This window comes from Streptomyces sp. A1277 (assembly GCF_004795015.1).
Classification (GTDB): Bacteria; Actinomycetota; Actinomycetes; order Streptomycetales; family Streptomycetaceae; genus Streptomyces.
On record NZ_SSBI01000015.1, the window covers coordinates 1 to 57,671 of the forward strand.

The 57,671-nt window shown below is 68.7% G+C and carries 38 protein-coding genes and 2 pseudogenes; 23 read left to right on the forward strand and 17 right to left on the reverse strand.

What is annotated here, in order from left to right:
• Positions 1–477: 477 nt before the first annotated feature.
• The 7 genes from E6R18_RS12415 to E6R18_RS12445 all read right to left on the reverse strand — a co-directional run bounded on the left by E6R18_RS12415 (position 478) and on the right by E6R18_RS12445 (position 22,783).
• Positions 478–2,808: a UvrD-helicase domain-containing protein gene (locus tag E6R18_RS12415; protein WP_136316951.1), complete on the reverse strand. Its 2,331-nt coding sequence runs from the start codon at positions 2,806–2,808 to the stop codon at positions 478–480.
• The gene (locus tag E6R18_RS12420) at positions 2,808–9,656 is read right to left on the reverse strand and encodes a DEAD/DEAH box helicase (RefSeq protein WP_136316952.1); all 6,849 of its coding nucleotides are present in this window, start codon (positions 9,654–9,656) and stop codon (positions 2,808–2,810) included. Before E6R18_RS12420 ends, E6R18_RS12415 begins: the two co-directional genes overlap by 1 nt.
• Positions 9,653–15,283, reverse strand: coding sequence for a hypothetical protein (locus tag E6R18_RS12425; protein ID WP_136316953.1), 5,631 nt, complete (start codon positions 15,281–15,283; stop codon positions 9,653–9,655). The genes E6R18_RS12420 and E6R18_RS12425 overlap by 4 nt, the downstream gene beginning before the upstream one ends.
• Positions 15,283–18,447, reverse strand: a complete 3,165-nt coding sequence (locus tag E6R18_RS12430; protein ID WP_240799705.1) for a DEAD/DEAH box helicase — start codon at positions 18,445–18,447, stop codon at positions 15,283–15,285. Before E6R18_RS12430 ends, E6R18_RS12425 begins: the two co-directional genes overlap by 1 nt.
• A gap of 142 nt (positions 18,448–18,589) precedes the next feature.
• Positions 18,590–19,777 (reverse strand): serine/threonine-protein kinase, encoded by a 1,188-nt coding sequence (locus tag E6R18_RS12435; RefSeq protein ID WP_136316955.1) that lies wholly within the window; start codon positions 19,775–19,777, stop codon positions 18,590–18,592.
• 145 nt (positions 19,778–19,922) lie between these two features.
• Positions 19,923–20,960 (reverse strand): CBS domain-containing protein, encoded by a 1,038-nt coding sequence (locus E6R18_RS12440; RefSeq protein ID WP_240799706.1) that lies wholly within the window; start codon positions 20,958–20,960, stop codon positions 19,923–19,925.
• The gene (locus E6R18_RS12445; RefSeq protein WP_136316956.1) at positions 20,957–22,783 is read right to left on the reverse strand and encodes a DUF262 domain-containing protein; all 1,827 of its coding nucleotides are present in this window, start codon (positions 22,781–22,783) and stop codon (positions 20,957–20,959) included. Before E6R18_RS12445 ends, E6R18_RS12440 begins: the two co-directional genes overlap by 4 nt.
• Before the next feature lie 867 nt (positions 22,784–23,650).
• On the opposite strand from E6R18_RS12445, the pseudogene E6R18_RS12455 reads away from it, so the two are divergent.
• Both E6R18_RS12455 and E6R18_RS12460 read left to right on the forward strand, forming a co-directional pair.
• Positions 23,651–24,068, forward strand: a pseudogene (locus E6R18_RS12455) (hypothetical protein); the annotation flags it as partial.
• A gap of 353 nt (positions 24,069–24,421) precedes the next feature.
• On the forward strand, positions 24,422–25,654 hold the full coding sequence (locus tag E6R18_RS12460; RefSeq protein ID WP_168712333.1) for a restriction endonuclease: 1,233 nt from the start codon (positions 24,422–24,424) through the stop codon (positions 25,652–25,654).
• 207 nt (positions 25,655–25,861) lie between these two features.
• Here the strand turns inward: E6R18_RS12460 and E6R18_RS12465 are convergent, their stop codons facing one another.
• The gene (locus E6R18_RS12465; protein WP_168712334.1) at positions 25,862–27,979 is read right to left on the reverse strand and encodes an RNA-directed DNA polymerase; all 2,118 of its coding nucleotides are present in this window, start codon (positions 27,977–27,979) and stop codon (positions 25,862–25,864) included.
• 1,051 nt (positions 27,980–29,030) lie between these two features.
• Between E6R18_RS12465 and E6R18_RS12475 the strand changes: the two genes are divergently transcribed.
• From E6R18_RS12475 to E6R18_RS12485, 3 genes are all read left to right on the forward strand, one after another.
• Entirely contained in the window at positions 29,031–30,173 is a 1,143-nt protein-coding gene (locus E6R18_RS12475; RefSeq protein ID WP_240799707.1) for a hypothetical protein, read from the forward strand.
• Positions 30,174–31,080: 907 nt separating this feature from the next.
• Entirely contained in the window at positions 31,081–32,214 is a 1,134-nt protein-coding gene (locus E6R18_RS12480; protein WP_136316959.1) for an FAD-dependent monooxygenase, read from the forward strand.
• A 40-nt stretch (positions 32,215–32,254) separates the two neighbouring features.
• Complete coding sequence (locus tag E6R18_RS12485) at positions 32,255–32,731, forward strand: MarR family transcriptional regulator (RefSeq protein WP_240799708.1); 477 nt, start codon at positions 32,255–32,257, stop codon at positions 32,729–32,731.
• Positions 32,732–32,960: 229 nt separating this feature from the next.
• Here the strand turns inward: E6R18_RS12485 and E6R18_RS35365 are convergent.
• From E6R18_RS35365 to E6R18_RS12515, 7 genes and pseudogenes are all read right to left on the reverse strand, one after another.
• A pseudogene (locus tag E6R18_RS35365) lies at positions 32,961–33,109 on the reverse strand (IS5/IS1182 family transposase); the annotation flags it as partial.
• Positions 33,110–33,227: 118 nt separating this feature from the next.
• Positions 33,228–34,436 carry a DUF3500 domain-containing protein gene (locus E6R18_RS12490; RefSeq protein WP_136316960.1) on the reverse strand — a complete coding sequence of 403 codons (1,209 nt, stop codon included), beginning with the start codon at positions 34,434–34,436 and terminating at the stop codon, positions 33,228–33,230.
• Between the two features lie 10 nt (positions 34,437–34,446).
• Positions 34,447–34,833: a Rid family hydrolase gene (locus E6R18_RS12495; protein WP_136316961.1), complete on the reverse strand. Its 387-nt coding sequence runs from the start codon at positions 34,831–34,833 to the stop codon at positions 34,447–34,449.
• Positions 34,834–34,839: 6 nt separating this feature from the next.
• Positions 34,840–35,691, reverse strand: coding sequence for a fumarylacetoacetate hydrolase family protein (locus E6R18_RS12500; RefSeq protein ID WP_136316962.1), 852 nt, complete (start codon positions 35,689–35,691; stop codon positions 34,840–34,842).
• Complete coding sequence (locus tag E6R18_RS12505; protein ID WP_136316963.1) at positions 35,688–36,158, reverse strand: nuclear transport factor 2 family protein; 471 nt, start codon at positions 36,156–36,158, stop codon at positions 35,688–35,690. Before E6R18_RS12505 ends, E6R18_RS12500 begins: the two co-directional genes overlap by 4 nt.
• Complete coding sequence (locus tag E6R18_RS12510; RefSeq protein WP_136316964.1) at positions 36,155–37,453, reverse strand: FAD-dependent monooxygenase; 1,299 nt, start codon at positions 37,451–37,453, stop codon at positions 36,155–36,157. Before E6R18_RS12510 ends, E6R18_RS12505 begins: the two co-directional genes overlap by 4 nt.
• Before the next feature lie 39 nt (positions 37,454–37,492).
• Positions 37,493–38,239: a dienelactone hydrolase family protein gene (locus E6R18_RS12515; protein WP_168712335.1), complete on the reverse strand. Its 747-nt coding sequence runs from the start codon at positions 38,237–38,239 to the stop codon at positions 37,493–37,495.
• Between the two features lie 203 nt (positions 38,240–38,442).
• Between E6R18_RS12515 and E6R18_RS12520 the strand changes: the two genes are divergently transcribed.
• The 5 genes from E6R18_RS12520 (at position 38,443) to E6R18_RS12540 (ending at position 44,712) form a co-directional block, all read left to right on the forward strand.
• Positions 38,443–39,486 carry an ABC transporter permease gene (locus E6R18_RS12520; RefSeq protein WP_136316966.1) on the forward strand — a complete coding sequence of 348 codons (1,044 nt, stop codon included), beginning with the start codon at positions 38,443–38,445 and terminating at the stop codon, positions 39,484–39,486.
• A gap of 67 nt (positions 39,487–39,553) precedes the next feature.
• On the forward strand, positions 39,554–40,711 hold the full coding sequence (locus E6R18_RS12525; protein WP_136316967.1) for a substrate-binding domain-containing protein: 1,158 nt from the start codon (positions 39,554–39,556) through the stop codon (positions 40,709–40,711).
• Positions 40,708–42,324, forward strand: coding sequence for a sugar ABC transporter ATP-binding protein (locus E6R18_RS12530; protein ID WP_240799709.1), 1,617 nt, complete (start codon positions 40,708–40,710; stop codon positions 42,322–42,324). Before E6R18_RS12525 ends, E6R18_RS12530 begins: the two co-directional genes overlap by 4 nt.
• Complete coding sequence (locus E6R18_RS12535) at positions 42,321–43,367, forward strand: amidohydrolase family protein (protein ID WP_136316968.1); 1,047 nt, start codon at positions 42,321–42,323, stop codon at positions 43,365–43,367. Before E6R18_RS12530 ends, E6R18_RS12535 begins: the two co-directional genes overlap by 4 nt.
• 25 nt (positions 43,368–43,392) lie before the next feature.
• Positions 43,393–44,712, forward strand: coding sequence for a DUF3500 domain-containing protein (locus tag E6R18_RS12540; RefSeq protein ID WP_136316969.1), 1,320 nt, complete (start codon positions 43,393–43,395; stop codon positions 44,710–44,712).
• Between the two features lie 12 nt (positions 44,713–44,724).
• On the opposite strand, the gene E6R18_RS12545 is transcribed toward E6R18_RS12540, so the two are convergent.
• Positions 44,725–45,384, reverse strand: a complete 660-nt coding sequence (locus E6R18_RS12545) for a GntR family transcriptional regulator (RefSeq protein WP_136316970.1) — start codon at positions 45,382–45,384, stop codon at positions 44,725–44,727.
• Between the two features lie 50 nt (positions 45,385–45,434).
• On the opposite strand from E6R18_RS12545, the gene E6R18_RS12550 reads away from it, so the two are divergent.
• From E6R18_RS12550 to E6R18_RS12570, 5 genes are read left to right on the forward strand one after another with little or no spacing between them, the layout of a single operon-like run.
• A complete protein-coding gene (locus tag E6R18_RS12550) occupies positions 45,435–46,190 on the forward strand; it encodes a hypothetical protein (RefSeq protein ID WP_136316971.1) in 756 nt (251 codons plus the stop codon).
• Positions 46,187–46,897 carry a GntR family transcriptional regulator gene (locus E6R18_RS12555; protein WP_240799710.1) on the forward strand — a complete coding sequence of 237 codons (711 nt, stop codon included), beginning with the start codon at positions 46,187–46,189 and terminating at the stop codon, positions 46,895–46,897. The genes E6R18_RS12550 and E6R18_RS12555 overlap by 4 nt, the downstream gene beginning before the upstream one ends.
• 2 nt (positions 46,898–46,899) lie before the next feature.
• On the forward strand, positions 46,900–47,685 hold the full coding sequence (gene hpaH / locus E6R18_RS12560; protein WP_136316973.1) for a 2-oxo-hept-4-ene-1,7-dioate hydratase: 786 nt from the start codon (positions 46,900–46,902) through the stop codon (positions 47,683–47,685).
• Entirely contained in the window at positions 47,670–48,476 is an 807-nt protein-coding gene (locus E6R18_RS12565; protein ID WP_136316974.1) for an aldolase/citrate lyase family protein, read from the forward strand. The genes hpaH and E6R18_RS12565 overlap by 16 nt, the downstream gene beginning before the upstream one ends.
• A gap of 11 nt (positions 48,477–48,487) precedes the next feature.
• Positions 48,488–49,312 carry a siderophore-interacting protein gene (locus E6R18_RS12570; RefSeq protein ID WP_136316975.1) on the forward strand — a complete coding sequence of 275 codons (825 nt, stop codon included), beginning with the start codon at positions 48,488–48,490 and terminating at the stop codon, positions 49,310–49,312.
• Positions 49,313–49,613: 301 nt separating this feature from the next.
• Here E6R18_RS12570 and E6R18_RS12575 read toward each other — a convergent pair whose 3' ends face one another.
• Positions 49,614–50,390: an IclR family transcriptional regulator gene (locus tag E6R18_RS12575; RefSeq protein ID WP_136316976.1), complete on the reverse strand. Its 777-nt coding sequence runs from the start codon at positions 50,388–50,390 to the stop codon at positions 49,614–49,616.
• 69 nt (positions 50,391–50,459) lie between these two features.
• Here E6R18_RS12575 and E6R18_RS12580 point away from each other — a divergent pair, with 69 nt between their 5' ends.
• The 8 genes from E6R18_RS12580 to E6R18_RS12615 all read left to right on the forward strand — a co-directional run bounded on the left by E6R18_RS12580 (position 50,460) and on the right by E6R18_RS12615 (position 57,633).
• The gene (locus tag E6R18_RS12580; protein ID WP_206308269.1) at positions 50,460–51,620 is read left to right on the forward strand and encodes a cupin domain-containing protein; all 1,161 of its coding nucleotides are present in this window, start codon (positions 50,460–50,462) and stop codon (positions 51,618–51,620) included.
• A gap of 1 nt (position 51,621) precedes the next feature.
• Positions 51,622–52,449 carry a fumarylacetoacetate hydrolase family protein gene (locus tag E6R18_RS12585; protein ID WP_136316978.1) on the forward strand — a complete coding sequence of 276 codons (828 nt, stop codon included), beginning with the start codon at positions 51,622–51,624 and terminating at the stop codon, positions 52,447–52,449.
• Positions 52,446–53,081: a maleylpyruvate isomerase family mycothiol-dependent enzyme gene (locus tag E6R18_RS12590; RefSeq protein WP_136316979.1), complete on the forward strand. Its 636-nt coding sequence runs from the start codon at positions 52,446–52,448 to the stop codon at positions 53,079–53,081. Before E6R18_RS12585 ends, E6R18_RS12590 begins: the two co-directional genes overlap by 4 nt.
• A 13-nt stretch (positions 53,082–53,094) precedes the next feature.
• On the forward strand, positions 53,095–54,363 hold the full coding sequence (locus E6R18_RS12595) for an FAD-dependent oxidoreductase (protein WP_346764983.1): 1,269 nt from the start codon (positions 53,095–53,097) through the stop codon (positions 54,361–54,363).
• A complete protein-coding gene (locus E6R18_RS12600; protein WP_136316980.1) occupies positions 54,360–55,553 on the forward strand; it encodes a thiolase family protein in 1,194 nt (397 codons plus the stop codon). The genes E6R18_RS12595 and E6R18_RS12600 overlap by 4 nt, the downstream gene beginning before the upstream one ends.
• Positions 55,550–56,242 (forward strand): 3-oxoacid CoA-transferase subunit A, encoded by a 693-nt coding sequence (locus tag E6R18_RS12605; protein WP_136316981.1) that lies wholly within the window; start codon positions 55,550–55,552, stop codon positions 56,240–56,242. Before E6R18_RS12600 ends, E6R18_RS12605 begins: the two co-directional genes overlap by 4 nt.
• Positions 56,242–56,904, forward strand: coding sequence for a 3-oxoacid CoA-transferase subunit B (locus tag E6R18_RS12610; protein WP_136316982.1), 663 nt, complete (start codon positions 56,242–56,244; stop codon positions 56,902–56,904). The genes E6R18_RS12605 and E6R18_RS12610 overlap by 1 nt, the downstream gene beginning before the upstream one ends.
• Before the next feature lie 120 nt (positions 56,905–57,024).
• The gene (locus tag E6R18_RS12615; RefSeq protein ID WP_136316983.1) at positions 57,025–57,633 is read left to right on the forward strand and encodes a TetR/AcrR family transcriptional regulator; all 609 of its coding nucleotides are present in this window, start codon (positions 57,025–57,027) and stop codon (positions 57,631–57,633) included.
• The last annotated feature ends 38 nt before the right edge of the window (positions 57,634–57,671 follow it).

The following is a 57,671-nucleotide window of genomic DNA, read 5'->3' on the forward strand; positions in this document are numbered from 1 at the left end:
GGCCACCGCCCTCGATGCGGACACGCGGGTACGACCCGATACGCTTCTTCACCTGGAGAGTGCTTCTTTCCGTGCAGCCACAGGACCCTAGACAAGTCCCATCGTTGCAGGTCAGGGGCACTCTCCGATTATTTGATCAAGCATCGGACACCCCACCTCGCGAAAGCGCGAGGTTAGGTTTCGGACCAGTTCGCGGTAGGCGGTGCGTAGAATGCGCCGCTTCGGTTGGCGGATGACTGCCCGAGCAAGTCTCGCCGGGCGGTGCCGGTGCGGAACCGCAGGGTTCTCGCCCAAGCCGCCCGCAACCGACCAACCAGACGGAGCGCGACGCAGAGGGACGGCTGGGGCATCGGCTCGAAGACTCCAGCTGACTCGTCCCGCCAACGACCTCTCGGTTCAGCATCACGCGAAGCAGAGCCTTGTAGGACGGTCATGAGGCACAACCTTTGTGCCTCCCGCCGGACAGGCCTTCGTCTTTCACGACCGGGAGATATAGGGGCTCGGTGCCCCGTGCCAGCTGATGCGGAGGGTGTCTCGGGCGCGGGTGGCGGCGACGAAGAGGAGGGAGCGGGCCTTGCGTTCCTCGCGGGCGTAGCGCTGGGGATCGGATTCGCGGTAGCGGTCGATGACTGCGGTGCGGGGAATGACACCGTCGCGGGCGCCGACGATGGCGAGTTTCTGGTACTCGAGGCCCTTGAAGCGGTGCATGGTGCCGACGTGGACTTCGCCGTCACCCTTGACGCCGTCCTTGGTGAGTTCGGCTACGGTGAGGCCAGCCTCGGTGGCGAGGTAGTACATGACCTGGTTGACAGAGTCGCGGTCGGCGACGCAGACGGCGATGTTGCCGCGAGGGTCGCGCCGCGGGTTGTTGCCGCCTTCGCCGGAGGTGAGTTCCTCGCGCCAGGCGTGGAGAGTGGTGGCGAGTTGGGTGAGTTCGTCGTCCCAGGTGTCGCAGGGGGCGAGTTCGGGGACTGGGCCGCGAAGGACGGAGCGGTAGCCGGCGAGGGTGTCGGTGCCGTCGTCGAGGTCGTCGTAGGCAGGGGCGTTGCTTTTGGCGTCGACGACCTGCAACGCGCGGGCGAGGATCTCCTTGGTGGTGCGGTAGCTGAGGGTGAGGCGGGAGGAACGACCCCGGATGTTGACGCCGACGGTGCCGAGAGTGACCTGCTGGTCGTAGATGCGCTGGTAGGTGTCGCCGGCGATGAACATGTCGTCGGGGCCGGGGGCGACCATGGCGCGGAGCATCTTCCAGTGGGCGGGGCGCAGATCCTGGGCCTCGTCGACGACGACGTGCTGGTAGCGGTGGGCGATGTAGCGCATGCCGGAGCTGTCGTCGCGGTGGATGAGGTCCTTGCCACCGACCTCGTCCTTACGGTCCTGCCTGGCCTTGATCTTGGCGGCGCGTTCCATCTCGAAGCGGGCCGCTCGTTCGGCGGCCTGGCCCCAGGTTTCGCGGTTCTCCTTGTCGAGGCGGGCGGTGAACTGCTCGAGGATCTTCCAGATCTGGGCGCGTTCGGGGCGGCTGACGGACCGGCCGCGGCCTGCGCGGCGGGCGTCGAAGTACGCCTTGCGGTTGCCGAGCGACTGGCCGAGGATCACCTGTTCCCATTCCTCGTAGAGGAACTCGGGCTCCCAGCGCTTCTCGTCGAGTTCGAACAGGAGGCGCTGCAGGATGCCGATCGCGACGCTGTCGTAGATGCGCTGCTTACCGGTGCCGCTGAGCGAGTTCTCGTTGAGGACGCGGGCCGCGAGCTTGTCGATGTTGGTGATTTCGACGCGGGCGACGAGGCCGGGTTCGAGGAGGGAGGAGAGGCGGGCGCGGAGGTCGACGGTGAGGTTGGTGGTGAAGGTGGTGAGCAGGATGGGCTTGTTGTGGCCGGGAGGGAGCTGCTGGGCCAGGTGCTTGACCCGGTGGAGGGCGACGATCGTCTTGCCGGTTCCGGGACCGCCTGAGACCCGGGCGGGACCGTTGTAGCGGCGGTCGACGAGCTTGGCCTGGGCGGGGTGGAGGAAGACCTTCCAGGCCCGGAAGTCGCCTTCCTCCAGTACGACGCGGAGGTCATCGTCGATGGTGGTGACGGTGGTGCGGGCCAGCGCCGCGCCGAGGTCGTCACGTTCGGTGTCGGCGAGTTTGACCTCGACGGGGGCCGTGATCTCGCGCCGGACCTCGTCGATGGACATCCCGGCGGCCAGGCCGTAGAGGATGTCCTTGGTCAGGAGCGGGGCGCCGGAGACCAGCTGGTCGAGCTCGCCGCTCTCGGTGACGGCGAGTGCGAGGTCGATGAGCTGTGCGGCGACACCGAGCGACCGCAGGTCCTCGCCGGTGATCCCGGAGAGGAGCGGTGCGGCGGACTCTACGGCAATCGACTCGTGAACCTCCGGGGTCGGCGCCGGCTGCTGGACCTCGGCCTCGGGCGCCGGGTCGACCGGGGTGAGGGTGACGCCGGCGCGCTGCAGCACGCTCTGCCCGACGACGGACAGGTCGACGAACTCGATCTCACCGGTGACGCGGTTGATCGCGACGGAGAGTTCCTCGTAGACGTGCTTGCGGTGGCGTACCGCGACGACGAGCCACCGCTCCTGGCCCTGCTCGTCCACGCCGGCCTTGGCGAGGAGGGCTCGGTAGGACTGGTCGATCTTGGCGCGGAAGACCCGTCCGTCGCCCTTGAGGGGCTTGAGGTCGAGGCCCGGGTGGTCGGGGTTCTGCCGGAATCGGTGGCAGAAGTCGTAGAACTTTCCCTTGACCGAGCGGTCGAGCTTGTACAGCTCGTGTTCGGCCTTTTCGTACAGGCTGAGCCGGGCGGTCATCAGGAGTGGGAGCCTTCCGTGTCGGGGAGGAGTGTCAGGAGGGTGTCGAGGTGGTCGAGCCAGTCGGTGGCGGTACGTACGGTCCAGCCGTCGGCGGCGTACGCCTCGTCGCGTTTGCGGCGCTCTTCTTCGGCTTGTGATCCGTGTGTGTCCGGCGCCACGACGACAGCGATCTTGATTTGGGAGTCGTCCCAGGCGAAGTCCGTCTGCCAGCCGCGTTCGCCCAGTTCGTAACCGAAGACAGGTGCCTTCTTGCCCTTGGCGGCGATCTTCTTGGCCAGCCGGGTGAGGTCGGATTCCGGTTCGTCCTCTTCCAGGAGCTCGATGATGTCCTCGTCCCAGCTCCGATCCCGCAGGACGCCGGCGACCATCTTCTCCAGAGAGGACTCCTCCGGCGATTCGGCGTCGGCCACAGCGGCGAGTACCGCGGTGCGGCTGTCCACCACCGAACTCACCTCGCCGGTAGCCGGGTGCCGCTGGACGATCAGCGATTCGAGTTCGCCGACGCCTCCACCGATGGTGAGGACCTCCACCGGGTAGTCGGCGGCCTGGCTGCTCGCGAGCTGGATGCCGTCGCCGCCGGCGAAGGCCAGGAACTGCAGCAGATTCGACCAGTACAGCCAGGACCGCCACAACAGCTTGTGTTCAACGGTGCCCAGGCTCGCGGTGCGGTCATCGAGTACGGCGATGGCGCTCCAACCCGGCTCCTGGCCGGAGGCATCCACGGTGTAGATCAGCGGGAGCCCGTTCTCGTCCACGGCGTGCAGGACGAGGATCGCTCCGTCGCCTTCCCCGGCTTCCGGCCCCGGCGCCTGACCGCCGCCGAGGGCAGTGAGAGCGGCCCGTACGGCTTCGCGTGCCTGGCCCCGGTCGGCCTGCTGTACGAGCGGCTCCGGCGCGCTCATAAGCCCGCCGACCAGCGCCTTGGCCCGCCGCCCCCATGCGGTACGGGAGGGCTGGCGCAGGTAGGCGAGGAGCGTGTCGATGGGATTGGCGAACACAGCGGCAGAGAAGTGGGCGCGGTCGCCGCCCAGCTCCTCGTACCACTCCTTGGCGGTGTCCTGGCCGATGCGCCGATAAGGCGGCCACACCGGCTGGGCCTTGGCGGCGTCGCCCTTTTCGAAGAGCTCCAGGTCGTCCCAGGTGATCTGGAAGACGATGTGCCCGTCGGCCCGCAGCTGGTTGCGCTTGGTGCAGTCGGGCGCGATTCGGTTGTGCTTGCGGCTGGCGTGGTATCGGTGGCCGTCGAGGTAGACGGTGACGAGTCGGCGGGGGCCGTCGGTGGATTCAAAGGTGAAGTCGGTGCGGGTGTGCTCCATGTTGCGCTGGGCGGTGAGCCGCCAGCCGGTCGAGCGGACGGACTCGGTATCGGCGGCCTCTCCCGCACTGGCCGTGGGACCGGTGAAGCGGAGGTATCCGCTGTTCGTTCCGCTCTCGTCGAGTGCGGCGTCGTCCTGGTTCTCGCTCCACTTGCGCAGGGCGGCCAGGAAGCGGGCCTCCAGGTCGGACTCGACCTGCTTGTCCAGGCCGATCAGTTCGGTGGACGCCACCTTGGTGACCGCCCACCCGTCGACGGGGTTACCGTCGGCGTCGCGTAGCGGCTCGCCGTTCTCGTCGACCGGGCCGAGGAGGTCACCGAGGATCTCCAGGGCCTCGTGGCGTGAGACGACGTCCTGGTGGCGTTCCTCGGTGTAGCGGTGCAGACAGCGGTGGCAGGCCCGCAGGCCCTCGTCCTGACAGGGGCAGGCGAGGAGCGCGACACGGGCCTTGAGGAGCATCTCCTTGAAGTCGCCGGGGTCGGTTAGCCGGTCCAGATATCCGGTGCCGCCGGGGAGCCGGTCGAAGAGCACCAGGAAGTGGCGCTTCTCGCCGGTGGCCTGGTCGGGCATGCGGGCCAGTGTGGTGTCCAGGTGCGCGGGGTCGCCGCCGAACTGCCGGTCGACGCCGAGCCGAAGTGCGGCCTTGAAGGAGTAGATCTTCTCTTCGACGAGCACGGTGGCCGCCGGCAGGAGCACCCGCAGCGCCTCCGTGTTCAGCTGGTGGGCGAGGAGTACCGCCTGCTGGGGAACGGCAGTGGCCTTCTTCCCACGCCGTAGCGGGCACCACGGTTGGTGGTGCTTGACCTTCGGGTTGCGGGCGGCAGAGGAGTCCAAGGCGTCGGTGGCGTGGTCGAAGACCGGTTTACCGTCGGCGGTTGCCGCCCCGCACGCGGTGCACACGTGGAACGGGGCCATGCGGACGTCCTGCCCGGCGAGTTCGTCCTCGGTCTGGCTGTCGAACCGCATCGGGCCGACGTTGATGCGGCGGATTACCGCCTTGCGGCAGTAGTCGACGCCGAAGGTGTGGTGGGCGTGCCGCCAGGACGCGCCGTGCTTGATCTCCTCTCGGGGGATGTCCACCGCGTCGATGACGGTGTAGTAGCGCTGTTCCCGGTCGTCCTTGTCGTCGCCGATACGGGCGTCCTCGCGCTTGTCGCGGGAGGTGACGGTCGTGGGCTCGATGACCTGGTGCAGGCAGGAACCGTCGTCCGCGATCCCGGCGCTGCCGCAGCGCGGGCATGGCGAGCGGTCGTCCATGGCGTCCTCGGTACGGACGTAGCCGCACTCCTGGCAGAACCGCCAGGCCTTCCAGTCCGGCTGAGAGGGGCTGCCGATGTCGATGCCGGTGATCTCGTGCTTGTAGCCGTTGACGTAGAACGTGTTGCCGGGAGCGAGTTCGGACAGGGCGTAGCGCCGGGGCCGGTCGTAGGAGCGGATCTTGGAGTCGAAGCGGTCCCGTCCGGTGTTCGGATCCGTACCGTCGACCCAGTACAGCGTCGCGTTGAGGGTCGTGACGGAGTCGATGAGCGCGTAGTTCGGCAGCAGCCCGAGATCACACAGGGCCTGCTGGGCGGTGATGAGCCCGAGCTTGCTCAAGCGCTTGCCGAGCGACCGGTGTTCGGCGTCGAGTTCGGCCTTACGGTCGCGCTGCTCGTCCTCGGTGTCGTGGAGTTCATCGCGGGCCTCCGCGATGTACCGCAGTCGCCGCCGCAGCACCTCCTCGGCGTGGAGCCACTGTCGCTCGGCCCGCTCCACCGCGCTGCGCAGCCCACGCCCGGCGAAGGCCCGCAGGTCGTCGGCGGCCTGCTCGTTGACGCCGACGGGAAATAGGTCCAGGAACCCCTCGACCAGGTTCGAGGCGTCAGCGAGCGCCGCTTCGACGAGATCGGCGAGGTATCCGGACGGGCCGAAGAGGGCCGGAGCGTCCCGTACGACTGCGGGCAGCGGACGGCCGTCAGTGCGCGACAGCCGGCCCCGCGCGGCGAGGTCGAGGAGGTGTGCGAGGTACTGGCGGCGCAGGATCTCGATGGCCGACAGGTGACTGCCCGGCGGCACGATCTGCCCGGCGATCATCTCGCGCGGCTGCTCCAGGTAGTACAGGTCTCGGCGGCTGCGGTCGGGGATGGTCAAGAGGAACGCGTTTCCGGTACGGCGCCCGGCCCGGCCCACCTGCTGGGCGTAGTTGGCAGCGCGCCTGGGCAGCGCGGCGAGCACGACAGCCGACAGGTCGCCGATGTCGATGCCCATTTCGAGCGTCGGCGTACAGGACAGCACGTTGGGATCCTTGAACCCGCTGCCGTCCTTGAACGCCGCCTCGACCCCCTCCCGCTCCGGCCGGGTCAGCATGCCCGTGTGCTCGGCCGTGATGACCTGGTACGTGCCCGCCTTCCGGTACAGCCTGCGGTAATAGTCCTCGCGGTAGTTACGGTCCCGCTGGTGCTTGCCGAGCCCCTCGGGCCGGTCGCCGGCGACGAGATGGCCGGCGCGGCAGCGGTAGGACGGGCAGCGCTGACCGTCCCACTGCGCGAGCATGCCGGGGTGGACGGTCTGCTCCCAGAAGCAGTCCGGGCAGCGAACAAACGCCTCGTTCACCTCGGCGTCCTTCAACAGCTGTACGTCGATCGCGCCCGGCTTCAGACCATAGACGCGCAGGCTGCTGTCGGTCGGAGTGCGCACCGAGAGCAGGCCCGCCTCGACCAGCGCGGGCAGGAGCCGCGACCAGAACTCCGCGGCCTGCTCTCGCGGCAGCCCGAGCGTGCGCTGTGCCCACCGCTCGTACCAGGAGAGACGGCCGGTCGCGAAGTCGAACTCGCTCTTCGTCTTGGGCGCGTTGAGCAGGAACACCGGGGCCGCGATGCCCTTGGGGAAGGCGCGCATACCGGGAGGCCGCTTGCCCCAGATGAAGTACCGGCTGGTGCCGGCCTCCGAGAGGTACCCCTCCAGCCACTTGTGACCGATCGCGCCCCGGGTCCGCAGCCGCTCCAGGAAGATCCGCAGAAACCCGAGGTAGCGGGCGTCGTCCTGCTCGATGACTGGCAGCCCGCCGCCGTGCCCGTACGGCTCGGTGTGCGCGGCTTTGACCAGGGCGATCGCGGCGGCGGGGTCCTCGATGCGCACGTGGGCGGCGGCGGTGCGAGTGAGTTCCAGGGTGCGGCCGTTGCGGGAGCGGAAGCCGAACTCCATCAGCGCCTCGAACGCGAAGCGCTCGCCGATCAGCTCCCAGGTCTTCCTGTCCCCGCCTCGTCCCTGACCGGACAGGAGCCGCTTGACGCCCTTGAAGTCGTGCAGGTCGGTGGGGACGACGGCGGCAAGGGTCTCGCGGTCGGTGGTCGCCGCGACCACGTCGGCGATCAGGTCGTGCAGCGCGGTCGGCGTCTCCTCCGAAAGATGCTTCTTGAACAGTGCGCGCAGGGAGAAGGTGTACGAGCGGCTGGCCACGAATCCGGCCCGGTGTGCGGCATCCTGCACCGAGTCGTTGAACATCAGGGTCTTGTCCTCACCCTGCGACCTGTCCATCTCGCCGCCGGTGAACAGCTGGGTGACCGAAGCCGCAGCGAGGGCGGCGGCACCGGTACCGAGGAAGCGGATCGCGTTGTGCGAGCCGCAGGCCGGGCACCAGTCGTCCTCTGCGGCGGTGGTCGCGGTGTCCCCGAAGTAGACGAGGACGAAGGCTGAGTCGGAGCCCGCCAACCGGGGCGCACCGGTCTCCTGGTCGTAGTCCTCGACCGGATCGGGCAGCCGCAGGCGGCGCTTCGGCCCGTCCAGTACACGCAACTGCCCGGCGTTGGTGGCCGCGAGGGCGGTGCTGCCCCGGCCCGCACCGCGCCCGGCCTCGTCCATCGGGGCGGCACCGGAGCCCTCCTGGGCCTCCTTCTCGGTGGCCGCTATCAGGTTCCGGACCCGCATCTTGTCCTGGCTGACCGAGGCACGCCGGATCTTGTGCGTGTCGACCTGTACGTCCGCGTCGTCGGTCTCCGGGGAGAACACTGCCCAGCCCGAACGGCCGCAGTCACGGCAGTAGACGGCCGGCAGGAACAGATTCGCGGCCGCGCCCGCGGTCGCCGTGGTCACCGGGGCGGTACGGGCCGGCTGCTCGCCCGAGTGGTGGGCGGAACCGGCAGAGTCCCACTGGAACTCGGCCTTGGGCCACGGCAGCACACCGCGTACGACTCGCGACACTGACCGCGCCCACTGATGCACCTCGACCTGCACGAAGGGCCTCGGCCTCTCGGGCGTGGAGGCAGGATCACGAGCCACCGAGAGCAGCGCCAAGAGCCGGGCGAGGGCGGACGCCGCCACTTCCGGCTGCCGGGTGATCGCCTGCCCCCAGGAGAACGCGCCCCGCCGCCACATCAGGTCCAGCACCTCGGGCACGGTCCGCACCTGACCGTCCAGAGCATGCATCACCGCCGAGGTCAGCATGTGCTTCTTCAATAGCCCGCCGAGCACGAGCGGGTCGGTCTCACGGGTGCCGGTGACGGCCTCGACGAGCGCGAGGAACTCCTCCTCGCCTAGCGAGGGGTCAGGAAGGGTGGCCAACTCGTCCGGGACCGGGATCGGCAGCATCGGATCGAAGCCGCTCGGCGGCACGAACTCGTCCACCGTCTGCCGGTGCTCCCCGATGATCGAGGACACGTCGAACTCCATACCGAACACCTGTGTCGCGACGTCGAGCAGCTGGCGGACCCCATCCTGGTCCGTGCTGTCGGAGGCGAGCGTTGCCGAGGTCGCCACCGGGCAGATCCGCCCCAGCGGACGGCCCTTCTCCGTTACCCCGACCGCCGAGGCGAGGCGGCGCAGGAGCATCGCGACGTCCGTGCCCTGCGCACCGTCGTAGGTGTGGAACTCGTCCACGACCACGTACCGGATATCCGCGTCCGCCCACAGCGGGGCGTCCTGTGCCCGCTGGAGCAGCAGGTCCAGCATCTTGTAGTTCGTGATCAAGATGTCGGGCGGCGAGATCTGCATGTCCGACCGGCGCGTGTAGACCCGGTCGTAGTGGGTCGCCGCCTTGTCGCCGATGTAGAGCCCGGCCCGCACCTTCTTCAACGTCTCGTGCTCACACAGGAGTTCGTTGATGCGCCGGGCCTGGTCGGTGGCGAGCGCGTTCATCGGGTAGAGGATTACGGCCTTGACCCCGGCCCGGCCGGCCGCCCGCTCACGGGCACAGTGGTCGAGTACGGGATAGAGGAACGACTCCGTCTTGCCGGAGCCGGTACCGGTCGTCACCAGCGTGGGCTTCGGCGTATGCCCGCCTGCCGAGGACAGTCGCTCGAAGGCCTTCGCCTGGTGCGCGTACGGTGTCCAGCCGTCAGTCCGTCGCCAGTCCAGATAACTGGTCCAGGACGCGTCGGCCGCGACGAACGGCGTGCGCAGGCGGAGGAACGGCCCTCGGAACATCCCGGAGTTCTCGTCCCCCAGGAACCGGTGCAGCGCCTGCCGCGCACCCTCGTCGGTCAGCGCGTAGGTGGTGGACAGGTACTGCAGCAGGCTCTCTTTGAGCCCCTGCGCCTCGAGCGTCGGCCTCACGGCTTGGGCACCTCCTGCGTGACCGGGTCCCACTTACCGGCCTCGACGGCGGCGTCGAGACGCTTCTGGAAGTAGGCGTGGGCCTCGCGCATCTCGGTCTCGCGGTCGGCCTTGTAGAAGGGGGCGGTGTAGCCGGTGGGGATGGGGGCATTCTCGGGGTCGGCCTGGTACGCCTCGAACTGGGTCCACGAATCCTTCGTTTGACGCTGCCCGATCGTGCGGGCGTAACTCGCCAGCTTCCAGCCCTCGGCGTCGAACCAGCTTGCTGCCTCGTACTTCTGGAGCACGGGGAAGCGGCCCCGGTAAGCGGCGATGAGGGCGTCGGCGTCCATGCCGAGCCAGACGGCGACGAGAGCGTCGATCTCGACGAGAGCGGACCGGCGGGCTCGCTCGGAGCGGAGGGGGGTCGATCCTTGCCAGGTCGGGGAGACAGACTCCAGCGGAGCAATGCCTGGCCACTGCGCAGCCCAGGGTTCGTACGCGAGCCAAGTCGGGTCGTAGAGCTCTTCCCAGAGTTGGGCGTAGGCGCTGGTCAGGCAGTTGAGACGCAGGGCACGCAGAAGGAGTGCCGAGGCAAGGGGATGACTCGATTGCGGGGCTGGCATTCGAGATGCCTGCGAAGCATCCAAATTCGCAGTGCCCGTGAGCCGAACCAAGTAGTCCAAGGGAACGGATGCGAAGAACCCGGCGACCAAGCATGTGAGCCGACGATCAGCAACTACCATGCTGCGGATTCCATCGATGTGTGACACGCCAGGCGGGAGCACCGCGGGAAAGAGCGCGCGCTCACTGTTCGGGGAGATCATCTTTCTCCAGGCGACCCGTGGAAAGACCGTGAACCGTCGTCGTGCCCGATCCACGAGAAGCGCGTCCACCTTCTCTGGGTCCGCCTTCGTCTCGGGTACGTCATACGCACGGGCGACCTGCTGACGTGCCCGTGCCACAGCCTTCTCATCAGCCCGGAGTCGTGCGAGCGCCCGGTGATCGATCCAGCGGTCCTGCGCCGCGAGGTACTCCTGGGACTGTCCCTCGGCCCGTACGTATGCGGTGTCCGGCACGAAGTCCACGGCGAGATTCATCAAGTCCGCGCCGTAAGCGTCATTGCTGTTGGCGTCGTGGCGTTTGAACACCGGCGTGGCGACACTCAGCTGGGGGCCCTTGAGGATGACGTGTCGCCAGCGATCGGGCTGGTACGGGTTCCCTGTGGTGCTGTCGGGACGGTTGTAGTCGATCAGGTTGTCCTTCTTCGCCCCGCTCTCGTGGTACCCGGGAGAGATCTGCGGTGCGAAAGCACCCAGCCTTACCGGGTAGTCGGCCAGAGCGCTGATAGCTGGAGCTTCCCCGGTGCTGACCGGGAACAACAGGCGCGCCTGCTGTACGGGCTGCTGCCCTTCGTCGTCGAGCAGGCGCTGCCACACAGCGAGCAGGTCTTCATCGACGTGCACGACGCGCGCCTTGTGTGGACGTTCATCGAACTCGGCGTTCTTATATCGAACTCCGGGTACGTCGCCCGAACCGTCGTGGTCGGACGAGTACCGCAGGGCGTCTGCAGACACCAGCCAGGAGAGATGGTCGAAGCCGATCTCCTTGACGTTGCCGTAGATGTTCACGCCGAAATGTGTGCCGTCGCCAACGGGACGGGGAAAGAATCGCTGCCCGGAGTTGACGAAGTCGCCGTGAATCCGAAGCCGCCGGTATGCAGCCTCCCGGAGCGCCCCCTCCTTGTCGCCCGTGAAGTGGGTGTCGGAATGCAGGAACCCCGTGGTGCCTGCGGCAGCGTTATGATCCCACGCTTGGCACATGAAGGCCCTGTAGAGGTCCGGCTGGGTCCCCGTTAGCAACGGATACACCTGCGGGGAACCGAAGAAGCCGACCTGGGCGACGACGTCCGTGATCTCGCCCTGCACATACTGCTTGATTCGTGGCGCACTGAGCAGTTCCGAGCGACGCTTGTCCTTTGCGGATGTGGACGCCCGCTCCTCCAGCGCGAACCAAGGCTCGTGCTCTGCGAGAACCCCGGAGTCGTCCCAACGGGGACGCACCCAAGGCGGGTTGCCGACCTGGAGGTCGAACCCGCCGCCTTGAGCGAAGACGAGCGCGTACTCAAGTTCCCAGTGCAGGAACCCCTGGTCCTCCGCGATGTCACGGACTGCACCCATCCAGGGAAAGCGCGCCTCAGGCTCCCACTGATCCATGTCCATCTCGGTCTCGTCCTGAATGAGCTGCTCGTAGTCGCTGAGCTCCTCCAGGGTGTTGAGGGACCCGATGAGCGACCCGGCGTCCGGGACCGGCCCTCGGCCGAGCATGGCCTCCAGGAAGTCCAGCCAGTCGTCAAGGTCCTTCAACGGGATGAGCGGCCGGCGGGCGGGGCGTGAGAGGTCGGAGGCGGGCTGCTTCCTGGTCTTCACCGTCGTTTTCGACGGGCCGACCTCCTTGACCTCCACGTGGACCACACCATTGGAGGACGCCTCGATGTCGGACATCGAGATCTGGTCGCCCTCCATGGCGAAGAGCATGGTGTTCTCCACGAAGCGCGGCGCGCTCGTGGGCATGGGCGGGGACGGAGGCGGGGTCACCCCGGCCTCAGCCGCCGACGCGGCCTCGACGGGGGGCACTGCATCACCCAGCGGCACCACAGTCGCGGACATCGCCTCGATCAGGTCGCCGATACTGCCGGCGCCCTCACCCCCCACCACAGGCGCACCTGCATACGCGTCGTCCGTCCCGTCGAGCAGCCCCGCCTTGCTCACTGGCCAGAACCACAGCGCGCACCACGCGTCCATGACGCGCTTGAGCCGCCAGTACGGGGTTCCCGCCGCGCGGAACAGGTCCGCGTACACCTTCTCCTTTGACATCCGCACGGCGGTGGCATCCGAACTGCCGTCGTCCTGCCTCAGGAAGGCGAACTCCTCGTCCTTCGTATCCGCGCCCCACACGTCGATGCTGCGAGCGATCTCCCGCTCCGACAGCTCCATCCGCTTCACGACCAGCGACCACAGGAACTCCGCCCGCTGCGCCGCATCCCGCAGCCGCGTGTACTGCGAGGTCGCCTCGTCGCCGGACTTTCGGTCGAGGATCGGCTCGCCGGTCTTCTTGTTCAGCCGTCGTGCCGGCGTCTTCAGAATCCCCTTCTTCCACTCTGCGAGATCCTTCACCCCACCCTCGGCCAGCTGCACGAGCAGCTTCTTCGCGTCGCCGCTCGCACCCGTGACCGCCGCCCACCCCGGTGTCGGCAGCAGGAACTGGTGTACTGCCCCGTTCGGCAGCGGCTGCTCGACCTCGTCCTTCAGGAAGGGCAGCGGTTCCGGCGCGAGCGGCTTGGCGTTGAGCCAGGGGGCCTTGCCCTTCAGCGGCGCCACGTTCCCCGCCGCGTACACGGCCCGCCGCCCGCCGATCAGCGAGTTTCCGCGCCGCAGGTGCAGCCCGAACCACGGGGCCCGCATCCCGGGATGCATGGTGTTCAGCCACATCGAGACCTCGGCCAGCTCGACGCCGGTTGCGTTGAGGTCCACGCCGTAGGCGTTGTGCAGGGCGATGTACGCCTTGGCCTTCTGCTTCTCCGTCAGCGCGTCGCCCGTCGGCACAGACACACCCAGCTCGTCCTGCCGGCGCCGCAGGTACTCCTCGGCGACCTGGTTGATCGCCTCGTTGAGGAACGCCCCCGACCCCAGCGCGGGCTCACAGATCCGGTACTTGAGCAGCTCCGAGGCGCGTGTCTTCACGACGTTTCCGTCGGCGTCGCGCTCCTGGTCGAGCCGGTGCTTGAGCGCCAGCTCGACGGTGACCTTCGTCAGCGACTCGGGCGTGTAGTACGAGGCGGACGTCTCCCGGTCACGGCCGGCCAGGCGGTACACGAACCGGCCCGGCGGGTACTTCTTCGGGCCGCGCAGTCCCTTCACCGCGTCCCGCTCGTCGTACGTCACCCAGGTGTTCTCGGGATACTCCTTGAGCCGCTGCGAGGGCACCAGCCAGGAGCCCTTCGCCGGGTCGCCGCCCTTGGCGACCTCGCACAGCTCTTCCTCGGCGATGATGCCGGTGTACGACATCAGCCCCTCGTAGACGGCCCCGAGCTGGTTGATGCCCAGGTTGCGGTAGGAGATAAAGCCCGCTCGGCCCCCGGCCCGTTCGGCCTTCTTCAGGGTCAGCAGACGCAGCACTTCGTGCAGGGCGCTGTTGCGCGGACGCAGGTCCAGCCAGCGTGGCTCGTTGTCCTCGTCGCTGCGCGGGTCGCGGGTCTCGTTGCCGATGAGGCGGACGGAGCCACGCTCGAAGAGCTCGCTGCGCAGGGGCTCGAAGCGCAGTCCGCGGTCCTCGCTCCGGTACTTCGCCTTTCGACGACGGGTGTCCTCGTCGTCGCCGGGCAGGGCGTCGTTCGGCTCGGTGCCATAGGGCCGGTAGCCGTTGTTGACCTTCTTGAAGAGGACGTCCAGCGAGGCGTGTAGATGGAATCCGTTACGAGCCGTCTCCTCGGTCAACAGCTCGTCACGCTCCACCAGTTCCCGCAGGCGGGCCATTGAGTAGCCAGCCTCGTAGGAGCCGTCGTCGGCGGGCAAGATACCCAGTTCAGGGCGGGCCTCGGCATACAACAAGAACAAAATGCGGTAGAGGTAGCGCAGCGACTCCCGGGTGAGCTGCCGGGCGAACGTCAGGTCCGGGCGCTCGATGTCGCGCGGGTCCAGCCCAGAGTCCTCCAGGCGATCCAGGACCGCATTGGCGATGATCTCGACGGACCTCTGGAGCCCTTCGCGAAGCTCTCCGGAGACGCCGACCGCGTTGTCGCGGGAAGCTTTGACCAGCGCGTCGATGGCCGGCGGTTTGCCGTCCTCGGCCGGTGCGAGTATGTCGTGGCTGAACAGGCCCGCGATCGTGGCGAGTTCGCCGTGCTGACGGCGATCGTTGCGCTCCAGGGCGGCGTCGAGGTTTGCGGAGAGGTAGCGGCCCTCGCCCCAGGCATGCCGGTCGGCGAGGACGATGACGCCGCCGCACAGGAGTAGTACGAACCGCGGGGCCGCGCCACCCTCCTCACGCAGCTCGCTCTGGAACAACCAGGTGGCGAGCGCCTGCCCGGTCTCGTAACTCTCACCGCTGCCCGCCCGCAGCGGGTGGAGCAGGCGGCCGTACCCGTCCGCGTCGAGCGCCGTGTCGTTGCTCGCCGACCAGCCGCAGTCCAGGGCTACGATGCCGTCGCTGTGCCAGGCCACGGTCACCTCGTGCTCGCGCCCGGCACGGTGCACGATCAGGGTCCGTGCGGCGGGTTCCGCTGAGACGGAGGGGAAGCCGAGCGCAGCGAGGACCTGCCGGTGCCAGTCCTGAACGCGCTCGCACCACTCCGCGTCCCCGTAGGTGTTGAGGCGGGCCTCGAAGGCCGCGTTTTCCGGGTACTCGTCATCCTGCTCGTCGGCCTTGGCCTGCTCGGCGAAGAAGCCGCGGTACTTCTCGTCCAGGTACGTCGAGCGCAGTGCCCGCACCGACTCGCGCGGCGTGGGGCGCGGGTCGTGCTCGTCGCTCTCTCGGTTGGCCCAGGCGGCGAAAACGCCCTTCTTGAGGCCTTCGCCGAGCTGCTCGGCGAAGTAGAACGCGGACAGGTACTCGCCGCGGTTGGAGAAGGAGTCGAAGTCGGTACTCATCAGGCGATCGTCTCTCCGGCAACAGGCGCAGCGGATACATCGGTGACGTCAGCAGGCGTCGCGGACAGCGGTTCAAGGACGCCGAGCAGGCGCAGCATCGGCGCTCCGGAGGTCCGTAGCGACCGGATCATGGACTTGCGAAGGCTCGCCGTGAGGTTCACGTCCTGCTTGGCCTTCTGCGAGCGGGTGGAGGCGGCGAAGAGGGCGTCCTGCTGCCACTGGGCGACCCGCTTCTCGTAAGGGGCGAGCACCGCGTCGATCGCCTCCTTGTACTCCGCCGCCCGGTCGGTGAGGAACCCGGTCGCCGCGTCGACGGCCGCCGGCACCAGCGTCTGGAGCCCCTCCCGGTTGGCCGGGGTGGCGCGTCCGGGCATCTTCGGGCCGACATTGCACGCGGCGAGGAAGGCGTCGTCAATCCGTAGAACGCGCGGTGCGGTGGGCAGGCCGACGACGGCCATCCACTCCACGACGGTGGGACGGCCCACCGCGTTGGAGTAGATGCCCTGGACCAGATACACCGGACCGGCCAGGTCGGCCGGTAGCTGCTCGTCCAGCTTCCCGGCCGCTTCAAGATCGGGGGCGAAGGCGAGAACGAAGGCCTCGTCGTGGCGCAGGGCGGCCAGAGCCTTGTCGGTTAGCCAGTCCAGGACGGGATGGACGTCCGACACGTAACTGACGTTGGGCCACTGGCTCTCGGTGGTCTCCCGGGCGACCTCGAGACGCTTGGCCGCGAGCCCCTTGTCGAAGGTGATCCGCAGCCGGCCCTCCTTCTTCGAGGTCGGCAGGATGCCTTGGTCGGTCAGGTACGACTTGGGCAGCGACTTCAGCCGGTACACCAGGTCCGGCGGCGGTTCGAAGGCGATCGTGCCATCGTCCTCACGGCGGAGCTTGAGTACGTTCTCGGGCTTGTCGGGGAAGTACGTCTGGCGCAACGCCTCGTCGAAGTAGGCGGCCGTGGAACCTGCGGCGCCGAACAGGCTCGGCACCGTGGCGACGGGCACGTCGTCGGTCGGCTTCTTGGCACCGACATTACCCATCAGCCGGCCAAGCATCGCCTTCGCGCCGCCGCTGGACTTCTTGATGGACTCTTCGACCGTTCGCCCGGAGATCAAGTCTCGCGTCAGGCGGTCCTCTTCCTCCTTTGCCCGGTAGATACCGGTGACTGCCTCCGCCGAGCCCTCGATCCGGTGCGCCTCCTCCTCACGGGCCAGGAGCTTGGAGCCCACCAGGCGGTCGTCCAGATGCAGCGGCTCGCCCTTCTCATCCGTGCGCCATTCCACATCGCCGGTGAGGACCATGGCCCGGAACTGGGGGGCCTTGCTCTGTCCGTACCGGTCGATACGGCCGTTGCGCTGCTCGATGCGGATCAGCGACCACGGAAGGTCGTAGTGAATCAACTGGTGGCACTGCTGGTGCAGGTTGACGCCTTCGGAGGCGACATCGCCGGTGAACAGGATGCGGACCGGGTCGGTCTTCAGCCCGAACTTGGAGACGATGTCCTTCTGCTCGTCCTCGTTGCTGGCCTCGCCGTGCATGACCTGGACCGCGCCGCCGTAGGCCAGCCAAGGCTTCGACTCCGCCACGGACTCCTCGAGCTTGGTACCGGCCCGGAAACCGAGCCTGGACGGGACCACTTCGGCGAGCCACTTCAGGGTGGGGATGCGCTCCGAGAAGACCACGACCCGCATGTCCGACCCTGGGCCCACCCCGATCTCTTTCAGCTCGCGCACCAGGGCGTCGAGCTTCGCGGAGTCGTCGTCGCCGATGTCGGCGGCAAGGCGCTCCAGCTCCACGATGGCCTCGCGCTCAATACGGCGCTCGGCCTCGCGGGCCGCCGGATCCTGCCCCCTCCTGACCTTGAGGGGAGCCTCCAGGACCTTCCGCCGCGCCGCGACCGAGTCCTGGAAGGCCCGGTGCGAGGACAGGAACGACTTCAGCAGATTGTAGGCCACCATCGTGTCCGCGCACACCGAGGAGGCGGCCGGATCGCGCGGTGTCCACCGCGCGGCGAGCTCCTCCAGGACCGCCTGCTCCTTCGCCCCGGCCTCGCAGACCACCGGCCGGGACGGGCCGCGGTCGGCCCACTTGCCCTTGAGGGAGTCACGGACCTCGCGGTCGGTCTTGGTCCGCCGGATGTACAGGTGACCGAGGTCCTTCACCTCGTACTCCCACGTGTTCGCGATCGCTGTCTTGTCCAGCATCCGGATCAGCTCGGCGAAGGACTCCGTCGCACCGTTGTGCGGAGTCGCGGAGGCGAGGATCAGCGCGTCCGTGTGCTCGGCCAGGGCGCGGGCGAGGTCGTTGTTCTTGGTGCCCCGGTTGACCAGGTTGTGCGACTCGTCGATGACCACCGCGTCCCAGTGGGAGTTCTCCAGGTGGTGGGCGTAGACGTCGCTCTTCAGGGTGTCCACGGAGATGATCGCGCGCTTGAAGTACGCGAACGGGTTGCGGCCGGCCGGGATGTCCCGCTGGATGCGCTGGATACCGGTGGAGTCGAGGCGGACCAACGGGATGGAGAAGCGGGTCCACAGCTCGCGCTGGAACTGCTCCAGGACGTGCGCCGGAGTGACCACCAGGATGCGCTCGCCGCGCCCGCGGCGGATGAGCTCGGCGAGCAGGATGCCGATCTCCAGGGTCTTGCCCAGCCCCACCACGTCGGCGATCAGGACCCGCGGCTGTGGATTCTCCTTGGACAAAGCAAGCTCGGCGGGGCGCAGCTGGTGGGTCTGCTGGTCCATGAGGAAGTTGTCGGCCAGCGCGAGACCGTGCTCGGTCTGCGGGAGCGCGGTCTTGCGGATGACCGCCTCCAGGTAGAGGCGGGCCTTGCGGTGGTTCGGTGAGTCGTCCGGGACCAGGAGAGTCTTCTTCGGGTCGAGGGCCTCGATGTAGTCGAGCTTGTCGTAGAAGACAGCGTCCGTCCCGCGGACGAAGGAGGAGACTCCGGTGGCCTCGACCATCCAGTCCTCGTCACCCACCGGCGTAACGGTCTTGACCAGCCATTGCTCGTCGCGGACCCGGACCTGCGCGCCCGGCGCGTACTTGGCCTGGCGGGTCAGGGAGGCGGCACCTGCGGGGCCGGAAACGGCGGAGTCCGCGGCTTCATCCGCAGTGTCCTCCGTGTCGAACGCGCCCTGACCGTCGCCGGTCTCCGTCACGCTGGTCACGTACCGCTCCATTCCTTCATACTGCTGTTTCACATGCACTCCGGAGAAGCCCGGAGGTGAGGTAAGACGACTCGACCGTTTGCCGTTGTTTTTCCGCGGTGCACTGGCATTGCTCCGGCGGACGATGTTCCTGATAGCCGAGCTACAGCGCGGACTGCATCGCGTACCGCTTCCGCAAGTCCTCGGAAACTGCCAGAGAGGCCGGCTTCCGACCTTGCCTCTGCTTCTGGGCCGGCGGCTCCGGATCGGGAGTTTTCTCGACTTCCCGCACGATGTCTTGCGTGGGATCGGCAGGCGCCTCAGCGCCGGCGCCTTCTGAGGCCGGGAGAGGACGGTCGAGCGGGCTGTCCTGGTCGTCCTCGTCCGCAGTGCCGGTCTCGCCGACCGGGGCCGCGAACTGTTCGATGCGCTCCCACACCGAGGAGGACGGGCCGTTTTCCTGCGTCGCGCGGGCACCGTCCTCGGAGGAAGGCGTCGCGCTTACCAGTGCATGGCGGGCTTGCGCCGCCGACAGCCCCGCATCCTCTACGAGGGCCACACACTGCCGGGTCACCTCGGCCAGCATGGGACGGTCAGCCGGCGCGTAGGCGAGCATCGCTGTGATCAGCGGGCGGAGAGCATCAGGCAGTCCGGCCAGATCGGGGGACTGCTCCTCGTCCGCCACCTGAGTGGCGATTCCGAGCCAGTCCGCGCCCTCGTACGGGTAGTGTCCGGTCGCCGCATAGAGCAGCACCGTGCCGAGCCCGTACACGTCGGCAGGTTCTTTCGGCTTGGTGCGGGCGAGCGCTTGCTCGGGAGGTATGCACCGAATGGTGCCGATGATCATCCCGGCCTGCGTCAAGTTGTCCTTGTCAGCGTCAACAAAGGCCCCGAGACCGAAATCGATCAAGATCGGACCGTACTCGCTGAGCATCACGTTCTGCGGTTTGAGGTCGCGGTGGAGCAGGCCCACCTTATGAACTGCTTCGAGCCCTTCGGCGAGCAGCGCGCCGAGGCTAGCGACGAGCGGGGTAGGGAGCGTGCCCCGGCTTTGTACTTGCTCGTGAACCGTATGTCCTGGGACGTACTCGACGGCCATCCAGGGCTGCTCGGCGTACGGATCGGCATCGAGGAAGCGTGCCACTCGGTTCGTACCCACGACCGTTCGCGCGATGAGCGCTTCCTTCTCGAATCGGGCGCGCGTGGCCTGGTCGAGGCGATCCCGTCGAATCACCTTCACCGCGACCGGGTCCCCGCCGGGCGAATAGGCCAGATAGACCTCTCCCATGCCCCCCGAGCCCAGCTCGCGCTCGACCACATAGCGGCCGATCTGCGCGGGCACCTCTGCCATTTTCTCTGCGTCACCCTCTCGCGACCGCGTACCGTGTTGCACCATCACCGAAGGTCACCTTATCCCTGCGGCTACGGGGACAGGGTGGGTTTCTGGCCCTTGACGTGCGCAGACGTCAAGGGCGGACGCGTCACTCCGGCGGGAGTCAGCGAACGTACTCACGAAGCAGGTCAGCAAACGCCGTCAACTCGCGCAGGTCCTGCCGGGGCAGCGGTTCCGTATCGAAGTGAGCAACTCGATTCCGGATGTCCTTAACGCGTTCGAGGTGGTGAACGAACTGTCCTCGGTCGAGCGTCGGATGGCCGATGGCAGCCCAGTTCCGGTCCGCCTGTTCGGCGAGCTGTTGCTTCTTCTGGTTGCCGTCGAGCAGGTGGACGTAGTCGCCGAACGTAAGATCCTGAATACTTCCCGTTCGGTCCTCGGCCTTCCGGTTGCCCTGAACCGCCACGATTGCGCTGGTATCCAACGCCTCGCCCAGCCATCGCCGCAGCAGTGACTCGATCTCGCCGAGAAGGAAGAAGGGGCGCGCGGTGTACTGGAAGCGTCGGACGATCTCGCGATAGGTCACGATGCCTGTGAGTTCCCCTTCCTGGTCCCGTACCAGCAGATAGCCGTGGTCGGTGAGTTGCGGCAGGCAGCTGAAGAGGTCCTCGCGACTGTCGAACACCGGCAAGGACTCCTGTTGCATGGCGTTCTCCAGCGTCACTTCCTTTCCGTTTTCGTACATGAGTGCGAGGGAGCGCCAGGTGACGATGCCGTGCAGTCTGGTCCTGTTGCTGGTCACCGGGATTTGCGCGATCCCCTTGTGCCGCATGAGGTAGGTGGCCTCGAATAGCTGGGCGCCGAAGGGTACGCAGACCACGCCGCCGGATGCGGACGGAAGATCGCCGATGAGTAGACGCTGCGGCAGCATCCCAGGGGGGAGCGGCTCCGGAATCTCGTCGTCTGCGGGCTCCGGCAGGGAGGGCGCTGCGGTTAGTTCCACAAGGCGTACGCTGCTCCGGGCAGGGCAGGTCGAGAAGTCGGGCAAAGTCGTCAAGCCGACGTCGGCAAGCGCCTTACTGATTTCGTGGACGATCGCATTCCGGCGTGTACGCACAGCGAAGAGGTCCAAGAGCGCCTCAAGTTGTACCTCTACGCCTTTGAGCTCGATCAGCTTCTGCGATCCCGGCTTCCTGATCAACGGTCGGCCTCCACGTCCGCTGCGTCACGAACGACGGTGGTCCGCTTCCCCATGGCCTGATACACGAGTTCTTCGAGGGCCGCGGCACGGGACTCGAAGAACGCCACGTAGTCGTTCGCCCGGAGAGCCTTGGGGTCGACGAGGTGAGTCAGAAGTACGTCGTCGAACCACTCCGGGCGCAGGTCGGCGGCGGCTGCCAAGGACTCCACGTAGGCGGCGGGCGCTCCGATGAGGGATTGAGAGGCGCGCAATGACAAGGGGGTCTTGTTGACGATGGAGGTCGCCGGATACGTATCGTCCAGATTCTTGCGCAACCAGCTTCGGGGGAAGACCTGGTGGACATCCACCCCGTACTCCATGAGCCGACCAGGAACCAGCGGAGCCTCTGCGTAGTGCCAGTCCACCGCCCCTTGCTTGACCAGGAGGGCGTAAATTCCCTTGTACGCAGCACTGTTCCGTGTCTTGAGCGTATGCAGGCGGTCGGGGAAGAAGTATGCGTCGGTGACCGTGTCGGGGGCGGCCTCATCCCGGCGGATCCAGGCGACCAGTTGCTCGACGTCGCGGGTGAACCGCGTCTCGGTTGAGCCCCCGTACATCTCACCGAGGACGCCGCACCAATACCACTGCTCGATCTTCCGAATCGCTTCCGGAGTGTCGGTTTCGTCACCGAGGATGGCCCGGACCGCCGCCAGCGGAACGAGTTGGGTGCGGTACGGCAGGTCGGCCACATGGACGATGCACTGGGTGAACAGGAATCCGCCTGTCCACTCGAAGGCGTCCTTCAAGCGCAGGGACAGCCCCTCGAAGTCGCCCAGAGGGAGCTCCAGGAGGTCGCGTCGCTTACAGGAGACGCCTACCGAGGGATCCTGCTGCTTGCGATTCCAGGTCCGTACAAGGGCCACGGACTGAAGGAAATCGCTATTGCTGAGGCCGTCGTCGAGGTCTACTTCGAGGCGGCCGAGCGCAGGATACCGCTCCGCTACATGTTCCTTGATCGAGCGCCAAGCGGAGGGGAGGTCGTAGTAAGCACCCGTGCGGCTCGTGTACGCGCGGTTGCCCGCATACGTCGCGGTCAGCAGCTCGAAGACGTTGAGCGGTACACCGCCCGTGTTGACCCGCTCGAAGACCGCGCAGACAGCGTCCATAGACGTCGAAGACGACAGGTTGATCATTGGAACCTGGAACGACCGGACCGGGTGGAGCACCTTGTCCTCGAAGTCTGACCACAGTCGGAAGTTCCGCGCTTCGTCGGCCTTCTCGTACTCGCGGCGCCAGGCGTTGACCTGCTGCGTGTCGAACACGATCCGCAACGGGAAAAGACCGGCGGCGCACTCACCCGTCGTATCGGTGAGATCGTGCACGACGGTGCGTCCGAAGTCCCGACGTAGCATCCGATCCTCCGGCACTGAGACGATCGCCTCGTCCCGGTCGGAGGGGGAGCCTGTGGCCTTCGCGATATCCACGTAGTACCAGCGGCTCACCGGCTTACCCCGCGAATTCACCGTGAGTACCGGGACGTCTGAGACATACAGCGCCTGGAAGAGCGACGTCAGCCGCTGCTGGCCGTCCAGGAGTAACAAGCTTGGTTCGCGCTCCGCGCCGGCCTCGGCGCCAGTGAGCGGCCGGGTGCGGAACGGGGATTCCCCACCGGTCTCCAGCGTCATCGTGACGCCCAGTGGATAGTCGAGCGTCACCGTCGCGATGATGGCCCGGATGCGATCGTCGTCCCACTTCCATTCCCTCTGAAAATCGGGAAGTTGAAGGCGCCCGGAGGCGACGTCACGGAGGAGATTCTTCAGGTTTGCGCTGTCAAGCCCTGCCACGTTCCCGTACTCCGCCCTCGCGAATCATGCGAACGAGGCATTCCATCAAGAGATCGATGAGACGTCAACGCCAAGGTGACGCCATGTCAGGTTCCGGCCATCGACCCGAGTGTGAGGCACTCAGGTTCGCGCGGAGGCCGCGGCGGCGCGAACCAGCACCTCGGCATGTCATCGGCGGATCTTCGGCAGGTCGACTCGATCTCCAGCAACGCGGTCCGTGGCGCATCAGAAGGACCGGCCGCGATCAGTGGTGCTTTCGACGCCCGGTGTGACGTCCTTCGTCCAGCGGACGGTCGACTGCCTCCTTGGCGCCCGTGCCGTACAACCAGCCTTCCTCGCGCTGCTGGATCAGGTCACTGGCATGGAGACTGTTGTGCCCAGGCGCTGATCCGGGCCCGTTCGCTCCAACCTCCGGCGTCAGCTCCTGCGGGAAACGCTCCAGGGCCTCACGGTCCCGAGTGCCCCCGTCGAGGCCGCCACCGTCCACGGCTGGGTTCTGCGCCACTTCGGCTACGGCGCACCGCGTACCCAGGACGGCTGGTTCGACTGGACGGCCCTCACCGGCCAGGCCGCCGGGACGCTCGGCACATACGACGAGACCATGCCCCATCTTGTCGTCGACGAAGGCCAGGACCTGTCGCCCGGCTTCTACCGGCTGGTCCGTATCGCCGCCGTATCCGTCACGGTCTTCGCCGACGACTGTCAGCGCCTCACGGAAACGAACTCCACCCTCAACGAGATCACCGACGCTCTCGGCCGCTCCACGGGACGCGTCGAGATTGCGCGGAACCACCGCAACAGCCGCGAGATCGCCTCCCTCGCCGAACACTTCCCCACAGGCGGCACCCGACCCGAAATCCCCTTCCGTATCGCATGGTGGTCCCGGCGAAGGTCGCCGCCCAGTTCGGGCAGGGCATCGTCCGCCCGATGGTGCCGAAGGGGGCGGTCGGGCGGTATCTACGGTGAGCTCGTGAATTCGACGGGCAGGATCGCTTCCAAAGCGAGATGCGTGCCGGTCGGAGGCGCGGCAGCGGCGGGCACAGTCGGCGGGGCCGGTGCGACCGCCGGTGCCGCGGCCGCCGGTGGCACGGCGCTCACCGTGGCCGCTCCGCTCGTGCTCATGGCCGTGGCGGTGGGAGTGAGCGCGCACGCCGACCCGCAGGCGCCAACAGGCCATCGAACACATCACGGAATGCTTGAGCGACTTCAGGAGGAGAAGCTCGACGACGAGCGCAGCACACTCGACGGCTGCCGTGGCGCCATCGACAAAGCCACGGCCACCGTTGCCGGCGTAGACGTATCGGTGTGTTCGGCAATGCGCGCAGGGCGCTGTCGCCCCAAAACGCCGATCAGTAGCGGCGGGCAGCCGGACCGGGACCGTGGTGGGTGCCGCGCAGGGTACTGAAGGCGTTGTCGTGATCGAAGGCTGCCTCGATCCACAGCGCGCAGGATGGTGGTCGTCCAGGGCAGGCGGGCCAGGACCTCACTGGGACTCAGGAGCGGCAGGCAGAGGCTGGCGTACCCGGTGACGACCGGGTTGGGTTCGAGAATTTGCCGAATTCGTGGTGCACTCCGCACCGGGAGCTAGGTTGCGCACCGGAACCCTCAGCTTGCACGGATGAGTTGATGCAAGATGGCATGGTGTCAAGTATCCGCAGCGACCCTCGTACCTCCGCTGCTGTCCGCGGCAGCGGCTGGGTAGGCAACTCACCACAGGCCGAGCAGTTGCTGACGCATCTGGCGCCCGGTGAGCGGGTCGAGTCGCTCTTTACCACTCTCCGGTTCCACGGCGCGCTGACCGGTCAGCGTCTCCTCCTGTGGCGGGGCACCTTCAAGGTGGAACACATGGAACTGCGCCGTCCCCTCACCGTCCTGGGGAGTGGGAGTCAGTCGCGGTTCGGCGAGGCGGTCGTGCTCGACGGCCCAGAGGGGGTGATGGAGCTTAAGCCCCTTTCGCCGGGGGTGGCCCGTGTTTTGATCGACGCCGGTCGGCCTGGCGATGAGGACGGCCCGGGCACTCCTCCGTACCTCGCGCAGGGCGACAGCGACGCCTCCGGGATTCCCCGAGCACACCCGGGGAATCCCGGCCGGGCATCCACACCTCCGAAAGCGAAGGAATGCACCGGCTCACAGGAGAGGGTGTTCCGCGCGAGAGCCATCCGCACATGGCAGGACGCCGAGCTCGCCGCCGTCGACCACATGCGCAGTATCGGCTTCGCCGAGGCACAGGTGACAGGTTCCGGCGCGGACGGGGGTATCGACGTGATCGCCCACGATGCCATTGCGCAGGTGAAGCACTACGGTCAGCCGATCGGTGTCGGCCCCCTCCGAGAACTGCGGGGGGTGGCGGACGCGCACCATCACCTGCTGTTCTACGCGTCCGGCGGCTATACGGCCAGTGCCCTGAAGTTCGCGGACGAGAGGGGGATCGCGCTGTTCTCCCTCCTGGAGCTTGGCCACATCACTCCAGTGAACGCGGCAGCGTCTCGGCTGTCTGCTCGCCAGGACCGGACCGCCGGGTGGAGCCGGATGACGCCCTGCGAGAGTCAAGTGGCTTCCGGGCGCGGGCAGTCCCCGAACTCGCGCGCGATCCAACGCGCCGCTGAGCTGGAGGCCCAGCGCCAGACCGTGCGCCGCCTGATCACTAGCGTCCGTGCGCAGACGAGTGTGGTTCACGCGCTGCCGTCCAACCGGTATACCAAGGACCGCATCAAGACACTGAACGCAGCGCACAAACTGACGGAGCGAGCGGAAGTCCTCCTGGCCAAGTCGCAGGCGGACTTCCAGACCCACGGCGGCCGGAAGCGACTCATCGCCATGGCCGACGAGAAGGCCCGCGAAGCTGCCCTGAAGCTGGGGATGCGTGTCTGAGGGCACGGCAGGCAGGAGACTCTGTCGTTCTCATGGTCCATCCGGGGCTCGGCCGGGAGACCGTTCCTGATGCGGAGCTTGAGTCCCACCGGGCATGGAGGCTCTGCTGCTGCGGCAGATCTGGCGCTACCGGCGGCGAGTGGACGGTTGATCCGACGACCGAGACCGAACTCGCAGAGGTTCGACGCATTCAGGTGGGTACCCTGATCACTTCTTCGATTTCTGGAGCCTGGTGGCAGGGACGCGTTTCCTCCCCATCTCGATGATCAGGCCGGCGGCCTTGAACGTGAGGTTGAGGGCGACGCTGTTGGGGACCTGCTGGTCGGGGCCGAGGTGTCCGGTGATGTAGTTGCCCATCTGGACATCCGGGTCCAGCCGCCTGAGGACCATGTAGGCGATGGACTCGGCCTCGACCTCGTTGCGGGCATGGGCCGTGGCGCGTTCCTCGTCCGAGCGGGGCCGCAACCGACGGTCGGGCCAGGTCTCCCCAGGACCTGCGCCGAGGTGTCCGCAGAACAGGTGCCCGAGCTCGTGGGCCAGCGTGGCGTACCGGTCCAGCAGGGGCAGATTCCGGTTGACCTCAATCTCGAACAGCGTCGGGTACGTCTCCGGTCGATCCCCGGGCCTGCTGCCAGGACGCCCGACGAAACCGCCGGACCTGCTCGGGTACGTGCGCCCGCAGGAGGAGGCCGCGTGGTCGACCAAGGTCAGCCGGATTCCCAGGGGCGCCAGGTTCGACTCCGTGTGGTGCCAGACCTCAGCGACTTCCTTCTCACCGGCCCGCGATGACACCGACACAGGGGAGGTGACCTCCTTGGGCAGCGCCCGGGCTCCCGGCAGGGCTTCTGTGTCCCCGACGTCGTACACGAGCATGTAGGGCCCCCGGGGCTGGAAGATCAACAGCGGTTGGGCGCCGGGTCTGAGTACCCGCCGGTACTTCGACTTCCACTCCGAGGAGGACAGGACGTAACGCGCGCCCGGCCTCTGGATGTGGACCACCATCGCATTGAACGGGGCGTACCGTTTGAAGCGTCCGACGAACTCGAGCATCTGCACGTAGTCGGCGGACGAGCGATAGCGCTGGGCACCTCGGACGAGATCGTCGATCGACGCCTTGGCCAGGTCCGCCTGAGAGACCTCGACCTCCTCGTCCCAAGGAAGATCCAGCCCGTACTGCGCGATCACCGGTTCTTCGTGTTCCAGCGGAATCTCACGCAGCCGCTTCCAGGTCGCGAGCTGTTCTCCGGCCCAGCCGGGTTCGACCATGTGCGCGAAGGACAGCAGCCCGGTGACATGAGCGTCCAGCTCGGCCAGATCTCCGAACTTCTGATGATGGCAATGCTGCACGACACCGAACGACGCGGCTCCTCGCACATGCATGGTGATGCGGCGCTTGTACGCGCGCGTCAGGCGAGGAGTGGGGCCGTCGACGACGATGCCCAGTACGCTCCGGCGAGCACCGGGGCGAGCCACATAGGTCTTCTTCGCGTTGAGTCTCATGCCCAGCGGTTCCAGGACCCCCTTCACCTCGGCGACGAGACGGTCCACGCGGTCGTGGGGCACGGGACCACGGCTGGAGAAGTACATGTCGTCGCTGTAGCGGGTGTAGCGCAACCCCAAGGACTCGGCCCGGTGCGAGACGACCTCGTCGACGTCGCGCATGACGATGTTCGAAAGATACCCACTGGTGGGAGCGCCCTGCGGCAGGAAGCCCTCGCGGGTGTGCTTGTGGACCAGGGCGGGCCGGCGGACGGAGAAGTGCTGCCCGGTGGTCTCCAGGTACACGTCGCGGTGCCCGGTGCCACGGTTCGTCCAGGTCTGGTTCGACGCAGGCGGTGACACGGTGACCAGCCGGGCCGTGGTGTACGCACCGAGGGTGCGGCCGACACGGCGCAGGCCGATCTCCGGGCAGCCGTCGTCGTCCCCCACGAGTTCGATCCGGTACTCAGGTCCCGCCGTGCGGGGCCACGCGTCCTTCAGGGCCGCGTGGACATGCCGCTCCCGGATGCTTCCGAAGAAGTCGGCGATGTCCAGGCGGATCACGGTGTGGGCCCGCAGATGGACTGCCGCGCAGTCCATGACCGAGCGGCCCCGTCGATACGCGAACGCTGCCGGGTGTGGCTGGAACCTGGCTGGAAGAGTGCCCAGACGGGCCAGGATCTCCTGCTGCACGCACGACAATCGGGGGATGGGGGCGTGCAAGGTCCGAAGTCCGCCACGAGGTTTGGGTATCCGGTGCTCGGTGTACGGGTAGATCGAGCCGCTGACCACCGCCTGGAGGAACTCCGCGGGGCTGAGATCCGCGAAGTCGTCTGCCGTCGTCATCGAACCGCCCCGTCCCCCGTCGGTGAGACGCAGCCGACGAGCCTCACCTTGAGCTGTTCCACCGCCCCTGCACGGGCGGCCGCTGTATCCCTCCGCCACCCTGTGACAAGCACAGGGCTCGACCCCAAGCATCCGGTGTGATCAGCACCCGGACGTCAGGACCGGAGGGCCCATCGCAAGGGATGGGTTCCTGAGACCCGTCGACTGCGCTGAGGAAGATCGTAGCTGCCCGACGTATCGAACCCACCGGTTCAGGTCACCTGACGGCGCACCGAACCTGCCGGCCCTACTGCAGCGTTGGGCAGGAGGAAGGCCGTCAGTGGTCGTGAGCTCGGAGGGCTTCGTAGATACGCGTTGCTGGTCTTGTCGTCCGAGCAGCAAACCCCACCAGGCGTGGCCACACACTGTTCAAGGCGCCAACAACTCGGCCCGGACGGACTTGCTGCCGGGTGGGTGGGGGACGCATTCCCACCGGTCGGAGAGAACGGCGACGAGCAGCAGGCCACGTCCGCCGGTGCGGTCGGCGTGACACGACCGATATCGGACGTCGCGAGGCCACTTCGGCGACAACCCTCCGTGAAGGCTGATGGGCACTCAGACGCCTCTGACGTACCGTCACCCATTCAAGATCATCTTGCACGTGCGTTGCACAAGGTGCTGAAAAACAACAGTGATCAGTGGAGGGCTGTGAAGGTATATATCCGCAGGTCAGCTGGCGTGTTGCGGTGTCGTGCCCCTTGCCCTCAAGGGGCACGACACCCCGCCCGTCAGATATCCCGGAAGAGACCAGCTAGTGCGGCGACCTGCCGCGATGAGCGGTTGGCGGCCGCTGACCTGCGCGAATGACCCTTCGGCCATTTCACGTTCGTGCCGCTTGATGGGGCCGGAAGACCCAGAAAAGTCCCAGGGGACTCCCAGGGCTGCCGGGCGCCTTTCGGCTCTGTACGGCAGTACGGGTTCGTCGAACCGCCTCGTTTCCAGCGCGGGCGGTGGAGCCTGGATGTCGAGTGGCTGGCGCTCGGCCGATACCTTGCGGGATGGTGGGGTCCTGATGATCGACGACGATTCTGCGGTCGCTGATGGCAGTGAGCCGGCAGCGACCGCTAACCCTCGGACGCCGTACAATGAGAGGCCCGTCGCGCGGGCCCGGCGGGCGAAGGCTCATGAGCTGATCGAGCGGCTCGTCGCCGAGGGCCGCGTTCGGATCACCGACCCTGATGACGACGAGGTCACGGAGTGGCGGCGTGTCGTCAACTACGCGAAACGGCACGGCCTGGAACCAGCGGGCAAGCGCATCGAGAAGGTTCCGTACGGTGGGCCGGGGCTGGAGCTGTTTCTTGCGGATGGCCCGCACCCCAATGCGCGGAGTCAACGGCCGAAGGAAGGCGGGGATCCGGTTCCCGTTCCCTCACGGCTGGGGAGCCTCCATCCGATCGTGACCGCGCTCAAAGACGACGAGCGCCGGCTCGTGATGCCGTCCGGGCTCCGCCGAAGGTCGCTTCTTCTGCTGCAGGGACTGTCGGCTGAAGCGGTCCGGCGAGGGTACGAGGTGCGGAAGGCCCACTCGTTCTTCCACCCACGCGAGGGTGGAGTGGACATTGCTGTCGACGGCCTCCCTTACACCGTCAGTGTCAGGCAGGAGTTCCCGCAGTCCACGGATCCCGACCGCTCCTCTCGCCTCGTCGTGGAGCTCGCTCATGGCCTGACCGACCGGCCCGGCCGCTGGCGAGATCGGAAGACCCGGGCGCTCGAAGAGGCCCTGGACGCGGTCCTTGGAGAGATCGAGGTACGAGCGGCACAGGAAGCTCGGCGCAGGCAGGACGAGCAGCAGGCCGTTATGGAACGCGAAGTCCGCTGGCGAGCCGCGATGAAGGTGGCGAAGGAACAGGCTGTTCGAGAACAACTTGCCCAGGCCCTACGGCAAGAGGCCGGGCGCTGGCAGGAGTCTGCTGCCCTCAGTGCGTACTGCACGGCATTGGAACGTCGTATTGGCGAGCTTCACGGAGTCGTGGACGAACCGACTTTGAGCCAAGCCCGTCGCTGGCTGGGGTGGGCAAGGGCGTACGTGAGGTCGATTGACCCCTTGAGTGAGCTTCCGAAGATGCCGGATGCACGCGAACCCACGCCGGAGGAACTCAGGCCACATCTCAGCGGATGGAGCCCTGACAGGCCGGAACGGCGGGGCGGTCGGTGACGCGCGCATGAGCAGGTCGCCGACCTGCTGCCGGTGACGTCGCACGTGGAGTGCGTGCGTGAAGTGCGTGGTGATCTTGGAGCCTGCAGCGAGGGGGCTCTGACCTGCTGTTTCCCTGGATTGCTAAAGATCGCCGGTGGTTCCTCGGCCTGTTCTCCAAGGCGCCCACCACCCGCCGCCGCGTCAAAAGGGGCGGCCGCTACGGCACATCAGAGCGAAAGACCATGGGTGAGACTGCGCGCCCGCCTGGTGGAGGTGGTGCAGAAGGTGAGGCGCTCGGTTGCTCCGTGGAGGCTTCACCACCAAGACCCGCCAGTGCCGACGGGCGTCGCCGCGTGCTTTCACTGCTGCTGCTGACGGCGGGCAGGCGGGCGGACTGCACGCGGTTTGAGCCGGTCAGGCAGTAAGCCGAGAAGGCAGGTCAGGCCATCGGCACCACCGAGAAACACAGGTCAGCGGCCCTTGTGTGCCTACCGGCCGCGGAGAGTGCTCGTCTCCCGAGTCGACTCGGGAGACGAGCACCTGTAGTAGACGGGCCTGTTTCGAAATGCTTGTACTCGCCGGCCTTTGCGGCGACGGATACGGGCCCGCAGTATCGGCCGTGGAAGAGGACGGCGGGCGCGGATGCGTCGCCCCGCTTCGCCTGGCTCGCGTGATGCGCCCCTTGGTCCGGCCGCCGCTTGAGAGCGGCTTCTGCCCACTCGCAGGCTTCCTGGCCGGCGTCCCCTGGTTCTTGGCGTGGGGCGCCGTCAGGGGGGTTGCGACGGCGAGGCGAGGAGGTCCCGGGAGGGGTTTGAAACCCGTCTCATCAGAACCATTGACGAAAATATATATACCTTCGTATATTCCTTGTGGCGTGCGCCACACCTGATCGCGGAGCTACACCGCGGAGCCGAAGGGAATTGCTATGAGCCGAGGTTCGATCCTGATTGTCGGTGGAGGCATTGGCGGTCTCGCGACAGCTATCGCCGTCCAGCAGAAGGGCTACGACGCGACGGTCGTCGAGCTCCACTCCGACGTCCACTCGTCTGTCTACGGCGTCGGCATCATCCAGCCGATGAACGCTCTGCGGGCGCTCGACATGATCGGCTGCGCCCAGGACTGCATCGCGGCCGGCTACCCGGCCAAGCGCTGGGGTGGTCTCTACTCGACCGACGGCACCTTCATCAAGGAGATGCCGGGCACGCCCGTTCCCGGTGTCGACCTGCCTCCGATGAACGGCCTCACCCGTCCGAAGCTGCACGAGATCCTGACCTCTCGCGCCGTCGAGGCGGGCGTGACCATCCGTTACTCGACGACCTTCGTGGAACTCAAGGACGACGGTGCCGGCGTCGACGTCAGCTTCACCGACGAATCCACCGGTCGCTTCGACATCGTCGTCGGTGCCGACGGCGTCTACTCCAAGACCCGCGGCTACGTCGTCGAGGGCGAGGTCGCGCCCTACTACATCGGCCAGTCGGCCTACCGCGTCAACATCCCGCTCCTGCCCGAGATCGACAGCATCATCCTCCAGGCCGGCCCCGAGGGCATGGCCGGTCTCGTCCCGATCGGCAAGGACCTGGCCTACCTCTTCTACAACGCCCACATGGAGAAGCAGGCGCCTGACTCGGGCATGGACAGTGCCGAGAAACTGCGCGAGTACCTCGCGCCGTTCGGGGGCTTCATGGGTCGCATCCGCGACGAGTTCATCACCGACGACTGCGACATCGTGCTGCGGCCGGAGGAGTCCCTGATCGTAAACGCCCCGTGGCACAAGGGCCGCATCGTCCTGATGGGCGACGCCGTCCACGCGATCACGCCGCACCTCGGACAGGGCGCCGCCCAGGCGATCGAGGACGGCGTCGTGCTCGCCGACTGCCTTGCCAAACGGGACGACATCGAGGCGGCCTTCGCGGAGTACACCGACCGCCGCTTCGAGCGCTGCAAGCTCGTCGTCGACACCTCGCTCGACATCGCGGAGTGGGAGATGGGCCGCAAGCCGGGCTTCGACAACATCGCAGCCACTGATCACGTCCTCGAGGTCATGGCCCAGCCGCTCTGAGCTGTGCCGCCGCGCGCGGCGGTTCGTTACGATGAGCGAGATGAGCCTTCCCTCTCACCAGCGTGAGCTGGCCGACGTCCTGCGCGAGCTCGGGTGGACCGTCCACCGACGGTCGCCCGAGCGTGCGGGCGTCGGCCCGATCCCGACCACCGAACTGGTACTGCTCAAGCAGGTCATCGACGCGCCGGGATCCACCGTCGGTGAGTTGGCACAGGCGCTGGGACTGCGCCAGCCCAACGTGAGCGCGGCGATCCGGGTCCTGGCCGGTCGCGGCTTCGTGGTCAAGGAGACCAGTCCCAAGGACCGTCGCATCACGCTGGTCAGGTCAACCGCACTCGGGCGCTCGGAGCACGAGGCGATCGCGGACAGCTGGGCAGGGCCGATCCAGGAGGCCCTGGAGGGGCTCAGCGCGGATCACCAGGCGGCGATCGAGCAGGCCACGGAGGCGCTGGCGGCTCTCCACGAACGCCTCCAGGCCCTCGATCCGGGCGGGGCGCAGACCGGGGCCTCGGTCTGAAGCGTGTGGCAGAAGACTGTGTCCGGGCGGGGCAGGGCCGGGTGTGCGGTGGTCCTGATGACGCGACGAGGAAGATGCTGCGCATGTGAGCGACAGCCTGGACCGCGTGATGGAGGCCGCTGCCGCGCCGCCGGCAGCCGCCGAGGATCTGTACTGCTTCATGCAGGCAAGGGCGTGTTCGACGCCGGCCCGCATCCGTCGAAGCGTCTTCGCACCGGTCGGCCGGACCGGAGACCCGCCATGCCTTTGCCTCGGCGGTGTCGCCGGGAACGGGCCGGGCCGCGGCAACCACGAGTTTCGTGTCCGCGTCGATGACGACCGCACGTTCGCCGAGCACCGGCAGGTGCGTGACGAGGCCCCGGCCTTCCGGTCGCGGACCTTCCGCACGTTCGGCGGCTTGCTCGCGCTTGCTCGCGCTTGCTCGCGCCTGGTCGCGCCAGATCGCCGGGCGGCCCGTGAGCGTCGGCCCGGCGATCGACTTTGTTTCACGCGTCGGTCAGTGCTTCACGTAGACCTCTGGGACGTACCACCCTCCGGTCTCGAGCGGGGCGTCCTCGGTCGGCCGGTTCGACACCAGCCGGCGCCGCAGGTGCCGGCCGTCCGGGCCGTGCCGCGCGTAGTGGTCGAGCAGCAGGTCGTGGCCCAGGTCGTTGTTGAGGTCACGCCAGATGGCGTGGACGTGCTGGCCGGCGGCCACCGCGTTGTCGGCCTCGACGAGCAGGTCACGCGTGGAGATCCGATAGTAGTGGGCGGTGTTCGCCTCGCGTCCGCCTGCCCAGGCGAAACGGATGTCGCACGGGTCGGCCGCGAGAATCTGTTCGCGATACTGCTGGGACAGCTCGTCGGGACCGGTCTCCACGTAGTAGAGGAGGAGGTCGCGTACGGCGTCGAGCTGATCGCCTGTCAGGTCGGCGCCGCTGATGCCCGACGGGTCGGCCTTCACGAAGCGCAGGCGCTCGCGGTCCTCGTCGGTCGTCTCGTAGCCGACGATCCCGAGGTCGACCCAGTCGGGCCATTCCTCGGCGCCGACGAGGGGAACTTGACGGGTGACGAAGTCGGCGGGCGCGACATCGTGGATGACGGCCTGCTCCTGCGCGTCAGGGGTCAGCGAATGCAGGATCGCCAGAGCCCGGCGCTCGTTCTCCCCGAGCGCGTCCAGCACGCCGGCGCCGACGGGCTGCGCGCCCATCGCGAGCGGCGTGACGGTGAGGTAACGCTGTGCAACGACCGTGTAGTTGAGGGACAGGTGGTGGCCGATGACCCGCCAGCCCCACGTGTCCTCGAAGCCGGGCCGGCCCCAGAAGCTGAACCAGTAGCCCTCGGGGTCGCGGAAGTTGCCGGCGAGGACGCCGAAGCCGCGGTCCAGCACCTCGATCTCGCGCAGCATGTTCTCCGTGGCCATCACGGAGAGCGCCTGGCTGTAGCCGCGCATGCTGAGGCCCGCCTTGAGCAGCGTGTGCGCGATGACCTTCTGGTGCCGGTCGAGCGCGTGCATCGGGATGCCCGCCCGGTCGGGCTTGGGGATGAAGTCCCAGTCGACCCGGCCCGGAGCGTCCATGTCGGGCACGATCGCCGCGGCCTTCAGGTCGGGGCGGAGCGAGTCGAGCAGCGTCCAGGTGGCGAAGAGCATCCGCTTGATGGTGACGGGTGCCTCGTAGGTCACGGGGCCGGGTGAGGAGCTGCTGGGGTCGGGCAGGTGCGTCATGGTCACTTCCTCAGTCGCTGAGCACTGCGAGCAGTTCGCAGTGGACGACGGCGCCGCGGCCGAGGCGGGCCGCGACCGCCTGCCGAGCGGGGCGGTTGGCAGGGTCGGGGAACATCGCCAGCCACTCACGGTTGAGTGCCTCGCGGTCGTCGGGGCCGGCGAGGTGGAACGTCATCTTGAGGATGTCGTCCGTCGTGCCGCCGAGTTCGGCCATCAGCGTGCGGACGTGGGCGAAGACGTGCGCGAACTGCTGGTCGGCGTCGGGCGCCATCTCGCCGGTCACCGGGTCGCGACCGGTGATGGCACCGGTCGCGACGAACGGGCCGATGCGGCTGGCGGCCGGGATCGGGTTGACGTGGCTGAACCCGGGGAGGTCGATGCTGGTGCGGATGCTCATGGCCGCTCAGCCCTCGGCGATGACGCGGTTCTCGATGTGGCCGAGGCCCTCGATCTCCGCGCGGACGACGTCGCCGGTCTTGAGGAACCTGCCCTGCGGCGCGCCGATGCCGGCCGGCGTGCCGGTGGCGAGGATGTCGCCGGGCATGAGCGTGAAGACCTGCGAGAGATAGGCGATCTGCTCGTAGATGTCGTGGATCATGTCGTTCGTCGGCCAGTCCTGGCGGACCTCGCCGTTGACGCTGAGGGTCATCCGCAGGTCGTGCGGGTCGGCGATCTCGTCGTCGGTGGTCAGCCAGGGGCCGATCGGGCCGTGGGTGTCGAACGACTTCCCGAGCGTGAACGTCGGTGACCTCTTCTGCAGCCAGTCGCGGACCGACACGTCGTTGGTGACGAGATACCCGGCGATGACCGAGCGGGCGTCCTCGACGGACACGTGCTTGCAGCGTTGGCCGATCACCACGCCGAGCTCGATCTCGTAGTCGAGGGCGTCGGAGATGTTGGGCTTCATGATGCCGTCGTAGGGTCCGGCGATGCAGGAGACCTGCTTGTTGAACCACATCTGGTACTCCGGTACCGGGATGCCCGCGGCACGCGCCTCCTCGGCGTGCTCCTTGTAGTTCATGCCGATGCCGAGGTACTTCTGCGGGTTGTCGATCGGGGCCTCGAGGACCACGTCGGCCAGTGCGTACGACGGGCCGCCGGCCGCGAGGATCTCGTGCTTCAGCGAGGGCAGCAGGGGCAGGATCGACCGCAGCGACGTGCCCCCGACGACATCGGAGATGTCGGTGACCCGGTCGCCGTCGACACGGCCCAGCCGCGTCGGCCCCTCTGCGGTGTGGAAGCGTGCGATCTTCACTGCTGCTCCTCCTGAGCGATCCTGTCGAGGCCGGCCTTCTCCTCGGCGGTGGGGCTCCAGACGTGCTCGCCGTCCGGGGTCATCTGGAAACTGACGAAGCGCCAGGCACCGTGCTCGCAGCGCCGCAGTACCTGGATCACCTGGCCGGCGACCGTGCGCTCGGAGCCGTCCGGACTGCCGAGACGGTTGATCAGACGGCCCGTCATGATCGCGACGTCGCCGATCACACGGATGGTCAGATCGCCCCGGGTAACGCCCTTGTAGGGCGCGCGGGTGGCGACGTGCTCCAGGAGCTGGGCCTTCGTGTGGGTGAGGCCGGGCGCGTGGGTGTGGATCAGTGACTCGTCGTACAGGTCGCGCAGGGTGTCGAGGTCGATCTCCTGCAGCGCCTGCTGACGGCGCTCCTCCACTTCGAGGATCGCCGCGCGCGTGGCCTCGTCGGCGAGGACAACCGGGGCGACGGTCATGCCTTGGCTCCGTACTCTTTGAGGTCGTCGGTGCGGTAGCCCGTGGCCTCGCCGGCCTCGAAGCCGGGACGGGGCGAGCCGACCAGCGCGTGGTACTTGCTGAAGATCCCGTCGGCCTCCGCGAGCGGGAGAACCTCCTCGATGTCCTTGATGGGGGTGCCTCCGGTGCGCTCGGCGACCATGCGGCGGATGACTTCGTAGCCCTCACCGCGCATGTTCATCACGATCCGGTTGACGGCCTCGCGGCGGGCCGCGTCGTAGGCGACGAAGGCCGCGTGCGGGTCGTCCGGGGTCTCGGCGAGCTTCTCCACGATGACGCGGGCGTCGATCATCGCCTGGGTGATGCCGTTGCCGCCGCGCGGGTACATCGCGTGGGCGGCGTCGCCGAGCAGGACGACCCGGCCGTCGACCCAGTTGTCGAGCGGGTCGTGGCGGATCAGGGGGAAGAGGTAGACCTCGCGGGCCTCGCGCATCATCCGCCGGACGTCGAGGAAGGGCAGATCGACGGTGTCGAGGAGCGGGATGACCTCGCTGATGTCTCCGACCTGGTTCCAGTCCTCGATGGTCTCCTCGCCGTTGGTCTCGGCGACCCAGTTGACCAGTGTCTTGCCGGTGCCCTCGAAGTCGTCGGCGATGGGGTAGACGATCATCGAGGCGATGCCGGGGTCGCCGATGTGCAGGATCGTGTGGCCGTTGCGGAAGGGCTCCATGACCGTGGTGCCGCGCCACATGGTGATGCCGGAGAAGTGCGGCTCGGAGAGGTCGGGGGACATCTGCCTGCGGATGGCGGACTTGATGCCGTCGCAGGCGATGATCGCCGCGTGGCGCACCTGCTCCGTGCGGCCGTCGGCGTGCTGGAGGTCGAGCGTCGCGCCGGTCTCGTCCTGCGCGTAGCCGGTGGCGGCGGCGCCGAGGCGGATCGCGTCCGCGCCGAGCCGCTCGACCGCGGTCCGGTAGAGCAGCATCTGGAGGGTGCCGCGGTGCACGAAGCGCTGTTCGTGCAGGTAGCCCATGTGCACGCCGCACTTCTCGGCGTATATCTCCTGGCCGAAGTGGTTGTAGAAGATCGAGTCCTCCGCGTCGACGGAGATCGCGCGGAACTCCTCCAGCAGGCCGAGGTCGTCGATCTCGGCCGTGCCGACGGTCTTGATGTCGACGCCGACGCCGAGCGGCTTGAGCTCGGGTACGGCCTCGTACACGACCGGGCGGAAGCCCTTCTGGTGCATGCGGAGAGCGGTGAGCAGGCCGGCCGGCCCCGCTCCGATGATCGCGATGTCGAGATCGGTGGTGGTCATGTCATTGTCCTCGTCGGTTGAGGGGGCATGGGCGGGTGGTCAGAAGGCCGGAGCGGAGAGCTCGGCGAAGAAGCCGGTGGTGGCCACCCAGGCCCGCGCGGCGCTGCGCGCGTTGTGGGCGAACACCTCGGGCTGGGGGGAGTCGGCGGCCTTCGGGCTGGTGAAGGCGTGGGTGGTGCCGCTGTAGAGGTGGAACTGGTGGTCCAGCCCGGCGGAGCTCAGGTGTTCCTCGAGCCGGTGCCGCATGTCAGGCGTCGCCATCGGGTCGTCGGCGCCGATCGCCAGCAGTACGGCGCCCGATCCCGGAGTGCTCCAGTCCTGGTCGAGCAGGTCGAGCCCGGGGTGCACCGCGGCGACGCCGGCGACGTGGGCCCCGGTGCGGAGGTACTCGAGCGCCGAGGAGCCGCCGAAACAGTAACCGAGCAGGGCCAGCGGACGTCCGGCGAACTCGGGCTGCGCGTCGAGCGCCGCGTGGGCGGCGGCGACGCGCCCCAGCCACCGGTTGCGGTCCTGGGCCATGCCACCGATCAGCGGCCCGATCTCGGTGACCGATGAAGGCGTGGCGCGCTCGCCCCACACGTCGGCCAGGAATACCGGATGCCCGGCCTCGGCGAGCCGCGTCGCGGTGCCGATCATCTCCTCGCTGAGGCCGAAGGCGTCGTGGATGAGCAGGACCGCGACGGCGGCGAAGCGGCCGGCTGCTTCGCCCTGGGGCGCCACGACCAAGCCCAGCATGCGGGTCCCCTCGTGCTGGTACTCGACGTCACGACCGGCTGCCTGAGTCACGTGTGCCCTGCCTCTCTGTGTAGGGGGTATGGCATGCGCCACACGGTGATCCGAAACCGTAGGCGAGATCGTGTACGATTTCAACCACGATTTGGGGGGCGCAAAGGGGGTTGCGTTACAGGTGATTCTGTATATGGTTTCGCACACGATTCTGAAGTTCGGCACCATAGCCCGCACGTACCAGTCAGGGAGCGCCTGATCCCATGCCAGAGATGCCCACGGCCACCGGGCCGACCACCGGCGTGAAGTCGCCGCCCGCACCAGCCCCCGTGCCGGCCGCCCCTGTGAAGCACGGCGGCGGCGGAGCCTGGTTCGCCTCCCGCTTCGCCGTCATCGGCGTCTGGATCGCGCTCGCGGTCTTCTTCTCGGCCATCCGTCCCGACACCTTCATGACATCGGGCAGCCTCAAGGTGGTCTTCGGCAGTCAGAACCAGGCGGCACTCGTCTTTCTGACCGCCGCCCTGCTCTGCACGATCATCGTCGGCGAGTTCGTCGACATGTCGGTCGCCTCCAACTTCGGGCTCTCGGCCATCATGCTGACGGCCCTCAACGTCAACCACGGGTGGAATGTGTGGGCGGCGGTGCTCGCCTCGATCGTCCTGTCCACCGCGGTGGGCACCGTCAACGGCTGGCTGGTCGTCAAGGTCGGCGTCAACACCATCGTGGTGACGCTCGGCATGGGCACCTTCCTCCTCGGAATCGCGCTCTGGGTCTCCGACCTGATGCCGGTCAGCGGCCTTCCCACGGATTTCAAGGACATCGCGCTCCTGCCCGTCGCCGGCCTTCCGATCAGCTTCTTCTACGGGCTCGCGCTCATGCTCGGGTTCGCCTACGTCTTGCACTTCACGCCGCTGGGCCGCACCATGCGCTTCGTCGGTGAGAGCCGTGAGGTGAGCCGACTGGCCGGTGTGCGCGTGACGCGGTTGCGCATCGGGGCCTTCACGACCGGGGGCCTCATCGCCGGCGTGGGAGGGGTGCTTTCCGCCGCGGCCACCGGCGGCTTCGACCCCAACGTGTCGCAGAGCTACCTGATGCCGATCTTCGCGGCGACCTTCCTCGGCACGGCGATCCTGCAACCGGGACGGTTCAATCCGATCGGCACCTTTATCGCCGTCTTCTTCCTGGCGACCGGTGTGCTCGGACTCCAGCTCCTGGGCGCGACCTCCTGGGTCACGAGCGTCTTCTACGGCGGCGTCCTCGTCGTTGCCGTGACCATCTCGACCGTACTGCGCAGCCGCTCGCGCTGATCACCCGCCGGTCGCTCTCCGGATCAGCCCCCGCCACCGTCATTCTCAGCAGACAACGGAGTTCGCCATGAGACCCGCACGTTCCACCCGTCGCGCCCGCACCTGGGCCGCGGCCGCAGGCATCGCCCTCCTCGCCGGCTCCCTCGCCGCCTGCGGCGGTGACTCGGAAGACACCACGTCCGCCGGCGACGACGTCTCGGCTTCTGCGGCCGGCGACGAGCTGGCCACCGCGATGAAGGCGCTGGACGCCTACCCCGTCCCGACGGAGAAGCTCGACAGGATCGGCTCCGTCGCCGGAAAGACGATCTTCTACGTCCCGCTCACCAAGCAGGCGCCGCAGTTCACCACCACGGAGAAGGCCCTCGCCGTCGCCGCCGAAGCCGCGGGCCTGCGCCTCCAGGTCTGCGACGGCAAGGGAACGCCGACCGACATCGGCGGCTGCATCGGCCAAGCGACGGACGCCAAGGCCGCGGCCATCATCGCGGACGCCATCCCCTACGCGCTGGCGGCCAACGGCTTCGACGCCGCGCAGAAGGCCGGAGTCCCGGTCGTTCTCAGCAATCAGGTGCCCGACCCTGCCCACCCGGCCTCCAAGACGCTCGCCTGGGTGCCGGTCCCCGGAAGCGAGCAGCAGATCCGTCTCTTCGACTGGATCGCCTCGGACTCCAAGGGCAAGGCCAACATCCTGGTCAACCAGAGCTCCGACGGCCCGTCGCCCACCCGCTACGTCGCCGACGGCAAGGCCGCGCTGAAGAAGAGCTGCCCCGGCTGCAAGCTGACGATCAACAAGGTCACGTCCTCCAACTTCGCGCTCGTCCCCTCCTCGACCAGCGCCGTGCTGCTCAAGGAACCGGCCATCAACTACGTCGACGCGCAGTTCGAGCAGTACCTGCAGCCGACCCAGGGCGGTGTCCAGCAGACGTCGCGCACGGACATCAAGGTCGTCACCGGCTCCGCCTCCCTCGGCGGCCTGAAGGCCCTCAAGTCCGGCTCGCTGACGGCCGTCACCGCTCAGGCCGCGGCCTTCCAGGGCTGGGTCAACACCGACGCGGCGCTGCGCCTGATCCTCGGCCAGCCGATGCCGGAGTACAACATCCCGACCCGCCTGTTCACGAAGGACAACATCGACGACGTCGAGCTGACCGAAAAGGCGGAGCTCTCCGGCGAGTGGTTCGGCCCGGTCACCTTCACCGACGACTTCAAGAAGCTGTGGGGCACCGCGTGAACGGGCTCCCTGAGCAGGCCCCTGCGGGACGGGCCGGTCTCCCGCAGGGCCCCCGGCTCGCCGTCGAGGGGGTCTCGATGACCTTCGGCAGCGCCACGGTCCTGCGCGACGTCACCATGGACGTGCGTCCCGGAGAGATCCATGCCCTCATCGGGCAGAACGGGTCGGGCAAGTCCACCCTCGCCAAGATCCTCACCGGCCTCTACCGCCCCGACGCCGGCAGCCGTGTCATGGTCGACGGCGCCGACCTGCGACTCCCGATCCGGCCCGACGAATCCCGCGCTGCCGGCGTCGGCGTCGTGCACCAGAGTCTTGGCCTCGTGGCCGACGCCACCGTGCTGGAGAACACCCGGCTCGGCCGGTTCCAGGGGTCGCGCTTCCTGCGCCGCATCGACTGGCGGGCGGAGGCCGAGGCGATCCAGGCCGTCTTCGACCGGCTCGGCCCGCGCAGAATCCCGCTCGACGCCAAGGTCGCGGACCTGCACGAGGACGAGAAGGCGGTCGTCGCGATCGCCCGTGCTGTGCAGGACCTTGCGGAGGGCGGCGGCGTCATCATCTTCGACGAGTCGACGCGCGCCCTCGGCCGCGAGTCGCTTGAGCGGTTCTACGGCCTGCTCGACCGCATCGTCGCCACCGGCACCTCGGCCCTGCTCATCACCCACCGTCTGGAGGAGGTAGTCGAGGCCGCCGACCGGGTCACCGTGCTCCGCGACGGCGAGATCGTAGTGGCCGGCCAGGAGGTCGAGGGTATGACCAAGTCAGACCTCGCCCACCTCATGCTCGGGCGCGAGGTCGAGGGCCTCGATCGCCGCTCGGCCGCCGCCACGGCGACCGACGCCGCCCCCGTCGTGGTCGGCGGCCTCGTCGGGCGCAACGTCCGCGAACTCTCCCTGTCCATCCTGCCCGGCGAGGTCGTCGGCGTGACGGGACTCAGCGGGTCGGGCCACGACGACGTCCCCTACCTGATCAGCGGCGTCTCCCAGGCGGAAGGCGGCACCGTGACCCTGCCCGCGGGGCGGGTGGCGTTCAAGGGGCTGTCGCCCGCCACCGCGATCAGGAACGGCATCGCGCTCGTCCCGGAGGGCCGCGAGACGGCGGGGATCTGCGGCGGGATGAGCGTCACGGAGAACATCTCATTCCCGCAGACGTGTGCCGGCAGGGCCTCCGGCAAGGTGAGGCCGCTCGACAGCGGGAACGAGAAGCGGCGTGCGGCCGAATGGATCGAGCGTCTCGACGTGCGGCCCCCGTGGCCCCACGCGATGCTCAAGAACCTGAGCGGCGGCAACCAGCAGAAGGTGCTCCTGGCCAAGTGGCTGGCCACCGACCCGGCGCTGCTGGTGCTCCACGAGCCCACCCAGGCCGTCGACGTGGGGGCGCGCAAGATCATCGTCGAGGCGGTCCGCGGGGCTGCCCGCGAGGGTCGCGCCGTTCTCGTCGCCGGCTCCGACGAGAACGAGCTCGCGCTGCTGTGCGATCGCGTACTCGTCTTCAGCGACGGTGTCGTCGGGCGCGAGCTCACGGGTGAGTTCACGCCGCACGACATCGTCGAAAGCATCTACACCGACAGCTCGCGCGCCAAGCTGCGCGAGCGCAACCCGCAAGGAGTGTCATGACTGTCGTCGACATCAACATCCACCACCTGCCCGAGGACCTGTTCACGAACGAGAAGATCCTCAACGGCTTCCTCAACAGCGCTCCGCGCGGCTTCGGCGAGCTCGCCAGCGTCATCACCATGGAGGACGGCAAGAAGCAACTGGTCCTGGAGAAGCCGAAGGGCTACCCCAACCTCAACTACGTCGAGGGTGACTACTCGACCGAGGCGAAGCTGAAGGCGATGGACGACGCCGGTGTCGACTACGGCATCATGCGCGTCCCGGTCTGGCAGGAGTGGCTCGGCCTCGAGACGTGCAAGGCGGTCAACGACAACGCTGCCAAGATCGTTGCTGAGTCCAACGGCCGCCTGTTCTCGACCGCCTGCGTCCCGCCGTGGGGCGGCAAGGAGAACATCTACGAGCTCGAGCGCTGCCTCGACAACGGCGCCGTGGGCGTCCAGCTCGCCTGCCACTACGGCCAGCTCTACCTCGACGACGAGGCGTTCAAGCCCTACCTCAAGGTGCTGAACGACAAGAAGGTCCCGGTCATCGTCCACCACACGCCGCTGCCGGTGGAGTGGAAGTCGGTCATCGACTACCAGAACTTCCGCCGTGAGTACGGCCGCATCATCGACCAGGGCATCGCGGTCGGGCGCGAGCTCTTCAGTGGCATGTTCGACGAGTTCCCCGACCTCAAGTTCATCCACACGATGTTCGGCGGCAACTGGTTCGCGGCCACGGCTCTGCTCACCCCGCACGCCCCCAAGGCCGGCGAGGCGATGCAGCGCCTGTCGACGACGGGTGGCGACAAGATCAAGCAGTACCTCGACAACAACATCTTCTTCGACCTCACGCACCCGCACTCCTGGGGCAAGATCCAGGTCGAGGCGGCACTGAAGATCAACGGTGCCGACCACTACATGTTCGGCTCCTCGTTCCCCGTCTTCCGCTCCTGGATGAGCCAGGGCGTCGACTTCGTCAAGAACGAACTCGACATCAGCGACGCCGAGCGCGACGCCGTTTTCTACGGCAACGCGAAGAAGATGTTCAACCTCCCGATCTGACCCGCACCCGAGCAGAGTGAGACCGATGAGCGCCATACCTGACGAGGACATCGACGGCTTCTTCACGACCTCTCGCACGACGGGCCGTGAGGCGGCGGTCGAGCTCACCGACGACAGTTATCGCACCTTCCTGCTCGACCTCGATGACCCCAAGCTCACCGAGGTCCGCGGGATGGCTTACGAGGAGTTCGCCCAGAACCGCTACCAGGCGCCCTTCCTGCGCGACCTCCTCGACCACTGGGACGGCCTCTACCGTGAGCCGTTCGTCGGGATCACCTCCGACGGCACGGTGCGCGAGGGGCTCTACGCCCTGCCGGGCACCGCGCCGTCGGACACCGGGAGCAGGCCCTCCGAGGCCGCCGCTCGCTTCCTCGGAATCCTCACCCCCGGTGAGCTGGACGCGGTGCGCTATGACATCGACGCACCGCAGTGGCGGGCATGGAGCAACCCTGAGTTCATGGTCTACCGCGTGGGGCTGCGGATGGAGGTGCTCAGCGACGACAAGACGTCGGCGATCCACGACATCCTCCGCGCGTCGCTGAGCGCCGAGGGCTACGCCCGGGTCTCGGGTGCGATGGAACTCAACGGCCGCCTCGGCGGGCTGGTCGGCCTGCCCACGGTCATGAACCGGCACAGCTACTGGTTCTCCGTCTTCGGCGACCCGTTGGCGGGCGCGATGGGTGAGCCGTGGGGCTGGCAGCTCTTCGGCCACCACGTGGCCCTCAACTTCGTCTCCGTAGGGGGCAGGCACGTCATCGCACCGGTCTTCCTCGGCGCCGAGCCCGCGCTCATGGACGACGGCGTCCACGAGCCGCTCTTCGCGGCGCGGGAGCGGCTCGCCCTCGAACTGGCCGGTTCCCTCACGGCCACTCAGCGCGCCCGGGCCGTCGTCTTCGAGTCCGTACTCGACCCGGCGATGCCGGAGGGGCGGCTGCATCCCGCCGACGAGCGACACGTCGCCGGCGCGTTCCGTGACAACCGGGTGATCCCGTACGAGGGGATTCCGGCGGACGAGCTCGACGGCGCCCAGCGCGACCTGCTGCGCCGCGTCGTGGCCGACTTCCTGCACCTGCTGGTCGAGGGGCAGCGCGAGCCGGCCCTCGCGGAGTACGACGCGCACATCGACGAGACGTGGTTCTCCTGGTACGGCGCGACGGACGGTTCGCAGCCGTTCTACTTCCGGGTGCACAGTCCGGTACTGATCGCCGAATTCGACGATCACGCCGGGGTCTGGCTGGGCAACAAGCTGCCCGCTCGGTTCCACGTGCACACGACGCTCCGGCACCCCAACGGCAACGACTACGCCAAGGCGCTCATAGCCCGGTGGCGCGAGCGGGGTGAGTGATTCGTGCCCCCGTCAGATCCGCTGGTCGGGCAGAGTGGCCTCGTACTTGGTGACCGCCTCGATGGTGTTGATCTCGTGCTGCTTGGCGGCCGCTTCGATGGCCTCGGCCGACGCGCCCGACTCGACGAGCTGGAGGATGCCCTCGTGCTCGGCGATGGCGGCCTGGGCGCGGCCGGGGGCGTACCAGAAGGCCGACTTGCGGACGATCTCGAGCCGGGCCCACTCGTTGTCGACCATGTCTACGAGGCGGCGGTCGGGGCAGCGGCACGCGAGCAGCTGGTGGAACTCCCGGTTGAGCCGGCCGAAGCGGGCCGGGTCGAAGTCGGCGAGCGCCTCCTTCATCTGCCGGTCCAGCGTATGGGCCGCCGTGAGGTCGGCCTCGGTCAGGTGGGGCGCCGACAGTGCCGTCGCGTAGCCGCCGAGGCGGGCCACGATGTGCAGGCCCCGCTGCCACGCGTCGGTGTCGAACGTCGCCACCAGCGCGCCGACGTTGGGCACGATCTCCACCCAGCCCTCGGCCTGGAGCCGACGCAGCGACTCGCGCCACGGCACCGAGCTGATGCCGTGCTCGCGCACCAACTGGTCGATGACCAGGCGATGCCCGGGGCCATAGGTGCCGTTCATGATCCGTTCCTTGAGGATCACGAATGCCTTCTCGGTCTTGCTAGCCATGCAGTAAATCCAACCACAATTCCGTACACGATGTTGGAGCGAGCCCTCCTTTGAACAGCACACCCGCTTCCTCCCTGACCCCGGCGCTGCGGGCGAAGCTCGCGTCGGCGCCCGCCGCCGGACTCTCGGCCCAGCTGCGCCGCAAGGGCCTCGAAGGCGTGTTCATCGACGGTGTCCATCCCTTGGTGGCGGGACAGAAGTTCGTCGGCACCGCCCGGACGTTGCGCTTCGTCCCCTTCCGCGAAGACCTCTTCAAGACCCATGGCGGCGGCTACAACGCGCAGAAGCGCACCTTCGACGCCGTGGAGGAGGGCGAGGTCCTCGTCATCGAGGCGCGCGGCGAGAAGGGATCGGCCACGCTGGGCGATGTCCTCGCGATCCGTGCCCATGCCCGCGGTGCCGCGGCAATCGTGACCGACGGCGGGGTGCGCGACGCCGAAACCGTCGCCACCGTGGGTATCCCCGTCTTCGCGGCGGGACCGCACCCCGCCGTGCTCGGCCGCAAGCACGTCCCCTGGGACGCCGACCTCACCATCGCGTGCGGCGGTGCCACCGTGCAGCCCGGCGACATCCTCGTCGGCGACACCGACGGGGTCGTCGTGATCCCGCCGGGGATCGCGGAAGAGGTCGCCGACGCCGCCATCGCCCAGGAGGAGGAGGACGGCTGGATCGCCCGGAAGGTCGCCGAGGGACACTCCGTCGAGGGGCTCTTCCCGATGAACGCCGAATGGCGCACGAAGTACGAGGCCGAACGCTCCGCCCGGCCGGGCACGGCGCCGTCGGACGCGGCGCGGGCCTCCTCGTGACCCGGACCCGGCCGGCACCGGCCGCGAGCAAGTCGCGGGTCGCCTACGAGTGGATCCGGGAGCGGATCACGTCCGGGGCATTCGGTCCCGGCCACCGACTCGTCCTGACGACGCTCGCCGCCCAGCTCGGCATGAGCGTGGTGCCGGTCCGCGAGGCCATCAGCCGCCTCACCGCCGAGGGCCTGGTGACCTTCGAGCACAACGTCGGCGCGAGCGTCTCCATGGCCGACCCGGACCGCTACATCCACGCGATGGAGGTCATCACCGTGCTCGAGAGCGCGGCGACGGCGCGCGCGACCCCGCACCTCACCCCGCGAGACCTGGCGCACGCCCGGGAACTCAACGCGGCGATGCGCGGCGGACTGAGCGACTTCGACTTCCGGCGCTTCACGGCGCTCAACCAGGAGTTCCACCACACCCTCTACTCCAGGTGCCCCAACCCCCGGCTTCTCGAAATGGTCGAGGCGGAGTGGTCCCGGCTCGGCCACCTGCGCGACTCGATCTTCGGGTTCGTGCCCCACCGGCCCCGGGAGTCGGTGTGCGAGCACGACGACCTGCTCGACCTCATCGAGGGGGGCGGGACGTCCGAGCAGGTGGAACAGGCCGTGCGCCGGCACCGCACCGGCTCCCTCGATGCCTTCCGCACCCACAAGAACCACGGCGCCCCCGGTCCCCATCGCGGTGACAGCGTCCACCAAGGAGCCTGACCATGCTTCCCGACCAGACCCTCACCGAACTCGCCGCCGAGCTCGAGCGGGCACACGGCGACCGCGCTGTGCTTCCGCGCATCACCGCCCGGTATCCCGAGGCGACGGTGGAGGATTCGTACGCCATCCAGGGGTTCTGGCGCGACCGGCGGATCGCGGCCGGCCGCCGCCTCATCGGCCGCAAGATCGGTCTGACGTCCAAGGCCATGCAGGCGGCGACGGGCATCTCCGAGCCGGACTACGGCGTGATGTTCGACGACACCGTCTGGGAGAACGGCGCTGTCGTGCCGTTCGACGAGTTCTCCAACGTCCGCATCGAGGTCGAGCTCGCCTTCCTGCTCAAGGCGCCGCTCAAGGGCCCCCACTGCACCGTCTTCGACGTGCTCCGGGCGACGGAGTACGTCGTCCCGGCGCTGGAGATCCTCAACTCGCACCTCGAACTGGAGGGGCGCACGATCGTCGACACCATCGCCGACAACGCCGCCTACGGCGGCCTGGTGCTCGGCGGCACCCCCGTCGCACCCGACGCGGTCGACCTGCGCTGGGTCTCCGCGTTGCTCTACCGCAACGAGACGATCGAGGAGACCGGCGTCGCCGCCGGTGTGCTCAACCACCCCGCCACGGGCGTCGCGTGGCTGGCCAACAAGCTCCACCAGCACGGCGCCGGCCTCGACGCCGGCGAGCTGATCCTGGCCGGATCCTTCACCCGGCCGATGTGGGTGTCGTGCGGCGACACGGTGCTCTGCGACTACGGAACGATGGGAACGATCTCGTGCAGCTTCCGGTGAACCTTCCGCCGACCTTCCGTGAGGCGCTCGCCGCCTCCGACCGCCCTTTGACCGGCATGTGGGTGTGCAGCGGCAGCCCGCTCGTCGCCGAGATCTGCGCGGGCAGCGGCCTCGACTGGCTGCTGATCGACATGGAGCACAGCTCCAACCAGCTCGAGCCGGTGCTCGCGCAGCTCCAGGCGGTCGCCGCCTACCCGGTCAGCCCGCTCGTCCGGGCGCCGGGCCTGCTGCCGGTCATGATCAAGCAGATCCTCGACCTCGGTGCCCAGAACATTCTGATGCCGATGATCGACACTCCGGAGCAGGCCGAGGCGGCCGTGCGGGCGGTGCGCTACCCGCCGCGTGGCGACCGCGGGGTCGGATCGGCCCTCGCGCGGTCGGCCCGGTGGAACCGCGTCGACGACTACCTGGCCAACGGGGACGACCATGTCTCGCTCTTCGTCCAGATCGAGTCGGTCACCGGCGTCGGGAACGCCGCCGAGATCGCTGCGGTCGACGGCGTCGACGGTGTCTTCGTCGGTCCGTCCGACCTCGCCGCGTCGATGGGCCTGATCGGCCGGCAGGCCCACCCCGACGTGGTAGCCGCGGTCGAACGGGCCTTCGGGGCCGTGAGTGGCGCTGGCAAGCCCGTCGGCGTTAACGCCTTCGACCCTGCTGTCGCGTCCGCCTATCTCGACCGGGGCGCGTCGTTCGTCCTCGTCGGCGCCGACGTCGCCATGCTCGCCCGAGGCTCCGAAGCTCTGGCTGAGCGGTTCATCGGCGCGCCCCGCCCGGGCCGCGCCGGCAAGTGAAGGAGCACCCCTTGTCACTCCCCCCGGACTCCGGCCGCCCCCGAGGCGAAGGCCGTCCCGGCGGCCCGCGCCGCCGGCCGCCGCGCCAGGTCGAGGTCGTCGACGTCAGGCCGCTGACCCCACGCATGGTGGCGGTGGTGTTCGCCGGCGAGTCCCTCGCCGGCTTCGCCGAGCCCGCCCCGACGGCGCACATCAAGCTCTTCCTGCCCGACGCCGAGGGCAACGTCGCGCGGCCGGTGGTCGGCCCGGACGGCCACCTCGAATGGCCCGACGGCCGACCGACGATGCGGACGTACACACCCCGGCGCTTCGATGCCGAGGCCGGCACCCTCGAGGTCTGGTTCGTTCTGCACGGCGACGGGCCGGCCGCGCGGTGGGCCGCGCAGGCCGAGCCCGGCAGCCGTGCCGCCATCGGCGGCCCGGGCGGCCGCTTCTCCGTCCATCCGACGGCGACCTCATGGTGGATCGGCGGCGACGAGAGCGCCCTGCCCGCGATCGCCACGCTGCTCGAAGCGCTGCCGGACGACGTCACCGGTCAGGTGCACCTGGAGGTCGAGGGCCTTGAGGCCCGCGTCGGCCTGCCGGCGCATGCGGGTGTCGAGGTGACCTGGCACGACCGGGTGGGCGGGCCGGGCGCTGCCCTCGTCGACGCGCTCCACCGAGATGGCCTCGGGGACGACACGCACGTCTGGATCGCCTGCGAGGCGTCGGCGGTCCGCGAGGCCCGGTCGTACCTCCTCGGCGACCGGGTGCTGCCGCGCCCGCAGGTAACGACGCGTGGCTACTGGCGCGTGGGCGAGGCCAACCACCCCGACCACGACTTCGGCGAGGACTGACGGACGTGCCAGTCGTGGGCCGACGGGTGAAGCCGTCCCGCCCCGCCCGCTGCTCGCCCCCGGCCGCCCTGGTGAGGCCGTGCGGCCAATGAGGTCAGGCGTGCGCGCGCCGCCAGTGGCGCACCCGCTCGTCGAGCCTGGGCGGCGGCAGGGATGCCCCGCCGGGCGATTCACGCGCGACCTGGGCCACGAAGACCGCGCCTTCGGCGGTAGCCAGTGCTCCCGCGTAGCCCGGTGTCCGGGCGGCCCCCGCGGTGGGGCCCGGGGACGTCGTTGCCCCGTCAGGCTGACGAGCCGGGCTCTACGGCTGGTCGGCCAGGTCCTCTTCAAGGGCGTGCGCCGCGGCCTCCAGCGTGGCGACGAGGGAGCGCAGGCGCTGCGGGTCGTAGCGCACACTGGGCATCGAGACGGAGAGGCCGGCCAGCGCGGCGCCGTCCCGGCCGCGCACCGGGACGCCGACGGCGACGAGACCGCGTTCGGACCGCTCCCTGTTGACGGCGAAACCGTTGCGGCGCAAGCGCCTGAGCTCCGTCCGCAGCCGCGCGAGGTCGGGGCGGTCGGCCGGGCGGTCGCGGTAGCGCTCGGGGGCGTGGACCTTCTCCAGCTCCTCGTCGGCCAGGTCGGCGAGCAGGAGGAGTCCCGCCGTGGTGCGGTGGGCGGGGAAGACCATTCCCTCCCGGGACCCCACCCGAAGGGCCTGCCGGCACTCGACGCCGGCGATGAAGCGCACCGTCTCCCCGGTGCGCACGATCAGGTTCGCCGTCTCGTCGAGGAGATCGACGATCCGACGCAGGTGGGGAAGGGCCGTCGTGCGCAGCCGTGACACGAGCGACTGGGAGTGGGCGGCCAGCTCCAGCACCGGGCCCGCGCGGTAGACGCGGTCCTCGCCCCGCACGGCGAAGTCCCGGTAGACGAGCATCGCCAGGATGCGGTGTGCCGTCGACCGGGCGACACCCAGGCGCTCCGAGAGCTGCGCCACGGTCGCGCCGCCCTCCATCTGCAAGATGGCCGCCGCTCGCAGCGCATGGTCCACGCTGGCGATGGGATAGGGGGGCGGCGTCTTCAGCGGCTTGTCCATGGCGACCTTTCGAATTCTGCTGTGCAGAATTTACATGTTCCATCAGCAGACGCCATGCACGCTGGCTCCGTGACTGAGTCCTCCCTCACCCAAGACATCGCCACGGGCTCCCCGGTGCGGCTCCAGGCCGTCACCACCGAGGGGCAGCCCGAGGTCACCCCGGCGCTCGAGGAGCTGTACCGGGGCTTCGAGCAGGAACTGCTCGTCCCGCTGTGGACCGAGATCGGTGACCTGATGCCCGCCTACCCGCGCTCGCGCGCCGTGCCGCACCTGTGGCGCTGGGAGCGGCTGCGCGAGCTGGCCGCACAGGCCGGCGACATCGTGCCGGTCGGGCGGGGCGGGGAGCGTCGCGCGATCGCGCTGGCCAACCCGTCCCTCGGTGGCAGGCCCTTCGCCACCCCGACGCTGTGGGCGGCCATCCAGTACCTGATGCCCGGCGAGGACGCCCCAGAGCACCGGCACACCCAGCACGCCTTCCGCTTCGTCGTCGAGGGCTCCGGTGTGTGGACCGTCGTCGGCGGCGACCCCGTGCCCATGAACCGGGGTGACTTCCTGCCGCAGTCCGGCTGGAACTGGCACGCCCACCACAACGCCACCAGCGAGCCGATGGCGTGGATCGACGGCCTGGACATCCCGTTCCAGTACGTCACCGAGGCGCAGTTCTTCGAGTTCGGCCGCGACGAGATCAGCGACGCCGAGCGGACCACCCCCGAGCGCTCCTGCTCCGAGCGCCTGTGGGGCCATCCTGGCCTGCGTCCGCTGTCGGCCGTCCCCGCCACACCGGGCAGCCCGCTGCTCTCGTACAAGTGGGAGTACACCGACGCCGCGCTTGCCGACCAGCTGCTGCTGGAGAAGGAGGGCTTCGGTGGCGCCGTCGAGCCCGGTCACGCCGCCGTGCGCTATTCCAACCCGCACGACGGTTCCGACGTGCTGCCGACGATCCGCGCCGAGTTCCACCGCATCGTCCGCAGCGCCGAGACCGCGCCGGTGCGTGAGACCGGCTCGTCGGTCTACCAGGTCTTCGACGGCTCCGGCGTGGTGACCGTCGGCGCGAAGTCCTGGACGGTGACGCGCGGCGACCTGTTCGTCGTCCCGTCCTGGGAGCTGTTCTCCGCCAGGTCCGAGGCCGGTACGACCGACTCCGACTCCGGGTCCCTCGATCTGTTCCGCTTCTCCGACGCGCCCGTCTTCGAGGCGCTCAAGCTCGACCGCACGCAGAAGGACGCCTGACATGAAGCTCGCCACCCTCCGCACCGCCGACGGCACCCGGGCGGTCCGCCTCGACGGCGACCTCCTCGTCGACCTCGGGTACGCCGACCTGGGCGAGCTGTTCGCCGAGGACGGCTGGCAGGCGAAGGCCGCCGCCGCGAGCGGCACCACCTACCCGGCCGACGGCGCGGACTTCGCGCCGGTCGTGCCGAACCCCTCCAAGGTCGTCTGCGTCGGCCACAACTACACCAACCACATCAAGGAGATGGGCCGGGACCTGCCCGACCACCCGACCCTCTTCCCGAAGTTCGCCGACACGCTGCTGGGCGCGGGCGACGACATCGTCAAGCCGGCCGAGACCGACGCGCTCGACTGGGAGGTCGAGCTGGCCGTCGTCATCGGCGAGCGGGTGCGCCGTGCCGACGAGGAGCAGGCCGCCGACGCCATCGCCGGCTTCACCGTCATGAACGACGTCTCGGCGCGCGACTGGCAGTTCCGCACCATCGAGTGGACCCAGGGCAAGATCTGGGAGGCCACCACCCCGGTCGGCCCCTACGTCGTCACCCCCGACGAGGTCGGCGGCGTCCGCCCCGCGCTCCAGGTCAGGACGACCGTCGACGGGCAGGTCATGCAGCAGGACGACACCGGAACGCTGCTGTTCGACCCGGTCTTCCTGGTCCAGTACATCTCCACCGTCATCACCCTGCGCCCGGGCGACATCATCGCCACCGGCACCCCCGCCGGCGTGGGCAACGCCCGCGACCCCAAGGTCTTCCTGCTCCCCGGCCAGACCGTGGTCACCGAGATCACCGGCCTGGGTGCCTGCACCAACAGGGTGGTCGAGGCATGACCGACGGCACGCGGACGTTCACCGACGCGCGCGCGTGGGCCCGTACGGGCACCGAACTGCTGCTCGACGCCGTCGCGAGCCTCGACGAGGCCGCCTTCGCCGCCCCCAGCGCGCTGCCGGACTGGACCCGGAAACACCTTGCCGCGCACATCGCCGCCAACGCCGACGCGCTGGGCAACCTGGTGCACTGGGCGGCCACCGGCGAGGAGACGCCGATGTACGCCTCCGCCGAGGAACGCGCCGCCGGCATCGCCAAAGGCCCCGCTCTGTCGGCCGACGAGCTCCGCTCCTGGCTGACTGCCTCCGCGCACAAACTGGCGGCGGGACTGGACGGGCTCACCGACGAACAGTGGGGGCGCGAGGTCGTCACCGCCCAGGGCCGTACCGTCCCCGCCATCGAACTCCCGTGGATGCGCGCCCGCGAGGTGTGCGTCCACGCCGTCGACCTCGGCACCGGCGTTGTCGCCTTCGCCGACCTCCCGAGGGGCTTCCTGACCGCCCTGGTCGCCGAGATCGGCGGCAAGCGCGGTCTGACCGAGCTGCCCGACGGCCCGCTGCCCGAGGTCGCTGCCTGGCTGGCCGGCCGTCCCCACTCGCTCGCCGACGCTTCCGAGCTCGGCCCGTGGCTGTAGAGGAGTGCATCCCATGTCCCATCCAGATGTGATCGTCGTCGGCGGCGGCATCGGCGGCCTCGGCGTGGCGTTCTCACTGACCCGCCAAGGTCAGAGCGTCCGCCTGCTGGAGAGTGCCCCTGCCTTCGGCGAGGTCGGCGCCGGTATCCAGCTCGCCCCCAACTGCACCCGCATCCTCGACGACTACGGCCTCCTGGAGGAGGCCAAGAGCCTCGGCGTCGTCCCGGACGCGATGGTCATGCGCGACGCCGTCGACGGCGACGAGCTGACCCGGCTCGACCTGCGCGACCTGGAGAAGCGTTACGGCTACCCGTACCTGGTCATCCACCGCAGCGACCTGCACGGCCTGCTGCTGCGGGCTTGCGAGCGCGCCGGTGTCGAGCTGGTCAACGACGCGCAGGTGACCTCGTACGAGAACACCGACGGCGGCGCCCGCGTGACCGTCGCCTCCGGCGCGGCCCACGAGGCCGGCATGGTGATCGCCGCCGATGGCCTGCACTCTCCCGCCCGCAAGCTGTTCGTCGACGACGAGCCCGTCTCCTCGGCCTACGTCGCCTACCGAGGCACCGTTCCCGCCGAGCAGCCGCGGGTGAGGTCCGTCGACCTCAGCGAGGTCGTGGTGTACGTCGGCCCCGGCTGCCACTTCGTCCACTACGGTCTGCGCGGCGGCGAGATGCTCAACCAGGTCGCGGTCTTCGAGTCGCCCAAGGCGCTGGCCGGCCGGGAGGACTGGGGCACGCCGGACGAGCTCGACGCCGCCTTCGCCGAGACCTGCGGCTTCGTCCGGGACGGCCTGCCCTTCATGTGGCGGGACAAGTGGTGGCGCATGTTCGACCGCGACCCGATCATGAACTGGGTCCACGGCCGGATCGCGCTGCTCGGTGACTCCGCGCACCCGCCGCTGCAGTACATCGCGCAGGGCGCGATCATGGCCATCGAGGACGGCTGGGTGCTGGGCGAGCACGTCGCCCGCAACCGAGCCGGGGATGGCACGGTCGACTGGACGGCCGCGCTCGCCGCGTACGAGGCCGTCCGTCCGGAGCACTGCCGACGCGTGCTGACCACGTCCCGCACGTGGGGCGAACTGTGGCACCTCGACGGTCTCGCCCGCGAGCAGCGCAATGCGCTGCTGGGCGCCCGCGACACCTACGACTACGCCTTCACGGACTGGCTGTACGGCCCGACCGCGTTGACACCGGACGAGGAACCGGAGATGTTCACGCCGATCCCGCTGGCCTCGGCGGCAGCCGGGGAACCGGTGACGGCGGGGGGCACGGCATGAGCGACGCCTACCTCTACGCGGCGGCCCGCACCCCCTTCGGCCGGTTCAACGGAGCCCTCGCCGGAGTGCGCCCCGACGACCTCGCCGCCACCGCGCTGACCGGCCTGCTGGCCAAGGCGCCCGGCCTGGACCGCGCCGCGATCGGCGACGTGGTGTGGGGCAACGCCAACGGCGCCGGCGAAGACAACCGCAACGTCGGCCGGATGGCCGTACTGCTGGCCGGACTGCCGGTGAGCGTGCCCGCCACCACTGTGAACCGGCTGTGCGGCTCCGGCCTGGACGCGGCGATCATCGCCTCGCGCACCCTGGAGTCCGGTGACGCGGACGTCGTCGTCGCCGGGGGAGTGGAGTCCATGACCCGCGCGCCCTGGGTGCTGCCCAAACCGGACCGCGCCTTCCCCGCCCACGACGTCACGGCCGTCTCCACCACCCTGGGCTGGCGGCTGGTCAACCCCGCGATGCCGAACGAGTGGACGGTCTCGTTGGGGGAGAGCAACGAACTGCTCCAGGAGAGGTTCTCCCTCCCCCGTGAGCGCCAGGACGAGTTCGCGGCGCGCTCGCACCGGCTCGCGGCACGGGCCTGGGACGACGGCTTCTACGACGACCTGGTCCTCGCCACCGACGGGCTCACCCGCGACGAGTGCGTCCGGTCCGACACGGGCCCCGGCAGACTGGCGGCTCTGAAGCCGTCGTTCCGCCCGGACGGGACGATCACGGCCGGCAACGCCTCCCCGCTGAGCGACGGGGCGTCGGCCGTACTTCTGGGTACCGAGGCGGCGGCCGACCGGATCGGGCTGGCCCCCGTCGCCCGTATCGCCGGCCGTGGCGTGCACGCGGTCGAGCCGCAGACGTTCGGCTTCGCCCCCGTGGAGGCAGCCGAGCAGGCGCTGCGCCGGGCCGGGATCGGCTGGGGCGACGTCGGCGCGGTCGAGCTGAACGAGGCGTTCGCCGTACAGTCGCTCGCCTGCGTGGACGCCTGGGGCATCGACCCGGAGATCGTCAACACCCGAGGCGGCGCCATCGCCCTCGGGCATCCGCTGGGCGCCTCCGGCGGCCGGCTGCTCGGCACCCTGGCGAAGGTGCTGCGCGAACGGCGACAGCGCTGGGGCGTCGCGGCCATTTGCATCGGTGTGGGCCAGGCCCTCGCCGTGGTGCTGGAGAACGTGACCGGGGAGGTGAGCCGGGGATGAGTACGACCATCGCCGCGACGGCCGACGAGGCCGTGGCCGGCACCGAGGACGGCTCGACGGTCCTGGTGGGCGGCTTCGGCTTGGCGGGCATGCCGTTCGACCTCATCGACGCCTTGATCCGGCAGGGCGCCGGCGACCTGACCGTGGTGTCCAACAACGCCGGCAACGGGGAGGTCGGCCTGGCCGCGCTGCTCAAGGCGGACCGGGTGCGCAAGGTGATCTGCTCCTTCCCCCGGCAGAGCGACTCCTACGTCTTCGACGAGCTGTACCTGGCCGGCCGGGTGGAGCTGGAGGTCGTACCGCAGGGCACCCTGGCCGAGCGGATGCGGGCCGCCGGGGCGGGCATCGGCGCCTTCTACAGCCCCGTCGGCGTCGGCACCCCGCTGGCGGAGGGCAAGGAGGTCCGGGAGATCGACGGACGCGCCCATGTCCTGGAACACCCGATCAAGGGGGACGTGGCCCTGGTCTCCGCGCACCGCGCGGACACCGTGGGCAACCTCGTCTACCGCAGGACGGCCCGGAACTTCGGCCCCGTCATGGCCACCGCCGCCACCACCGTCGTGGCCCAGGTCACCGACATCGTGCCCGCCGGGGAGATCGACCCGGAGACCGTGGTCACCCCTGGCATCTACGTCGACCGCCTGGTACGGGCCGAGGCCCGCCGGCTCACCGTGCAAGGAGCCCGCTGATGACCACCACCGCGCCGGAGCACACCGACCGGGGCCCGCTCACCACCGACGAACTCGCGGCCCGCATCGCTCGCGACATCCCCGCCGGTTCCTACGTCAACCTCGGCATCGGACAGCCGACCCGGATCGCCGAGCACCTGTCACCGGACGCGGGGATCGTGCTGCACACGGAGAACGGCATGCTCGGCATGGGCCCGGCCGCGGCGGACGACGAGGTCGACCCCGACCTCACCAACGCCGGGAAGGTCCCGGTCACCGAGCTGCCCGGGGCGGCCTACTTCCACCACGCCGACTCCTTCGCGATGATGCGCGGAGGACACCTCGACGTGTGTGTCCTCGGGGCGTTCCAGGTCTCACAACACGGTGACCTGGCCAACTGGCACACCGGCGACCCCGACGCCATCCCCGCCGTGGGCGGCGCGATGGACCTCGCCGTCGGGGCGCGGCGGGTGCTGGTGATGATGAAGCTGTTCGCCCGCGGCGGCGCCCCCAAGCTGGTGCCCGCGTGCACGTACCCCCTGACCAGTGCGGCCTGCGTGAACCTCGTCTACACCGACCACGGCGTCTTCGATCCCGGTCCGGACGGGGTGCGCGTGCGCGAGACGTACGGCATCACCGTGGCCGAGCTGCGTGAACGGCTGTCCGTCGATCTCCTCGTCTGAATCGAGGAGCCGGTGCCATGACGGCCCACGGCACCGGTCGGCTCCCCGGCGCTTTACACGGCGTTCGTCGTGAAGCCGGTCCGTACAGCGGGTGTGCGGCGGGGCACTAGGATCTCCGGCATGGCGAACCTCCGACAGGCACAGAAGCAGATGACGCGTCGCCTTCTGCTGGAGTCCGGGCTCGAGCTGTTCACCACGAAGGGCTACGCCGCCACCACGGTCGACGACATCGCGACCGCCGCGGGCACTACCCGGGTGACCTTCTACGCCTACTTTCCCTCCCGCAGTGATCTGATGAAGGCGCTCATCGACGAGCGGCTCAACGAGGCGCTCCAGCGCGTCCGTTCCCCGGAGCACGGTTCCACGGCCCAGGACCTGGTCGCCACCGTGGCCGACGGGACGTCGGGCGCGATCAGCGCCTGGCTGCGGCGCACCGCAGACAGCTGGTCCGAGATCCGGCCGATCATCCGCGTGGGCCGGGACGCCGCAGCGGTCGACCCGGAGCTGCGCGACCTGGTGGAGCGGTGGCTGGAAGAAGCCATCAGCGACATCGAGGACGGCCTGAAGCGGGCCGGGCGCCTCGCCCCCCACCAGCGCCGCTTCCGAGGGGTGCTGGCCATGGCCGAGCTGGACTACGTCGCCCAGCACTGGGGCCGCACCGACTGGAAACTCACCCGCGAGCAGCTGCTCGACGAGCTGTGCGCCAGCTGGGTGCGGCTGCTGACCTGATCCGACGCGGGCGGCCATCTCACCGCTCGGCCGCGGCG

Bases quoted from the DNA above. Each gene is read 5' to 3' on its own strand.
- E6R18_RS12545 (WP_136316970.1), bottom strand. From the start codon at position 45,384: ATGGCTAGCAAGACCGAGAAGGCATTCGTGATCCTCAAGGAACGGATC.
- E6R18_RS12505 (WP_136316963.1), bottom strand. From the start codon at position 36,158: ATGACCGTCGCCCCGGTTGTCCTCGCCGACGAGGCCACGCGCGCGGCG.
- E6R18_RS12585 (WP_136316978.1), top strand. From the start codon at position 51,622: ATGAAGCTCGCCACCCTCCGCACCGCCGACGGCACCCGGGCGGTCCGC.
- E6R18_RS12510 (WP_136316964.1), bottom strand. From the start codon at position 37,453: ATGACCACCACCGATCTCGACATCGCGATCATCGGAGCGGGGCCGGCC.
- E6R18_RS12590 (WP_136316979.1), top strand. From the start codon at position 52,446: ATGACCGACGGCACGCGGACGTTCACCGACGCGCGCGCGTGGGCCCGT.
- E6R18_RS12525 (WP_136316967.1), top strand. From the start codon at position 39,554: ATGAGACCCGCACGTTCCACCCGTCGCGCCCGCACCTGGGCCGCGGCC.
- E6R18_RS12600 (WP_136316980.1), top strand. From the start codon at position 54,360: ATGAGCGACGCCTACCTCTACGCGGCGGCCCGCACCCCCTTCGGCCGG.
- E6R18_RS12475 (WP_240799707.1), top strand. From the start codon at position 29,031: ATGATCGACGACGATTCTGCGGTCGCTGATGGCAGTGAGCCGGCAGCG.
- hpaH (WP_136316973.1), top strand. From the start codon at position 46,900: ATGCTTCCCGACCAGACCCTCACCGAACTCGCCGCCGAGCTCGAGCGG.
- E6R18_RS12605 (WP_136316981.1), top strand. From the start codon at position 55,550: ATGAGTACGACCATCGCCGCGACGGCCGACGAGGCCGTGGCCGGCACC.
- E6R18_RS12520 (WP_136316966.1), top strand. From the start codon at position 38,443: ATGCCAGAGATGCCCACGGCCACCGGGCCGACCACCGGCGTGAAGTCG.
- E6R18_RS12435 (WP_136316955.1), bottom strand. From the start codon at position 19,777: ATGGCAGAGGTGCCCGCGCAGATCGGCCGCTATGTGGTCGAGCGCGAG.
- E6R18_RS12465 (WP_168712334.1), bottom strand. From the start codon at position 27,979: ATGACGACGGCAGACGACTTCGCGGATCTCAGCCCCGCGGAGTTCCTC.
- E6R18_RS12415 (WP_136316951.1), bottom strand. From the start codon at position 2,808: ATGACCGCCCGGCTCAGCCTGTACGAAAAGGCCGAACACGAGCTGTAC.
- E6R18_RS12535 (WP_136316968.1), top strand. From the start codon at position 42,321: ATGACTGTCGTCGACATCAACATCCACCACCTGCCCGAGGACCTGTTC.
- E6R18_RS12425 (WP_136316953.1), bottom strand. From the start codon at position 15,283: ATGAGTACCGACTTCGACTCCTTCTCCAACCGCGGCGAGTACCTGTCC.
- E6R18_RS12615 (WP_136316983.1), top strand. From the start codon at position 57,025: ATGGCGAACCTCCGACAGGCACAGAAGCAGATGACGCGTCGCCTTCTG.
- E6R18_RS12540 (WP_136316969.1), top strand. From the start codon at position 43,393: ATGAGCGCCATACCTGACGAGGACATCGACGGCTTCTTCACGACCTCT.
- E6R18_RS12610 (WP_136316982.1), top strand. From the start codon at position 56,242: ATGACCACCACCGCGCCGGAGCACACCGACCGGGGCCCGCTCACCACC.
- E6R18_RS12595 (WP_346764983.1), top strand. From the start codon at position 53,095: ATGTCCCATCCAGATGTGATCGTCGTCGGCGGCGGCATCGGCGGCCTC.
- E6R18_RS12490 (WP_136316960.1), bottom strand. From the start codon at position 34,436: ATGACGCACCTGCCCGACCCCAGCAGCTCCTCACCCGGCCCCGTGACC.
- E6R18_RS12480 (WP_136316959.1), top strand. From the start codon at position 31,081: ATGAGCCGAGGTTCGATCCTGATTGTCGGTGGAGGCATTGGCGGTCTC.
- E6R18_RS12485 (WP_240799708.1), top strand. From the start codon at position 32,255: ATGAGCCTTCCCTCTCACCAGCGTGAGCTGGCCGACGTCCTGCGCGAG.
- E6R18_RS12460 (WP_168712333.1), top strand. From the start codon at position 24,422: ATGGTGTCAAGTATCCGCAGCGACCCTCGTACCTCCGCTGCTGTCCGC.
- E6R18_RS12495 (WP_136316961.1), bottom strand. From the start codon at position 34,833: ATGAGCATCCGCACCAGCATCGACCTCCCCGGGTTCAGCCACGTCAAC.
- E6R18_RS12575 (WP_136316976.1), bottom strand. From the start codon at position 50,390: ATGGACAAGCCGCTGAAGACGCCGCCCCCCTATCCCATCGCCAGCGTG.